Source organism: Streptomyces sp. NPDC047453 (assembly GCF_040643155.1).
GTDB lineage: Bacteria > Actinomycetota > Actinomycetes > Streptomycetales > Streptomycetaceae > Streptomyces.
Genome location: NZ_JBEYTS010000051.1, coordinates 1 through 49,191, shown reverse-complemented (window position 1 = coordinate 49,191; position 49,191 = coordinate 1). Strand labels below are relative to the sequence as shown.

The following is a 49,191-nucleotide window of genomic DNA, read 5'->3' as shown; positions in this document are numbered from 1 at the left end:
CCATCTGCAGGATGGTCGCCGCCCGCAGCGCGTGGTCCACGCTGGCGATCGGGTACGGCGGCGGTGTCTTCAGCGGCTTGTCCATGGCACGCCCCTGATTCTGCTCTCCAGAATCTCCATGTTCTCTCACCAGACGAGGCGCACGCTGATGCCGTGACTGAGACCTCCATGACCCAAGACACCGCCACGGGTTTCCCGGTCCGGCTCCAGGCTGTCGCCGCGGAGGGGCAGCCCGAGGTCACCCCGGCGCTCGAAGAGCTTTACCGGGGCTTCGAACAGGAACTGCTCGTCCCGCTGTGGACCGAGATCGGTGACCTGATGCCGGCCCACCCGCGCTCGCGTGCCGTGCCGCACCTGTGGCGCTGGGAGAGGCTGCGGGAGCTGGCGGACCGGGCCGGCGGCCTGGTTCCCGTCGGCCGCGGCGGCGAGCGCCGGGCCATCGCGCTGGCCAACCCCTCCCTCGGCGGCAGGCCCTTTGCCACGCCAACGCTGTGGGCGGCCATCCAGTACCTCATGCCCGGCGAGGACGCCCCCGAGCACCGCCACACCCAGCACGCCTTCCGCTTCGTCGTCGAGGGTTCGGGTGTGTGGACGGTCGTCGGCGGCGACCCGGTGCCGATGAACCGCGGTGACTTCCTCCCGCAGGCGGGCTGGAACTGGCACGCCCACCACAACGCGACCTCCGAGCCGATGGCCTGGATCGACGGTCTGGACATCCCGTTCCAGTACGTCACCGAGGCGCAGTTCTTCGAGTTCGGCCGCGACGAGATCAGCGACGCCGAGCGGATCACCCCCGAGCGGTCGCGCTCCGAGCGCCTGTGGGGTCACCCGGGCCTGCGCCCGCTGTCGGCCGTACCCGCCACGCCGGGGAGCCCGCTGCTGTCGTACAAGTGGGAGTACACCAACGCGGCCCTGCGGGACCAGCTGCTGCTGGAGAAGGAGGGCTTCGGCGGCACCGTCGAGCCAGGCCACGCCGCGGTGCGCTACTCCAACCCGCACGACGGCTCCGACGTGCTGCCGACCATTCGCGCCGAGTTCCACCGCATCGCCCGGGGCGCCGAGACCGCGCCGGTGCGCGAAACCGGTTCGTCGGTGTACCAGGTCTTCGACGGCTCCGGTGTGGTGACCGTCGGCGCCAAGTCCTGGACGGTGACCCGCGGCGACCTGTTCGTCGTCCCGTCCTGGGAGCCGTTCGCCGCCAGGTCCGAGGCCGGCACGACCGACTCCGACGAGGGAGCCCTCGACCTCTTCCGTTTTTCCGACGCGCCCGTCTTCGAGGCGCTCAAGCTCCACCGCATCGACCGCACCCAGAAGGACGCCTGACCATGAAGCTCGCCACCATCCGCACCGCCGACGGCACCAGGGCGGTCCGCCTCGACGGTGACCTCCTGGTCGACCTCGGGTACACCGACCTGGGCGAACTGTTCGCCGAGGCCGACTGGCAGGACCGGGCCTCTGCGGCGTCCGGCACCACCTACCCGGCCGAGTCGGCGGACTTCGCGCCGGTCGTCCCGAACCCCTCCAAGGTCGTCTGCGTCGGCCACAACTACACCAACCACATCAAGGAGATGGGCCGGGACCTGCCGAGTTACCCGACGCTCTTCCCGAAGTTCGCCGACACCCTGCTGGGCGCGCACGACGACATCGTCAAGCCGGCCGAGACCGAGGCGTTCGACTGGGAGGTCGAGCTGGCCGTCGTGATCGGCAAGCCGGTGCGCCGCGCCGACGAGCAGCAGGCCGCGGAGGCCATCGCGGGCTTCACCGTCATGAACGACATTTCGGTGCGTGACTGGCAGTTCCGCACCATCGAGTGGACCCAGGGCAAGATCTGGGAGGCCTCCACCCCGGTCGGCCCCTATGTCGTCACCCCCGACGAGGTCGGCGGCGTCCGCCCCGCGCTCGAAGTGAAGACGGTCGTCGACGGCCAGGTCATGCAGCAGGACGACACCGGCACGCTGCTGTTCGACCCGGTCTTCCTGGTGCAGTACATCTCCACCGTCATCACCCTGCGCCCGGGCGACATCATCGCCACCGGCACCCCGGCGGGCGTGGGCAACGCCCGCGACCCCAAGGTGTTCCTGCTCCCCGGCCAGACCGTCGTCACCGAGATCGCCGGCCTGGGCGCCTGTACCAACAAGGTGGTCGCGGCATGACCGAGGTCACGCGGACCTTCGCCGACGCGCGCGCGTGGGCCCGCACGGGCACCGAGCTGATGCTCGACGCCGTCGCGGGCCTCGGCGAGGCCGGCTTCTCGGCCCCGAGCGTGCTGCCGGAGTGGACCCGGGGGCACCTCGTGGCGCATGTCGCCGCCAACGCCGACGCCCTGTGCAACCTGGTGCACTGGGCGGCCACCGGCGAGGAGACGCCGATGTACGCCTCCGCCGAGGAGCGCGCCGCCGGTATCGCCAAGGGCCCCACCCTGCCGGCCGACGAGCTCCGCTCGTGGCTGACCGGCTCCGCTCACCGGCTCGCGGAGGGACTGGACGGGCTCACCGACGAGCAGTGGCAGCACCAGGTCGTCACCGCCCAGGGCCGTACCGTCCCCACAACCGAGCTCCCGTGGATGCGAGCCCGCGAGGTGTGCGTCCACGCCGTCGACCTCGGCACCGGCGTCGTCACCTTCGCCGACCTCCCGAAGGGCTTCCTGACCGCCCTGGTCGCCGAGATCAGCGCCAAACGCGGGCTGACCGAGCTCCCCGACGGCCCGCTGCCCGAAGTCGCCGCCTGGCTGGCCGGCCGTCCCCACTCGCTCGCCGACGCCCCCGAGCTCGGCCCGTGGCTGTAGAGGAGTGCATCCCATGTCCCACCCTGATGTGATCGTCGTCGGCGGCGGCATCGGCGGCCTCGGTGTCGCGTTCTCGCTGACCCGCCAGGGCCAGAGCGTCCGCCTGCTGGAGCGCGCCCCCGCCTTCGGCGAGGTCGGCGCCGGTATCCAGCTCGCCCCCAACTGCACCCGCATCCTCGACGACTACGGTCTCCTGGAGGAGGCCAAGAGCATCGGCGTCGTCCCGGACGCGATGGTCATGCGCGACGCGGTCGACGGCGACGAGCTGACCCGGCTCGACCTGCGCGACCTGGAGAAGCGCTACGGCTACCCGTACCTGGTCATCCACCGCAGCGACCTGCACGGCCTGCTGCTGCGTGCCTGCGAACGCGCCGGTGTCGAGCTGATCAACGACGCACACGTGACCTCGTACGAGAACACCGACGGCGGCGCTCGTGTGACCGTCGCCTCCGGCGAGAGCCACGAGGCCGGCATGGTGATCGCGGCCGACGGCCTGCACTCTCCGGCCCGCAAGCTGTTCGCCGACGACCAGCCCGTCTCCTCGGCGTACGTCGCCTATCGCGGCACCGTCCCCGCCGAGCAGCCGCGGGTGAGGTCCGTCGACCTCAGCGAGGTCGTGGTGTACGTCGGCCCCGGCTGCCACTTCGTCCACTACGGCCTGCGTGGCGGCGAGATGCTCAACCAGGTCGCGGTCTTCGAGTCGCCCAAGGCGCTGGCCGGCCGGGAGGACTGGGGCACGCCCGACGAGCTCGACGCCGCCTTCGCCAAGACCTGCGGTTTCGTCCAGGACGGCCTGCCGTTCATGTGGCGGGACAAGTGGTGGCGGATGTTCGACCGTGACCCGGTCATGAACTGGGTGCACGGCCGGATCGCGCTGCTCGGCGACTCCGCGCACCCGCCGCTGCAGTACATCGCACAGGGCGCGATCATGGCCATTGAGGACGGCTGGGTGCTGGGCGAGCACGTCGCCCGCAACCGTGCCGAGGACGGCACGGTCGACTGGAGCACCGCGCTCGCCGCCTACGAGGCCGTCCGCCCGGAGCACTGCCGCCGCGTGCTGACCACCTCCCGCAAGTGGGGCGAGCTGTGGCACCTCGACGGTGTCGCCCGCGAGCAGCGCAATGTGCTGCTGCGCGCCCGCGACACCTACGACTACGCGTTCACCGACTGGCTGTACGGGCCGACCGCGCTGACGCCGGACGAGGAGCCGGAGATGTTCACGCCGGTTCCGCTGTCCTCGGCGGCCGTCGGGGAATCGCTGCTCGCGGGTGACGCGGCATGAGCGACGCCTACCTGTACGCGGCGGCACGCACCCCGTTCGGCCGGTTCAACGGGGCCCTCGCCGGGGCGCGCCCCGACGACCTCGCCGCCACCGCGCTGACCGGCCTGCTGGCCAAGGCGCCGGGCCTGGACCACGCCGCGATCGGCGACGTGGTGTGGGGCAACGCCAACGGCGCCGGTGAGGACAACCGCAACGTCGGCCGGATGGCGGTGCTGCTGGCCGGACTGCCGGTGAGCGTCCCCGCCACCACCGTGAACCGGCTGTGCGGCTCCAGTCTGGACGCGGCGATCATCGCCTCGCGCACCCTGGAGTCCGGCGACGCGGACGTCGTCGTCGCCGGCGGCGTGGAGTCCATGACCCGCGCGCCGTGGGTGCTGCCCAAGCCGGACCGGGCCTACCCCGCCCGCGATGTCACGGCCGTCTCCACCACCCTGGGCTGGCGGCTGGTCAACCGGGCGATGCCGAAGGAGTGGACGGTCTCGCTGGGGGAGAGCAACGAACTGCTCCAGGAGAAGTTCTCGATCTCCCGTGAGCGGCAGGACGAGTTCGCGGGGCGCTCGCACCGGCTCGCGGCCGCCGCCTGGGACGACGGCTTCTACGACGACCTGGTCCTCCCGACGGAGGACCTCGCCCGTGACGAGGGCATCCGCCCCGGCACCGACCCCGCGAAGCTGGCGGCGCTGAAGCCGTCGTTCCGCCCGGACGGGACGATCACCGCCGGCAACGCCTCCCCGCTGAGCGACGGGGCGTCGGCCGTGCTGCTGGGGACCGGGGCGGCGGCCGGCCGGATCGGGCTGGCCCCTGTCGCCCGCGTCGCCGGGCGCGGCGTGCACGCGGTCGAGCCGCAGATGTTCGGCTTCGCCCCGGTGGAGGCGGCCGAGAAGGCGCTGCGCCGGGCCGGGATCGGCTGGGGCGACGTCGGCGCGGTCGAGCTCAACGAGGCGTTCGCGGTGCAGTCGCTCGCCTGCGTGGACGCCTGGGGCGTCGACCCGGAGATCGTCAACACCCGGGGCGGCGCCATCGCGCTCGGACACCCGCTGGGCGCCTCGGGCGGCCGGCTCCTCGGGACCCTGGCCAAGGTGCTGCGCGAGCGGCGACAGCGCTGGGGCGTCGCGGCCATCTGCATCGGCGTGGGCCAGGCCCTCGCCGTGGTCCTGGAGAACGTGACCGACGAGGTGAGCCAGGGATGACCACGACCATCGCCGCCACGACCGACGAGGCCGTGGCGGGCATCGAGGACGGCTCGACGGTCCTGGTGGGCGGATTCGGTCTGGCGGGCATGCCGTTCGACCTCATCGACGCCCTCATCCGGCAGGGCGCCGGCGACTTGACCGTGGTGTCCAACAACGCCGGCAACGGGGACGTGGGCCTGGCCGCGCTGCTGAAGGCCGGCCAGGTGCGCAAGGTGATCTGCTCCTTCCCCCGGCAGAGCGACTCCTACGTCTTCGACGACCTGTACCGGGCCGGCCGGGTCGAGCTGGAGGTCGTACCGCAGGGCACCCTCGCCGAGCGGATGCGGGCCGCCGGGGCGGGCATCGGCGCCTTCTACAGCCCGGTCGGCGTCGGCACCCCGCTGGCGGAGGGCAAGGAGACCCGGGAGATCGACGGACGCGTCCACGTCCTGGAGTACCCGATCAGGGGCGACGTGGCTTTGATCTCGGCGCACCGGGCGGACAGCATGGGCAATCTCGTCTACCGCAAGACCGCCCGGAACTTCGGTCCCGTCATGGCCACCGCGGCCGGCACGGTCATCGCCCAGGTCACCGAGATCGTGCCCGTCGGGGAGATCGACCCGGAGACCGTGGTCACTCCGGGCATCTACGTCGACCGCCTGGCGCGGGCCGAGGCCCGCCGGCTGACCGTGCGAGGAGCCCGCTGATGACGACCGCAGCCACCACCGTGGAGCACACCGACCGGGGCCCGCTCACCACCGACGAACTCGCCGCCCGCATCGCCCGCGACATTCCGACCGGCTCGTACGTCAACCTCGGCATCGGGCAGCCGACCCGGATCGCCGAGCACCTGTCGCCGGACGCGGGGATCGTGCTGCACACCGAGAACGGCATGCTCGGCATGGGCCCGGCCGCGACCGGCGACGAGATCGACCCCGATCTCACCAACGCCGGGAAGGTGCCGGTCACCGAGCTGCCGGGGGCGGCGTACTTCCACCACGCCGACTCCTTCGCGATGATGCGCGGCGGTCACCTGGACGTGTGCGTCCTCGGGGCGTTCCAGGTGTCCCAGCACGGTGACCTGGCCAACTGGCACACCGGTGACCCCGACGCCATCCCCGCCGTGGGCGGTGCGATGGACCTCGCCGTCGGCGCACGGCAGGTCCTGGTGATGATGAAGCTGTTCACCCGGGACGGCGCCCCCAAGCTGGTCCCCGCGTGCACGTACCCGCTCACCGGACCCGGCTGTGTCCACCGCGTCTACACCGACCACGGCGTCTTCGCCGTCGGCCCGGACGGGGTCCGGGCCCTGGAGACGTACGGCCTCACGGTGGCCGAACTGCGGGAGCGGCTCTCCGTGCAGTTGCACGCCTGAATCCCTTACGTCAGATAAAGATCACGTGTGGCGCGTAAAGCAAAAGTCCGGTGTGTGCGTTCGCCATGCAGAGGCGGCGTTAGGATCTCGGGCATGGCGAACCTTCGTGAGGCACAGAAGCAGATGACCCGCCGTCTGCTGCTGGAGTCGGGACTCGAGCTGTTCAAGACGAAGGGGTACGCAGCCACCACGGTCGACGACATCGCGACCGCCGCGGGCACCACGCGCGTGACCTTCTACGCGTACTTCCCCTCGCGCAGTGACCTGATGAGGGCACTGATCGACGAGCAACTCAACGAGGTGCTGCAACGCGTCCGCTCTCCCGAACACGGTTCCACGGCGCGGGACCTGGTGGCCACCGTCGCCGAGGGGACGCCCGAGGCGATCATGGCGTGGCTGCGGCGGACCGCCGAGAGCTGGCCGGTCATCCGACCGATCATCCGCATCGGCCGCGATGCCGCGGTGATCGATCCGGAACTCCCCGACCTGGTCGAGCGGTGGCTGGAGGAGGCCATCAGCGACATCGAGGACGGGCTGACTGCGGCCGGGCGTCTCGAACCCCACCAACGCCACTTCCGGGGCGTACTCGCCATGTCCCAGCTCGACTACGTCGCCCAGCACTGGGACGGTGCCGACTGGAAGATCACGCGCGACCAGATGCTCGACGAGCTCGGTGCCAGCTGGGTGCGGCTGCTGAGCTGACCGGGGTCAGAGCCCCGCCGCGACGTCGAAGAGCAGCGCCCGGAGCCATTCGATGAAGTGCTGATCGGCCAGCCGGGGGTTCCAGACCATGTCGATCCCGAGTCCGGGAAGCAAGAAGGGGAACTCCTCGATCCGCAGGTCGGCGAGCGTGCGCATGGCGGCGGCGACCTGGTAGCGCAGGAGAGCGATGCCGCCGGCGCGGGCGACCAGGAAGGGCACCAGCAGGAAGTCGGAGCTCAGCTGGCCCACCCGGTAGGGGATGCCCTTGTCCTCCAGCACGGAGTAGGGAAAGACCCGCCGGTCGGTGTCGACGACGACGTGCGGCTGCGTCGTCAGGAGCTCGAGCGCGTCGGCGTCCGGTGGGGTGTCCGGGGACGCCACCACCACACAGCGGTCGTTGTACAGGCGCTCACGCGGATACGGCGAGAAGTGCCCCTCGGAGATCAGCACGACGTCGACGCCCTGATCGGTGAACGTCGCCTCGGTCGGCACCGTGATCGTCCGCAATCGCAGCGTGGCGTGCGGAGCGCGCTCGGTGACGAGCCGGGTCAGCCGGGGCCCCACGACGAACGCCGTGCTGTTCGTCATGGCGACCGTGATGACCCGCCGGTCCGTCGCGGGGTCGAAGACGGGGAAGTTCACGATGCGTGCCGTCTGCTGCAGGGCGCTGCGCAGCGGCCCCACCAACTCCAGTGCGCGCGGGGTCAGCGTGACCCCGCTCCCTTGCCGGACGACGAGGTCGTCCCCCAGCATGCGCCGCATTCTCGCCAGGGCGTGGCTCATGGCCGGCTGGGACAGACCGACCCGCTCCGCGGCCCTGGTCACCGAACGCTCCTCGAGGAGCGCGAGGAGGGGCACCAGCAGGTTCAGGTTGACCGAGGCCAGCCGGTCCAGGCCCGAACCCGTGGTGCCCCGTTCCTCTGTGCTCATGCGCCGAACCCTATGTGGCCGCCCGGGTCATCCGGCGCAGCCGGGGGATCGGGATCCGGTGGTTGAGCGCCACGGCGTCACCGGTGCCGTCCCCGTGCGACCAGCGCATCAGCGCCGGACCGCCGCCGGGCCCTCCGTCGACGTACTCCGGCTCCCCTTCCACCGGCAGGTTGCCCACCGCCTTCAGACTCAGTCCGAACTGCTCCGTCCAGAAGTACGGCTGGAACTGCAAAGGCGGAGCCTCGTCGCCGCGGACGAGTGCCCGCGCCGCGACCTTCGCCTGCTCGACCGCGCTGCTCCACAGAGGGATGCGGCGCAGGCCCTGCGGGGTGGGGAAGGCCGCGAGATCGCCGACAGCCGCCACGTCGGGGCGGACGAGACCGCGCTCGTCGACCGGGATGGCGCCCTCGGCGGTGAGCCCCGAGTCGGCGAGCCACTCCGTGTTGGGAATGTCGCCGGCGGCGGTCAGGATCACCTCGGCCTCGAGAACCCCGCCCTCGTCGAGGACGACCCGGGTGCTTCCGTCGCGCCCCTCGAGCCGGGCCGCCGCGGTCTCCACGATGGTGAGCCCCTGGCCCAGCGCGGCCTTGACGAACACGTCGGCGAGATACGGGCCGAGCTGGAGAATCAGCGGCGCGCCCTGGGAGACGAGCGTGACCTTGCAGCCGCCGGCCAGACATCCGGACGCGATCTCCATGCCGAGTGGGCCGCCGCCCACCACGACGACCGACGGCCCGGCCGCCAGCCGGCCGCGCAGGGACAGCGCGTCGTCGAGCCCGCGCAGGGTGACTTCCCCGGGCAGATCGGAGAGACATCGCGCCCGGGAACCGGTGGCCAGAACGACGCGGTCGTACGGCAGCGCCGTACCGTCGTCGAGCGAGACGAGCCGGCGGTCGAGGTCGAGGCCGGTCGCCCGCACGCCGAGCAGCTCGCGCGCCCCGTGGCCGGCCGGCGGCAGCTCGTGCGACGACATGTCGTCACCATCGAGCAGGAGCGCCTTGGACAGGGCCGGGCGGCTGTATGCCGGGTGCCGTTCGTCGCCGACGATGGTCAGCTCGCCGTCGAAACCGGCCTCGCGGAGGGTCTCGGCCGCGGTGAGCCCGGCGATCCCGTTGCCGACGACGACGACGCGCTTCAGGGTGCCGGTGCTCATACGACCCTCAGCGCCGCGACCGGACACACACGGACGGCGGCGTTCGCCAGGGCGGCGTCGGCCTCGTCGACCTCCTCGCGGTCCAGGACCAGTTCGCCCTCGTCGTCGAGGTGCATGAGCTGCGGCGCGGCCTCCTCGCACAGGCCGTGGCCCTCACAACGTGGGCGGTCAACGACGATCTTCATACGGGGATCACCTCCAGGACGGGGAGCTCCTCGATGCTCCGGGTGGTGTTGCTGGGGACGCGGACCTCGGGTCCGGCGACGAGGCGCTCGACACGCCGGGAGAGCGCCTCGATCACGGCATGGGCCTCCAGGCGGGCGAGCCCCTGGCCGGCGCAGCCGTGCGGGCCGTAGCCGAACGACAGGTGGTCGACCGGATTGCGCTCGACGAGGAAGGCGTCCGCGTTCTCGTAGTGCCGGGGGTCGCGGTTGCCGGCGCCGAACAGGATCGCGACCTGTGCGCCCGCCGGGACGACCGCCCCTTCGATCGTGACGTCCTTCGTGACGCGCCGGCCCCAGGCGTGGACGGGAGCCCAGAAGCGCAGCACCTCGTTGAACGCCGCGGGGACCAGCGACGGGTTCTCGCGGACCAGGGCGAGCTGGTCGGGATGCCGGGCGAAGAGGGCGACGATGTTTCCGATCGCCGCGATGGTGGTGTCGACGCCGGCCCCGAGGTACTGGTGGACGATGTGGCCGGCCGTGTCCGCCGGGATGGCGCCGCGCGCCTCGGCCTCGAAGATGCCGCGGCCCACGGACCCTTCCGCGAGGTCGTCGGCCTTGACCTGGGAGCACCAGGCGTAGAGCTCGCCGGCGATGGGGAAGTTCTCGGCCGTGCGCTGGTTCATGGGGCCGAGGACCTGCATGGCGGCCTGTCCCCAGCGGAGCATGTTGTCGCGCACGTGACCGGTGAAGCCGATCAGGTCCGCGACGACCTCCAGCGGGAAGGCCCGGGCGAGCGCGTCGATGGCCTCGAAGGAGCCCTTCTCGACGAGCTCGGCGACGAGGGCGTTCGCCTTCGTCTCGATCCCGGCCTTGAGACCGCGCAGCGCACGCGGGGAGAGGTTCTCGGTGAGCGTGGCGCGCAGTTGGGTGTGCACGGGCGGGTCGGACGCGAGCGAGGTGCCGGTGAGCGCCTCGTTGGCCATCGGATTGAAGGCGATCGCGGTCGAGGAGAACGACTCCCAGTCGGCGAGGGCGCCGCGGACGACGTCGTACCGCGTCAGCGCGTAGACGTCGTTCTCCGGGAGGTGGACGACGGGGCCCCGTTCCCGGAGTTCGGTGTAGACGGGGTAGGGATCGAGGACGACTTCGTCGGCGAAGAGGTCGACGTCGGAGGTAGGCGGGGTGCTCATGCCCCACAGTGAAGTGTCCGACCCCATATCGAACAAGTGAATGATTTACATGCCCCCGCATGCATGCCGTGCATGTGTCATGCACTCGACAGTGCCCGCGTAAGGAGGAGCAGGTCACGTTCGCGCAACCCTTGGCGAATTGTTTTTCCGTGGCGTTCATTTCCTTGACGACGTGTAAAGCGAATGGCTACCGTGACCGAAGCCACAAGGTGCGCAGGCACCCCACACCGGACATGTGAGGCAAGGCATGAGCGTCGAAAGCAACACCGTGAACACCGTCCTGGGCCCGGTGCCGGCCGCCGAGCTGGGTGTCGTCTCGGTCCATGAGGCGCTGCTGTCGGTGGTGCCCGGCGCCGAGCACGCCTTCGACATCACCATCGACCGCGCCGAGATCTTCGAGACCCTCGCCGCGAAGCTGAAGGACTTCCGCGCCCACGGCGGCGGCACGATCGTCGACAGCACCGGCATGTTCCATGGCCGGGACGTCCGGCTGTACGAGACCCTCGCCCGCACGACCGGCGTGCACATCGTCGCGTCGACGGGTCAGGGACCCGAGGAGTTGCTCGGCGGTTACTTCCTCACGCCGCAGACCAACCCGCCGACGCCGTGGCCGGCCGAGAAGTTCGCCGACCTCTTCACCAAGGAGGTCACCGAGGGCATGGTGGTCCCGCGAGTGGAGCGCCGCGGCGCGGCGGGCCTGGTGGCCACCACCGCGACCCGCGAGGGCATGACCGCGACCGACGAGAGCCTGTTCCGGGGTGCGGCCCGGACCGCTCTGCGCACCGGCGTCGCGGTCTCCATCCGCTACGGGAGCGACGCCCTGCACGACCTGGACGTCGTCCTGGACGAGAAGCTGGCGGCCGACCGTGTCGTCGTCGGCGGACTCGACCGCAAGGACGCCGTCGCCGCCGGAGCACCCCTGGAGGTCGCCCGGCGAGGCGCCTACGTCGCCCTCGACCACGTCGGCGTGGAGGACGGGGAACACATCACCGACGCCGAGCGTGCCGCTCTGGTCGCCGACCTGGTGAAGGCCGGCTTCGCCGACCGGATCCTGCTGTCGAGCAGCGCGACCGGCGTGGCGAAGGGACACTCCGGCAACGACCTGCCGTACAGCCATGTCCTGACCACCTTCGTCCCGCTCCTGAAGACACAGGATCTCAGCGACGAGGACGCGCGGCGGATTCTCGTGGAGAACCCGCGCGACCTGCTGTCGGTGCGCTGAGCGCGCCGGCACGAACGACCATCAAGTCTCTTACTCAAAGGTGAGTGTTGTGTCGAGAGTGAACACGGTCCTGGGCCAGGTCCCGGCCGAGGAACTGGGACTCGTGGCCGTCCACGAGCACATCGGGTACGGCATGCCCGGCTCCGAACTGGACACCAAGTGGTGGAAGACCCCCGAGCAGCGGTACGAGGAGACCGTCCCGAAGCTGCGCGCGTTCCATGAGTACGGCGGCGGCACCTTCGTCGACGCGACCGGCATCTGCAACGGCCGTGACGTCGACTACTACAAGTCGCTGTCCGCGAAGACCGGCGTCCACATCGTCGCCTGCACCGGCTTCGTCGGCGGCGACACCGCCCTGCCGCACTTCGCGAACGCCGACGTGGACTACCTGATGCGGCAGTTCGTCCACGAGATCACCGTCGGCATCGGCAGCACCGGCGGCCTCGCCGGTGTCATCAAGGTCGGTGTCAGCCGCGGCGGCCGCATGACGGACCTGGACAAGCGGATCTACCGCGCCGCGGCCCGCGCCTCGCTCACCACGGGCGTGCCGATCCTGACCCACCTCGCGATCGACGCCGAGAACGCGATCGCCATCTTCGACGAGGAGGGCCTGCCGCTGGACCGCGTCCTGTTCGGGCACGTCGACGACGGCGTGAACGCCGACAAGACGCGCGACGTCTGGATCGCGGAGAAGGGCGGCCGCATCGGCTTCGACACCTTCGGCTACGAGACCGAGCTGCCCGACCCGCCGTTCTGGGCCCGACCCCGCAAGGAGCGGCTGGACCACTTCCTGCGGTTCATCGACGGGGGCCGGCGGCTGAAGCAGGTCCTCGCCTCCGCCGACGCCAACTGCAGCCCGCTGGGCTGGCCGGGCGTCAAGGGCCACACCGTCAACTACATCTTCGAGGACCTCATCCCGGACCTCCGCGCCGCCGGTCTCGACGAGGCCGCCATCAAGACGATCTTCGTCGACAACCCCGCCGACTTCCTCACCCTTCAGAAGTAAAGAGAGAACCACCATGCAGTCCTCAGACCTGAAGAACCTGAAGATCGCCATCGTCGGAGCGGGGTACGGCGGCGCGGCGGCGGCCAAGGCCCTGAGCCTGCTCGGCGCCGCGGTCGACGTCTACGAGCAGGCCAACCAGATCCGGGAGGTGGGCGCCGGTATCGGTCTGCGTCCCGTCACCATGAACCGGTTCCGCCAGTGGGGGATCTTCGACGCGATCGCGAAGGTGACCTCGCCGAGCGAGTACTTCGAGATCCTCACGGCCACCGGCGACCCGATCATGAAAGAGACATGGCCGGCCGACGGCGAGCAGACCCATACCCACCTGATCCACCGCGGCGACTTCATCGACGCGCTCCTGGGCGTCCTCCCCGAGGGCATGGTGCACCTCGGCCACAAGCTCGAGAGCATCGAGGACAAGGGGGACAGCTCCGTCCTCACCTTCGCGGGCGGCAAGACCGTCGAGGCCGACCTAGTCGTCGGCGCCGACGGCATCAAGTCGGTGGTGCGGGGGCAGTTGTTCGGCGAGAAGGGCCCGGTGTTCTCGGGCGAGCACGCCTACCGCGCGGTCATCCCCGTCGACGCCGCCCACGGGATGGTCGTCGACGACAACCTCCGGATGTACATCGGCAAGGGCACGAAGATCTACCTGCTGCCGCTGCGCCACCGGGGTCAGGTGTCGTTCGACATCACCGCCCTGTGCCCGGACGGCACCTGGAACCCGCAGGTCACGAAGGACGACATGCTGAAGACGGTGGAGGGCTTCGACGAGCGCCTCGTGAGCATCACGCGCGACCTCGACATGGACACCGTGAACATCCGCGCCGTCTACGACATCGACCCGGTCGACACGTGGCACTCGGACTCCGTCGTCCTCGTCGGCGACGCGGCCCACTCGATGCTGCACCACCAGGGCCAGGGCGCCAACTCGGCCATCGAGGACGGCGGCGCGCTCGCCGACGCCCTGCGGCAGGCGGACTCCGTGAAGGAGGCGCTGGCCCTGTACCAGGCCACCCGCAAGCCGGTGACCGACGAGCTGCAGCGCATCTCGCGCCAGGGGTGGACCGAGGACGAGATCAGCGACGTCTTCCCCGGCCAGAAGCCCGCCGCTGCCGGGCAGGAGTGACACCATGACGCTGCATCCCGAGATCGCCACATTCATCGCGAGCCTGCCCGCCCCGCCCGAGGGCCCGCTCGACCCGGTCGCCATGCGTGCCGCGGACGAGGCGCACGTCGCCCCCCTGGAGGAGCGCCTGCCGCTCCACGCGGTCGACGACGTGACGGCGAAGACGGCCGCCGGCGAGGTACCGGTACGGATCTACACCCCCGTCGAGGCCGGCAGCTACGGCGTGCTGGTCTACTTCCACGGCGGCGCGTTCTTCCTCGGCAGCCTGGAGACCCACGACCACGTCGCGCGCTCACTGGCCAAGGAGACCGGACTCAAGGTCGTCTCCGTCGGCTACCGCCTGGCACCCGAGGCGGCCTTCCCGGCCGGTCTCGACGACTGCTACGCGGTCGTGCGCTGGGCCGCCGAGGAGCATACGGGCCTGGCCTGGGACGGTACGACCCTCGCCGTCGCCGGTGACAGCTCCGGCGGCACCTTCGCCGCCGCGGTCGCCGCCAGGGCGCACGACGACGGCTTCGACCGGATCACCCACCAGATCCTCTACTATCCCTCGCTCGACCTGGACTTCGACGTCGACCGCTACCCGTCGCTGCGGGAGAACGCGGTGGGCTACGGCCTGGAGACGGCGGGGCTGAAGCCCTTCAACGCCTTCTACCTCGACAGCGGAGCCGACCCCGCAGACCCCCTGGTGTCGCCGATCAAGCGGACCGACCTCACCGGTCTGCCGCCCGCACTCGTCGTCACCGCCGAGCACGACCCGATGCGCGACGAGGGCGAGCTGTACGGCGAGCGGCTGCGCGAAGCCGGAGTGGAAGCGACGGTGAGCCGGTACGAGGGAGCAGGCCACGGGTTCGTCCAGCACTTCTCCTGGATCCCGGAGTACCACGCGGCCTTCACGCAGACACGCGACTTCCTCGGCCGCAGCTGACCGGCCGGCCCGTGCACGAGCGGAGTAGGAAAGCATGACGCACCCAGTCACCGTCCACCCCCTGGTCTCGCCCTGGGGCCGGTTCGGTCTCTACAGCTTCTTCATCGACGCACCCGAGCCGGCGATCGTGGACACCGGCATCGCCTCGTCGCCCGCCGAAGGGATGGCTCCCGCGCTCGAGGCCATCGGACGCCGCATCGAGGACGTGCGCTGGATCCTGCTGACCCACGGTCACATCGACCACGTCGGCGGAGCGCACGCCCTGTGGGAGCTCACCGGGCGGCGCGCCCAGGTGGTCATCCACGAGGCCGACGCACCGATGCTCCGCTCGCGCCGGGCCCACGTCGAGGAGTACCTCGCGGGACGGGGCCGGTACCTGGACGACCCCGAGGGCGAGGCGAAGGTGACGGCCGCCACGGAGGCCGTCATCTCCGGCGAGATGGAGCCCTCCCTGCTGGTCAAGGGCGGCGAGACCCTCTCCCTCGGCGGTGATGTCACCGTGTCGGTGCATTCCGTACCGGGCCACACACCCGGATCGGTCGCCTACGTCGTCGACGGACAGCGCTCGGTGTTCACCGGAGACGCCGTCCAGGTCCACGGGGCGGCGAACGGCTTCCCGGGTTACACGGACCCGGTCGCCTACCGCGCCGGCCTGGAGTACCTGCGGGACGAGATCCGCCCGCGGCACCTCTACCTGGGGCACCCCTACCGCCGCGTCGACGGCACACCGTACGGCGTCGAGCTCGACGAGGCGCAGGCCCGGGAGGCCATCACCCAGAGCCTGGACATCGAGGCCCGTGTCGCCGCGGCCGCCTGCGGATGCCTGGAGGCGGGCCTGCGGGAGACGGATTCGCCGTACTCCCCGTTCGCCCGCGCCGCCGAGGAGCTCGGCTACACCGGGGACCCCGCGCTCGAGCCGTCGCCGTTCTTCACCTCCATGGCCGGCTACCGCACGCACCTCGAACAGAACGCGTAACACAGGAGCTTCACACCCATGACTGACCTTCACACGATCCGCGCGGGCGAGCAGTCGATCGCCGTCCGCAAGGATCTCCAGGTGCCGATGCGCGACGGCGTCACGCTGGTGGCCGACGCGTACAGCGGTGTGGACGACACACCGCGGCCCGCGCTGGTGGCCCTGAGCCCGTACGGCAAGGAGCTCCAGGCCCTGGCCCTGACGACCCCGCCGCAGCGCCGGCCGAGCCCCATGTGGGACGGCTGCATCGAGGCCGGCGACATCGCGCGCGTCGTTCAGGAGGGCTACGTCCACGTCATCGGCGACCTGCGCGGCTCCGGCGCCTCCGAGGGCGAGCACATCGGCAACTACAACGCCGGTGGCGTCTCGCTCGGCCAGGACGCGTACGACTTCATCGAGTGGGTCGCCGCGCAGCCGTGGTGCGACGGCAACGTCGGCATGATCGGCATCTCCTACTTCGGCTCGATGCAGGTGCTGGCGGCGGCCGAGCGTCCGCCGAGCCTCAAGGCCATCTTCGTCAGCGGCGGCCACTACGACTTCTACGAGACCACCTACCACGGCGGCGTCATGTGGTTCATGCCGCGCGCCGCCCGTGAAGGGCGCGGCGGCGACTCCGGCTGGGCCTTCACCGACGGCGTCAAGTCCCGCATGCTCGAGACCTACTCGCCCGAAGAGATCAAGAAGCGGGTCGCCGAGCGCCTGCAGGACCCGGACGTGGCCGCCTGGCCCAACCTGGTCCACGTGCTGAACTACCCGAAGAACCACGAGGCCTGGTTCGACATCGTGATGAACGAGGTCGACGGCGAGTGGTACGAGGAGCGCAACCCCGTCACCCTGGCGCCGAACATCGACATCCCGGTCTGGCTCCAGATCGACCAGGGCCGCGGCTGGACGATGGACGGCACCATCGAGGTCTTCAACCGCCTCAAGGGCCCCAAGAAGCTGGACATCGGCCCGTACCCGCCCATGCAGTCGCGCCCCTTCATCGAAGAGCACGACAAGATGTTCCGCTGGTACGACTACTGGATCAAGGGCGTCGACAACGGGATCATGGACGAGCCCGCCGTCACCGTGCACGTCGAGGGCTCACGTCAGTACGTCACCGGGGCCCAGTGGCCGCCGAAGGACGTGGAGCACAAGCCGCTCTACCTCCGCCCGCGCCACAAGCTCTCCTTCGAGCCCGAGCCCATGGGCGCCGAGCACGCCGTCCCCGACGGCTTCTACCAGGCGCCGCTCACGGTCACCGACAAGGTGGAGATGCTCAGCTGGAGCACCGAGCCGTTCACCGGGCCCACCGAGATGATCGGCCAGGGCGCGGCGCACCTCTTCGCGGAGATCGACCAGCCCGACACCAACTTCATCCTGCGCATGTGGGACGAGGCTCCGGGCGGCAAGCGACAGCTCATCACGACCGCCTACCTCAAGGCCTCCCACCGTGAGCTCGACGAGGGGCGCACCACCGAGGGCGACCCCTACCACCCGCACACCCGTGCGGTGCCGGTCGAGCCGGGGAAGATCGAGGAGTACGTGCTGCGCGTCTATCCGTTCGCGGCGACGTTCCTGCCGGGCCACAAGCTGGTCGTGGAGCTCGCCAACGACGAGCCGCTGGCCGACGCGCACAACGCGCTGCTGCCGCCGGACGCCTTCCACCTGCCGGTGGGCCGCCCCGTCACCCACAAGATCTACCGCGACGCCGCACACCCCTCCCGGCTCGTGCTGCCGTTCACGACGGTCACAGCGCCGGACGCGACGCGATCGGGCTCTGCGCGCAACGAAGACGGAGACCGGCGCAGCGGCTTCTGACGAGCCCGACGCCGACCGGGGGACCGCCGTACCCCCGGCGTCCGGTCTCGTCTTTCCGCCTGGCCGGGGTCCGGACCTTCGCGCTCCCAGGCGCGCCGTCCCGGCCGCCGGCCAAGCAGCGGTCCGCCATGCCGGATCCCGGCGGTCGGCCGATCCGGTCCGCAGTGGACCGGCCGCTGCGTCAGGCAGCCGAACCATCACCGACCCGACTGTCGCCGCGTGACCACCCAGCGCCGACGGACCTCGACAACTCGCTCGCCTTGAACCAGCTTCCATCCTGGCGCGGAACGGCTCGCTGAGGCCCTTCGCCATGCACCACCCCGGCCCGCGTGCGCCGCGGGCATCCGATCCCGCACCCACCCGTGTCTTCTGCGCCCACGCGGCCGTGACCTCAGGCGATCCGACCTGCCGGCCGCGTGTCGTCGCGGAACGTCACCGGTAGCCTCCGAGGACGCCGCGGGCTTCAGCCGGGGGATGAATCGGCCTCCTGCGGAGCAGGGCAGGGAACGGGGTTTCGCCCAAAAGGCGAAATGCCGCCCAGACGGTCGGGTAGGCTGACTGTCGTGCGTTGCGAGAGCCAAGCACGCGCAACTCCTTTGTCTTGATGGGTAACCGGGCAGGTTCCGTCCCGGCTGGTGCTGAGAGCGTCAGACTCGTTCGCTCGCTGAGCGAATGAGCTGCTTGAGCCAGGAATCCCCCTGCTTCAGCTGGGGGAGGGTTCAATGTCCCCGGCCGTCTGCCCGTGCCGTGGAGACACCGAGTCACTAGGCTCGTCATCGTGTCCACCGTGTGTGTGATGTCGGCTTCCCTGATCCCCTCCGGAATCGCGGTCGCGACGCGCTATCTCGACCTTGCCGGTGTCTTCTCGTGCGCGCTGCTGGGGGGCGCCGTGGCCCGCACGGTCGGCCTGGACCTCTTCGGGTTCCTGGTGGTGGGCATCATCTCCGGTCTGGGCGGAGGCATGATCAGGGACGTGCTGCTGCAGCACGGCACACCGGTCGCGCTGACCGACTACGCCTACCTGCCGACCGCCGTCGCCGGTTCCGTGGTGGTCTTCCTCATCAAGATCAGCGAGGCGTCCTGGACCCGGCTTTTCACCGCCCTCGACGCCGCCGTCCTCGGGTTCTGGGCGGTCACCGGGGTCAACAAGACGCTCGCCGCGGGGCTGGGATGGCTTCCGGCCATCCTCCTGGGCACCGTGACCGCCGTCGGCGGCGGCGCCCTGCGCGATGTCGTCCTCGGCCGGGTGCCGGCTGTCTTCGGGGGCAACGGTCTGTACGCCACCGTCGCCGTCGCGGTCGCCGGAGTCACGGTGATCTGCGTGTACCTCGGCGTGCCGGCGGTCGGCGCCGGCCTGGGCATCACACTGGCCCTGGCCTTCCGGCTCACTGCTGTGCGGCTCGGCTGGAACCTGCCCAACAGCCTGGACTGGCAGCCCCGGTCCATGACGGCCGCGACGCGGCGGCACGGCACCGGCACTGCCGCCCGAAACGGGAAAGAAGAGCAGTCCCACCCGCGCAAGGAGACGTCGTGACCGACCGAAACCGCGCAGTGCTGTCCGGCCTCGCCGGTATCCGCTCCGATCTTGAGGACCTTTACCGGGATCTGCACAGGCATCCCGAACTCGGCCTGCGGGAGCACCGCACGGCGAAGAAGGCGTCCGACGCTCTGCGGGATCTCGGGTACGAGGTCATCGACGGCATCGGCGGCACGGGCGTGATCGGCGTGCCGGCCAACGGCGACGGACCTCCTGTCATGGCCCGCGCGGACATGGACGCCCTCCCGGTACGCGAGCAAACCGGTCTGCCCTACGCCTCCACCGTGACCCTGACGGGTCCCGACGGCACCGAGCAGCCGGTCATGCACGCCTGCGGGCACGATGTGCACGTGACCGCTCTGATCGGCTGCGCACAGCTGATGGCGCAGGCCACGGACGCCTGGCGCGGTACCTTCGTGGCGCTCTTCCAGCCCTCGGAGGAGAACGGCGACGGCGCCCGTGCCATGATCGACGATGGTCTCACGGCAAGGGCGCCCCGGCCCGACGTGGTACTCGCCCAGCACGTCCTGCCCTATCCGGCAGGCTACGTCGGCACCCGTCCGGGATCGTTCCTGTCGGCCGCGGACAGCCTGCGGCCGAGGAGCCCACGGCTCCATGCCCCAGGCCGCGGTCGACCCCGTGGTGATGGCCGCCATGATCGTCGTGCGCCTGCAGACCATCGTCTCCCGGGAACTCGCCGCCACCACCCCTGCCGTCGTCACCGTGGGCAGTATCCACGCCGGCACCGGTCCCAACGTCATCCCCGACAGCGCCGTCGTCGAGCTCAACGTCCGTACCTACGACGATGCCACGCGCGGCCAGGTCCTGAAGGCGATCGAGCGCATCGTCCGGACCGAGAGCGAGGCGTCCGGGTCGCCGAAGGCACCCGAGATCGAGCGAACGGCCGCCTTCCCGCCCACCGTCAACGACGAGGAAGCGACCCGGCGCGTCGCCGAGGCGTTCGCCGCCCACTTCGGCGACGACGCACACACCATCGACCTGCAGACCGCCAGCGAGGACATGAGCGAGATCCCCAAAGCGTTCGGCACGCCGTTCACCTATTGGGGCATCGGTGGCATCGACGCCGAGCTGTATGCCGAGGCCGCCAAGAAGGGCACCATCGCCCAGGACGTCCCGGTCAACCACAGCCCTGCCTTCGCCCCCGTCGTCCAACCGACCCTGGACACCGGCGTCAGCGCCATGACGGTGGCTGCCCTCGCCTGGCTCGGCGGCTGACGTGAACTCGGCACTTCCAGCGAGCCGCGGCTGAGGCGACCGCTACCTGTCACCGCGTCGGCCCTGCGGTCCCGGAGCGTGGTGCGTAGAAGGCCGGAGGAGACGCACAGCACCGCCGATGCCTCTCTGTTGGCACCAGCCAGCGCGGCTAGGTGACGCCACATCACCCGCCCGAGCGACCCACGCGATGACCAACGAAACGTCGAAAGTGGAGAGTCCGTCACCGCACCAGGCAGGGGCGTTTGCTGTCGAAGGCCCAGTCCTTTACCAGGTAGCGCATCCCGGCGGCGTCGTCACGGCCCGACAGCCGCTTCTCCAGGTAGAGCTGGTGGGCGGCGAGCAGCCTGTCCACGTCGAGCTCGATACCGAGTCCGGGTGTGTCGTCGACAGCGATCTCCCCGTCGGTGATCTGCGGGGGCCGGACCGTGAGGCGTTCCATGCCCTCCTGCCAGATCCAGTGAGTGTCCAGCGCGTTGTAGTCACCGGGGACGGCGGCTCCACAGTGCGCCATCATGGCGAGTGAGATGTCGAAGTGGTTGTTGGAGTGGCACCCCCAGGTCATGCCTGTGTCGTGGCACAGCTGGGCCACCCGCACCGACCCCTGCATGGTCCAGAAGTGAGGGTCCGCGAGAGGGATGTCGACCGACCGCAGCGCCAGTGCGTGGGTGAGCTGGCGCCAGTCGGTCGCGATCATGTTGGTCGCGGTGGGCAGTCCGGTGGCCCGGCGGAACTCCGCGAGGATCTCCCGGCCCGAGTAGCCGCCCTCGGCTCCGCAGGGATCCTCGGCGTAGGCGAGCGTGCCGGCCAGTGGCCTGCACAGCTCGACGGCTTCGCGCAGGGACCAGGCCCCGTTGGGGTCGAGGGTGATCCGCGCGTCGGGGAAGCGTTCTTTCAGTGCCTGTATCGCCTTGACCTCCTCAACGCCCGGCAGGACGCCGCCCTTGAGCTTGAAGTCGCAAAAGCCGTAGCGCGCGTACGTCGCCTCGGCCTGCCGGACGATCGCCTCCGGAGTCAGCGCCTCCTGGCGGCGGATCCGGTACCACTCCACGGTGGAGCCCTCTTCACGGATGTAGTCCAGATCGGTCCGATCGGGGTCGCCGACGTAGAAGAGGTAGCCCAGGACCCGTACGGAGTCGCGCTGCCGGGCGGCGCCGAGCAGCGCGGCGACGGGGACCTCCAGATGCCTGCCCAGCAGGTCCAGCAGCGCCGATTCGACGGCCGTGACGACATGCACGGCGGTGCGCAGGTCGAAGGTCTGCTCGCCCCGTCCGCGATCGTCACGTCCGCCGAATCTCTCCCCCACGGACCGCAGGACGCGTTTGTAGTCGCCCAGCCGTGCGCCGACGACGAGGGACTCGGCTTCACGCAGCGTCCGGGTGATCTCCACACCGCCCGGAACCTCGCCCAGTCCCGTCCGGCCGTCCGAGTCCTCGAGGACGAGGACGTTACGGGTGAAGTACGGAGCGTGCGCGCCGGAGAGGTTCAGCAGCATGGAGTCACGGCCTGCCACCGGGTACACGGAGAAGCGGGTGACGACAGGCTGGCTCATCTGATCTCCTGCGAGGAAACCCCGTCCTTCAGGGCGGGGAGGAATCGGACCCCTGCGGAGCAGGGCAGGGAAAGGCGAATCGCCGTCAGGGCGATTCGTCGTCGACCGCCCACGGCCCCCGGGTGGGGTGCTAGGTTTCGGGTGTCCGGTCGGCGATAACCAAGCTGACCGGGCCTACCGCCGGGCTGGCGGGATGTCAGGTCTGTGGAGCTGGCGTAAGACCGATGACTGGTACACCAGTCCTCGCCGTTGGTTCGGGTCGGCTGCTGTCGATGAAGCAGAAAGATTAACCCGTGAGGGTTGAATCCCCCTGCTTCAGCTGGGGGAGAGGTCAAGAGGTGAATCCTTCGTTGCTTGCTAGGGGGTTGGGCGTGGGGGAGACTGCCGCGCGGGCGGGGCGCCGCTCGTGGAGTGCCGCGGCGCCCGCTCACGGGTGAGGGCGTCCACTCACAGGTTGAGGACGTCCAGGACACGTTCCATGGCCAGGACGCCGCCCAGGCCGAGGATCGCGAGGACGGTCGTGTAGGTGGTACGGACCTTGATCGCGTCGATGACCGACAGGTTGAAGTACTCCTTGAACATCCAGAAGCCCGGGTCGTTGACGTGCGAGAAGGCGATCGAGCCGCAGGAGACGGCGAGCACCATGATTTCGGCGTGGATCCCGCTGCCCGCGACCAGCGGCAGCGCGACACCGGACGCCGTGACGACGGCGACCGTCGCCGAGCCGAGCGCCACCCTGAGGATCACGGCGATGAGCCAGGCCAGGATGATCGGCGAGACGGACCAGCCCGAGGTCGCCTGCTTGATGTAGTCCGAGATGCCGCCGTCCACGAGGACCTGTTTGAAGGCGCCGCCGGCCCCGATCACCAGCAGGATCATCGCCATTGCCTGCGCCGCTCCCCGGCACGAGGCACTGACCTCCTCCAGGCTCCGGCCGATGCGTGGTCCGAAGGCCCAGACCGCGACGAGCAGCGTCAGCAGCAGCGCGATCGGCGCCGAGCCGACGAAGTTGATGAAGTGCATCACCGCGGTGTCCGCCGAGGTGACCATGTCGGTCACCGCCGCGCCCGCGATCAGTACCACGGGCAGGAGGGCGACCGACAGCGACCAGGCGGTGCTCGGCATCTCCTCCTCTTCGAAGGTGCGGTCGCTCACCAGGCCCGTGGGCACGGACGGGTTCATCGCCCGGACGAACGGCAGCCTCGGCCATACCAGGGCGATGAGCGCGCCGGCCGGGACGGCGATGAACAGGCCGTAGAACAAGGTCAGTCCGACCGAGGCGTGGAAGGTCGCGGCCACCGCGGTCGGGCCCGGGTGCGGGGGCAGGAAGCTGTGCATGGTGGACAGCGCGATGGACATCGGCAGTCCGACCCAGAGCAGGTTCGAGCGGGTGACCCGCACGAGCGTGAAGGCGACGGGCACGATGATGACGAAGGCGACCTCGTAGAACATCGTGACGCCGATGAGCATGGCCGTCAGCACCATGGCTACCTGCACCCAGCGCGGACCGCAGACGGCGAGCAGTTTGGTCGCTATGCGCTGGGCGGCGCCCGAGTCCCCCATGACGCGGCCGACCATCGCGCCGAGCCCGATGGTGAGCATCGTGTCGCCGATCTGGCCGCCGATGCCCTTGGAGAGGATGTCCGGGATGTCCGCGACCGGGATCCCTCGGACCAGGGCAACGCCGACGGCCACGAGGAGGAGGGAGGCGAAGCCGTTCAGTCTGAGCTTCGTCATGAGGAAGAGCAGGACCAGAACGCTGATCCCGACGACGACAAGTGGCATGAATCAGTTCTCCTTTGAACTGTGCTGTCGGCTGTCTTCCGGCTGTTGGGCTTCCGCCCGGGTCAGTGCTCGGCGCCGACCAGGTCCAGACCGTGGTCCAGGAGATCGCGGAGGGCGGCGAGGTCGTCCGGGCCGGGGTCGGTGAGCGGGGCGCGTACGGGGCCCACGGGCAGTCCGCGCAGCCGGGCCGCCGCCTTGACCAGCGAGACGGCGTAACCGGGCCTGCGGTCGCGCAGTTCGACGAGCGGGAGGTAGAAGCCGCGCAGCAACTCGTCCATCCGGTCCGCATCGTTCTTGTGAAAGGCCTCGAAGAAGGCGCGTGCGATGTCCGGGGCGAAGGCGTGGACGGCCGACGAATAGGCGCGCACGCCCATACCGGCGTACGCACGGGCCTGGACCTCGGCCGTGGCGGCGCCGTTGAAGAAGAGGAAGTCGTCGGGCGCGGCCAGGGTGAGTCGCTGCAGGCGGTCGAGGTCGCTGTGACCGTCCTTCAGACCGATGAGGGTCGGGATCCGGGCGATGTCGCGCAGGCTGTCGGCGGTGAAGGCGACCTGGTCGCGCTGGTAGGCGATCAGGGGCAACCGGGTGCCGTCGGCGATCCTGCGCAGCTGTTCTACGAGGCCGTCCTGGGGTGCCTGGATCAGATAGTGCGGGAGGACGAGCGCGGCATCCGCGCCCGCGTCCTCCGCGATCCGCGCAAACCGCAGTGCCTGGGCCCAGCCGTAACCGATGCCCGCGACGACCGGAAGGCGTCCGCGTGCCACGTCGACCGCGACGGTGATGACCGTGCGGTACTCGTCCTCGTCCAGGGCTGTGAACTCGCCCGTCCCGCAGGCGGGGAAGACCGCGCCCGGGCCGGCCGCGAGTTGCCGTTCGAGGTAGGCACGGTAGGCGCCGGGATCCAGGTCGCCGTTGCGCTGAAAACTCGTCAGGGGGAAGGACAGCACACCCCGCCCCATCCCCTCACCGAGACGCCGCACGACGTCCGCGATCTCCCTCATATCCACCCCACTAGAAAGCATCTTCAAATGAAGACGGCGTCTACGTATGAAGACGGAGGCTAGGTACATGGGCAGTTGAGGTCAAGGGCTCTGCACCGACGGGCTTAGGATCGCGACATGGCGCAGAGTGGGGGCGTACCCGAAGTGAAGTCAGCGGTCCGAACCGTCGCACTGCTGGAACTGCTGGCCGCGAGGGGTGACCGCCCGGCGCGGCTGCGCGAGCTTTCCGAGGAACTGGGTGTGCCCCGCAGCAGTATGTACGCACTGCTCCAGACCCTCGTCGAGCACGGCTGGGTCCGCACCGACACCACCGGATCCCTGTACGGCATCGGCATCCGGGCGCTGCTGACCGGCACCAGCTACTTGGACAGCGACAAGCGCGTTCGCCTGGTCCGCCCTTATCTCGACGAGGCGTCGGACGCCCTGGGCGAAACCATCCACCTGGCCCGGCTGGACGGCGCGGACGTCGTCTACCTGGCGACCAGGGAATCCCACGAGTACCTGCGGACGATCAGCAGGGTCGGCCGCCGGGTCCCCGCACACGTCGGCGCCCTGGGCAAGGCCCTGCTCGCCGAGCGCCCGGACGACGAACTCCCGCTGCCTGAAGACCCGTTGCCGGCCTCCACTCCGAACACTCTCACCACCCGGACGTCACTGCTGGCCGACCTGGCCGAGGTGCGGGAACGTGGCTACTCCATCGACCACGAGGAAACCGTCACCGGCATCACCGGCTTCGGATTCGCCCTGCGCTACGACACCCCTGCCACCGACGCCATCAGCTGCTCGGTGCCGACCTCCCGCCTCACCGACGAACACGAACACCGCATCGTCGCCGTCATGCGCGAGGTCCGCACAAAGATCGAGACTGTCCTGCCTCTACCGTCCCGTGACATCGACTGGCGTGAACCGCACCGATGAGCGAGCGGCAGGCCCCAGAGCGTCCACGATCCTGCGGTCCGCCGCCCGCTGGTTCTTGGCACATGTCCCGATGGGGTAGCCGTCCCAGGCGATGTCGGTGGCCTTTTCCTGACCAAGAACGGGGCCGCGGCGACGTGGACGGGCCTGGGTAGCGTTTGGTTGACCCGCTCCTGGCCCAGCGTCCACGCCCGCGTTTCTGAGTGATGGCGTGGTGAAGCGGTAGGGCTGTGAAGCGGGTGGCGCGGGCACCGGCGTCTGGTGGAACGGCGCCTACGGCTTCGGCCCGATGCCTGCTGTATTCGCACCCGTGTCGTCTTGCGGCTCCGCGGGCTCCGCCACCGAGATGGCGCCCGTGGTGGTCACGATCGGCGGCGTGAGCACCGAGGCGTAGTCGTGCTCGGCGGAGTAGGTGAGGAAGCCCAGGTGCGCCTCGTAGCGGTCCAGGACGTCGTTGATCACCTGTTGGTGGGACAGGCCCATGAGGTCGTAGCCCTCGGAGCCGGTCTGGGTGAACACCTCGACCCGGTAGTAGACGTCCGTCTGGCGGGACACGCGTCCGCCGAACATCGGCACCGGGGCCTCGACGGCCTGCACCTGGTAGTGGAAGTTGCGGTGCTCGGGGATCGTGACCACCAGCGCGTGGCTGGAGATGCCGGTGTGCTCGTTCGGGATCAGGTCCAGCGTGGCCTGGTAGCCGTGCTTCGCGAATTCGGGGGCCACGTCGGCCAGCGCCGGCTGCACGGTGCGCTCCATGAACTGGGCCACCTGCTTCTTCGAGGGGTAGGAGCGCATCCTCTCCAGCCGCTGGCGCCAGGTGCGCTCGGGCACGTGGCCGCCGTGCGCCGCCGTCGACTGGCGGCGCAGGACCTGGCCCTCGCGCTCGGCCCGCTCCATGCGCAGGACCTTGGAGAAGGAGGCCATCACCAGCCAGGCGATGAACGTCACCGGCAGGGCGAAAATGAGCGTCGCGTACTCCATGGTGGTGACCCCGCCGGCCACCAGCATCGCGATGGTCAGCACCGCGGTGAGTACCGCCCAGAAGATGCGCAGCCACTTCGCCCCGTCCTGCGACGGGTTGGGGATCGAGGAGGAGAAGTTGGACATCACCATGGCGCCGGAGTTGGCGCTGGTGAGGTAGAACAGCAATCCGGACAGCGTGCCGAGGCCGATCAGGAAGCCGGCGCCGGGGAACATCTTCAGCAGTGCGAACCAGCCCTCCTCCGGGCTGTGCATGGCCAGCTGGGCGAACTTCGTGTTCCCGTGCAGGACCTGGTACATGGCGCTGTTGCCGAAGATGCTCACGATCAGGAAGTCGCAGAGCACTGGGGCGGTGATGGCGGCGATGACGAACTCGCGCAGCGTCCGGCCGCGGGAGATGCGGGCGAGGAACAGGCCCACGAACGGGCCCCAGGCCAGCCAGAACGCCCAGAAGAACAGGGTCCAGCCGGCCATCCACTTGGAGCCCCCCTCCTGGTAGGCGAAGGTCTGCAGGGTTCGGTCCGGCAGCGAGAAGATGAACCGGCCGATGTTTTCCACCAGCGCGTTGAGCAGGAACGCCGACTTTCCGGTCACCAGGATGTAGAGCAGCATGGCCGCCGCGCTCCAGATGTTCAGCTCGGAGATCAGCCGGATCCCCTTGTTCACGCCCGAGGTGCAGGCGGCGATGGTCATGATCACGGCCACGACCACCAGCGCGATCTGCAGGGACAGGCCCGCCTGGAGGCCGAACAGCGAGGCGAAGCCGACGTCCAGCAGCACGACGCCGATGCCCATGGAGGTGGCGACGCCGAAGACGGTACCGACCAGGGTGACGATGTCGATGGTGTCGCCGATCCCGCCGCGGACGCGCTTGCCGAGCAGGGGGTACAGGGCGGCTCGGATGGACAGCGGCATGCCCCAGCGGTAGGCGAAGTAGCCCATGGCCATGCCGAGCAGCGAGTACATGGACCAGCCGGCCACGCCGTAGTGGAACATGGTCCAGACCACGGCGTCCTGGGCGGCCGCGCCCGTCTGGCCCTCGCCCGCCGGCGGAGCCATGTACTGGGTGATGGGTCCGGTGACGGAGTAGAAGAGCATGTCGATGCCCACGCCGGCGGCGAACAGCATGGCCACCCAGGTGAAGAGCTTGTACTGCGGCCGGGAGTGGTCGGGGCCGAGCCGGACGGAGCCCTCCTTGGACAGCGCGACCCAGAGGACGAACACGATCACCACGGTGACGGTCAGGACGTAGAACCAGCCGAGGTTCTCCGCGATCCAGGCCACTATGGTCTGCATGGTGCCGGCGGCGTGCGCGGGCACGAGCATGGCCCAGACGGAGAAGGCGACGATGATGGCCGAGGCGACGACGAAGACGCGCCGGTTAACCCTGGGGCCGGGCTCCTCGACGAGTTCCGCGGGGGCCTTGCTGAGCTTCTGGCTGGAGACAGGAGGACGGTTCTCGGCCTCCGGGCCGTGGCGCCGCCGTTCGGTGCCGCCGAGGTGGCGGCGTTCGATCGGGGCCTTCGGCGGCTCGCCCCCGCGGCGGGACGTGTCTGCGGCTTCGGGCATACGGTCCTCCTCCTGTCGGAGACGAGTTTGGGCGGGCGTCGGCGTGGGCGGACGTCCGCGGCCTCGATCCGAAGGGATGGGGGAGGCCGTGCATAGTGGGCACCCTGTCCTGGGGCCTGCTTAACAATGTTAGAACGCCTAACAAAATGATCTCCGTGAACCGCTTCGGGTTTGGCGGAGATCTCAGATGTTGGTTGTGACCTGGGCTTTCGTGGTGCTGGTCGGCTTCGTATTCGGCGGGCGGGGTGTGCCCTATCTCACCGTGGAGCCGGGTGTGGTTGTACCAGTCGGTCCATTCTGTGGTGGCCGGCTCGACCTGGCCGAGAGATCGCCAGGGCCGCTGCGGCTTGATCAGCCTGCCTGGGAAGCCGCCGCCCGTCCCGTCACTCGGCTGACCGCCCCGCGCGCACCGACAGGGGCCAGGTCCCCTGACCGCGCAAGCGGAGGGCCTCATCGCACACGACTTCCTGCACCTCGACCTGGTCGACCTTCGCCGTGTCTACGCGCTGGTCTTCCTCAGGACGACGATGACGGGTATTGAACAAACGCGACAGCGGGCCATCCTCGACCCCGATGTGGGCCTGTCCGCCGTCCGCAGCCGCTGGAGTGCGGCGTAGCGGGGCATGGGGCAGGGCACCTGTGTCTTGCCGTTTCCGGAGAGGTCGCGCTGGCCGACCTGGTCGAGGAGATCAGCCCTCGGTACGGGCCCTCGCGCAACCTCGCCATGGGTGGGTACGCCGATCCGACGGTGGACGCGACGACAGGACCCTGGCTTCTTCAGTGGGCTGCGTCCGAGTGGGCGGACCAGTTCTACTGGCTCACCGAGGGCAGCGACCCGGAGGCCTGGCCCGTCCTGGTGTACGAGGAGGTTCCCGACTCCTGGCGCCGGTTCGACTGCTCGGCCGCCGAGTTCGTCTTCCGCATGCTGACCGAGCGCGGGCATCCCTACTCGACCGCCCGGTGTTTCGACACGCACTGGTTCCAGAGATACGAACCGTGAGCGCGCGGTGTCCGGTCGGGCGCACAGGTATGGGACGAGAACTGGTTCGGCTCCGCCAAGGCCCTCGACGTCACGATGGCCGGCCTGCGCCGCCGCCTCGCCAAAGCGGCGGACTCCTCTCCACGCCCGGTCCGGCTGCCGCTGATCACCGGCCTGCGCGGGCACGGCGACCGGCTCGAGGACGGCTGACGGGCCCGTACGGCATCCGCCGGCCGGGCTGCGTCCGACGTATACGCCTGCGCCAGGCCGGCCGGCCAAGCCCGTCGCTCGCGGAGGGGCCGGGGGAGCGTGTGAGCCCGCGCCACCGCGGACCTCCGCCGCGGACGGAGCACCCCCGTCGTGCGACTCACGATCGGAGCTTCCAACCGCGTTATGGGGCCCATGTTCCACAGCAGGCCCTCTTGTGGAGTACGAAATTGACCGGTAGACCTGCGTTCCGATCACTTCCGATCAACCGGAGGCATGAAACGTATGGGAATGCCCAGACCCGTTCTGATCGCCACCGCGGCCCTGGCCGGCGCGCTGCTGCTCGCACCGCCGCCGGCGACCGCCGCTCCCTGGAAGCCACAGCCCCCCGTACGTGAAGGCGGCGGTCGGGACACCGCCGTTGCCGTCGCTTCGGCCGCCGCGGCCAGTCGCGCGCTTGGCGCGCCGACGCCGGCCCTGCGCCACGACACCGGCTATCCGCGCCACACCGTGCTCGTCCCGCCCCCGGTGAACCCGGCCGACAAGTCGGTCAAGCTGGGCCTGACGCCATATCACGCCATCGCGCCGAAGCTGAACGAGCTTCAGAAGCTGAGCGACCGGGTCAGCGTCGAGGTGGCGGGGCGTTCGGCGGGCGGGCACGAGCTGTATCTGGTGACGGTCACCGCGCCGGAGACCGCGGCGCAGGCCCGTGACCAGGAGCGGATGCGAGAACGCATCGAGCACTCTCCCGCGGTCGCCGCCAAGGACCGGAAGATCAAGTCGGCTTACAAGGCGCCGTTGTTCATCAACAACAACATCCACGGCAACGAGTGGGAGGGCACCGACGCCGCGCTGAAGCTCATCGAGCGGCTGGCCACGGCGGACGACGCCCGTACCACCGAGCTGTTGTCGAAGAGCCGTATCCACCTCAACGTCACGGCCAACCCGGATGGCAGGATCGCCGGCACCCGCGCCAACGCCAACGGCTTCGACCTCAACCGGGACTTCATCACCGGCAGCCAGCCCGAGTCCCGCGCCATCCGGCAGATCGCCATCGACAAACAGCCCGTGATGATGCTGGACCTGCACGGATACGTCAACGGCACCCTGATCGAGCCGACCACCCCGCCGCACGGCGAGAACTACGAATACGACCTCTTCCTCAAGAATTCCTACGCCAACGCACTGGGCATGGAGGCCGCCATCAACGGCCTCGGCTACACCCCGCAGAAGGACGGCGTGCAACCCGCCATCATCCCCTTCCGCGACCAGCAGGAGGGCTGGGACGACTGGCCGCCGATCTTCACTCCGCAGTACATGCCGTTCCACGGCACGGTCGCGGCCCACACCGTCGAGTTCCCGATGCGGGTCAACGGGCAGGACTACGACACCCAGCCGGTCGACGAGCTGCGACGCAGGTCGACAATCAACACCGCCATCGCGGGCGCCGCGATGCGGGCCACGCTCGACTACGCACTGGACCACCGCGCCTCGGTGATCGCCGACCAGATCGAGATTTTCCGGCGCGGCACGGCGGGCGAGGCACAGAGGCCGGTGTCGGAGGAGACCGTTCCGGGTGTGCCGGGCATCGGCCCCGAGGACGTCTACACCGCCGAGTTCCCCCAGGCGTATGTGATTCCGGCCGGAAGCGGACAGAGGTCCGCGACGGCCGCGGCCCGGCTGGTGGACCATCTGACCGCCAATGACGTGCAGGTCGTACGGGCGGACGAGGGCTTCCGGCTGAACGGACGGATGTATCCGGCCGGCTCGTACGTCGTCGACATGCACCAGCCCAAGCGCGGTCTGGCCAATGTGATCCTGGCCGACGGCCGGGACATCAGCGCGGACGTGTCCGCGATGTACGACATCTCGGGCTGGAGCCTCGGGCTGCTCTGGGGTGCGACGGTGGACCGGGTCGAGGACGGCCGGCTGCGTGTCGAGGGACGTACGGTCCATGCGGCGGCGCCGACCGGCCAAGTCGCGCCGCACGGGGACCTGGCGCTGCGGCTCGACGACCCGAAGGAGCTGACGGCGGTCAACTCCCTGCTGGCGCAGGGCGTCCGGGTGCGCCGTTCGGACGACGGGACGGCGATCGTGCCCGGCTCGGCGCGCGCGCAGGCACGGGTGCTCGCCGACCGGTACGGCGTCGCCTTCCGGGCGACGGAGCAGCGCGGCACGGCGGATCTGCACCGCACCCGGGTCGCCGCGGCGGTGGCGCCGGGCGAGCTGTTCTCGCTGCGCGAGATGGGCTTCGACGTGGTGCCGGTCTCGACGGCCGTGCTCAACGCGGGCTTCGACTGGTCCGCCGCCGATGTCCTGTACGTGTCCACCGGACTGTCGTACAAGGCTCTCGGCCCGGCGGCGCGCGCCGAACTCGACGGCTTCCTGAAGGGCGGCGGTGGCGTGGTCGGCCTCGGCTCGACGGGCGCGGCCTTCAACACCGACGCTGGGCTGCTCGCCGCCACGGCGGTGGAGGGCCACGGCGACGCCAACGGCGTGGTGCGGGTGGTGAACGCGGGCGGCCCGGTCACCGGCGGCGCCTCCGGGCACAGCTTCGTCTACTCCCCGCTGTGGTTCACCGGTCTGGGCGCGGGCGTACGTGCCGACCAGTCGTACGGCAGCGGCAATCCGCTGGTCTCCGGCCACTGGCGGGCCCTGAAGAACGGCTCGGGCGGCCCCTTGGACGCGGCGGGCCGCGCCTCGGTCGTCAGCGGTACGTCCGCGCAGGGCTCCCAGGTCGTGCTGTTCGGCACCCAACCGCTGTTCCGCGCCCACCCGAAGGGGGTGTTCGCGCAACTCGGGCGAGCGCTGCTGACCACCGGGGAATGATCGCCGGCTGAATCCCGGGGCCGGCCCCCGGGTACGGCGGAGGGCCGCACCCCTGTTCGGGGTGCGGCCCTTCGCACGGGCGGGATCAGGACGCCGCGACCTCGACCTTGATGTTGCCGCGGGTGGCGTTGGAGTACGGGCACACCTGGTGGGCCTTCTCGACCAGGGCCTGTGCGGTGGCCGCGTCCACGTTCGGGATGGAGGCGGTGATCCGGACCTCCGGAGCCCGCCGTACGACCTTCGCCGTTCCCGCCCGTGGCCGGGGACGGCACAGCGGCCACTTTGTGCCGGGCGGTTTCACAGCAGACGTTCGTCCACCGATATCGTTGCCAGGCCCGCCGGGCCGTAGATGTGGAGGACGGTGCCCGTGGGGGATGCCACCGGCGGCCAGCGCGTGGACCGGAGCCCTGGCGAGCAGGACGTGCCGGAGATCGCCGGCCTCCCAATCCTTCGAAAGGTTGAGAAGTGACCACATCACAACGGAGTGAAAGCAGCCCCCCTGTGGGCAAGTCCCGCGACAGGCTGGACGGCGGGGTTCTCCTTGTGGCCGGCGTGATCGTGCTTGGCGGGATCATGTCGATCCTCGACATCACGGTGGTGTCGGTCGGGCTGCAGACGTTCCAGAAGCAGTTCAGTGCGACCTCGGCTCAGGTGGCCTGGACGATGACGGGCTATACGCTGGCTCTGGCAAGCGTCATCCCGCTTACAGGCTGGGCCGCCGACAGGTTCGGCACCAAACGGCTCTACCTCCTCGCGATCACCTTGTTCGCCGCCGGCTCCGCGCTGTGAGCGACTGCCACATCTCTCCAAATGCTGGTCGCGTTCCGGGTCGTCCAGGGCCTCGGCGGCGGCATGCTCATGCCGCTCGGCATGACGATCCTGACCCGTGCCGCCGGCCCTGAGCGGGTCGGCCGGGTGATGGCGGTGCTCGGTATCCCCATGCTGCTCGGCCCGATCTTCGGCCCCATCCTCGGCGGCTGGCTGATCGACGCCGCCTCATGGCACTGGATCTTCCTGATCAACGTGCCGATCGGCGTGATCGCGCTGGTCTACGCGGCGAAAGTCCTGCCCAAGGACCACGTACAGCCGTCGGAGTCCTTCGACTGGCTGGGAATGGTGATGCTCTCGCCGGGACTGGCGACGTTCTTGTACGGCGTCTCGACCATCCCCGAGACCGGCACGGTCTGGAACGCCAAGGTACTCGTGCCCGCAAGCATCGGGCTGGTCCTGATCGCGGCGTTCGTGCCGTGGGCCTTGCACCGGCGCAACATCCACCCGCTGGTCGACCTGCGCCTGTTCCGCAACCGGGACATGAGCATCGCGGTGATCGCGATGTCGCTGTTCGCTGTCGCGTTCTTCGGCGCCAGCCTGCTGTTCCCGCTCTACTTCCAGCAGGTGCGCGGCGAGTCGGCGCTCCACTCCGGGGTCCTTCTCGCCCCTCAGGGCATAGGCGCGATGATCACCATGCCGATCGCCGGGATGCTCGCCGACAAGATCGGCCCCGGCAAGATCGTGATAACCGGCATCACAGTGATCACCGTGGGCATGGGCATGTTCACGCAACTGACCGACGGCACCTCCTATGCCTACATCATTGCCGCACTCTTCGTGATGGGCCTCGGGATGGGCGCTTCGATGATGCCGATCATGGCATCGGCGCTGGCCACCCTGACGGACCACAACGTCGCACGAGGCTCGACTCTGATGAACATCGTCCAGCAGGTGGCTGCCTCGATCGGCACCGCCCTGTTCTCGGTGCTCCTCACAAATGGCCTCAAGGACATGACCGCGACCTCTCCCGCCGAGGTGCGTTTCCAGATGGGTGACGCGTTTGCCTCGGTGTTCCTGGTGGCGGCCGTCCTCGTCGCTGTCTGCCTGATCCCCGCCGCCTTGCTGCCTCGCAAGAAGGTCAAGGCCGCCGACCCCACGGTGATGGTGGGTCACTGAGTCGTTTCCAACCGGGTTGACGGCGGGTTGAGTTGACGGCAGGCCCGTTCTGGGAAGAGGTGAAGCTCCTGGTAGATGGGTTGTCGACCAGGAGCAACCTGTTCGCCCGGAGCTTCGTGTGCTTGTCCACCCATCGGGACTGGCTCCGTCCGGCTCGACCCTTCGGCTCCTGTCGCCGTGCGCCGATGCGTCGCACCCCACCACCATGAGGCCACCATGCGCGCCGTCGGACCGTGCGGAGAGCCGGTTCAACCGTTCGGCTGTCGGCCGGCACCCGCATGCACGCCAGAAACGGAGAGCCGACTCGGTCTGTGTCAGTTTGTAGCTGACGACTTGGCAGGCACTGACGGCGCGGTGGATTTCGATCCGCCCTCTGAGAGCCGGCCCGGGGATGGAGGAGCAGCCGATGGACAGTGGCGGACGGCCCCCGTCCCCGGGCTCCGGCGGGCCGCAGCGCCCGAGATCGGAGGAGGGCCACGCGCAGGGGCGCCTCGAGCGCGTTCGCGCTGCTGTGGCGGCGCGGGCCGCCAAGGGGGCCGCTCGTACCCGGGCCCTCGTGCGGCGGGTCGAGCAGACTCCTCCGCCCCCGGGCCCGTTCCGTCCCGGCTTCTGGCGCAGTCCCCTCCGCGGGCCCTGGCTGACGTCCGTGTTCGGTCTGGTGCTGCTGATCGGCATCCCGCTGATCTTCGTCACCGGGATGCTCTCCTACGCCTCCTACAACCCGGGACTGGACCGCATCAACGACCAGACCCCGGACAAGGGCCTGCTGGGTTTCTACCTCTTCGACTGGCCCACGGATCCGTACTGGCTGTACCGGCTGACTCAGGGCGTGCACGTGACCCTCGGCGTGGTCCTGGTGCCGGTGGTGCTGGCCAAACTGTGGTCGGTGATCCCGAAGCTGTTCGAGTGGCTGCCGGTCCGCAGCGTCGCCCATGCGCTGGAGCGGCTGTCGCTGCTGGCGCTGGTGGGCGGGGTCGTCTTCGAGTTCGTCACCGGGATCTTCAACATTCAGCTCTTCTACGTCTTCCCGGGCTCCTTCTACACCCTGCACTTCTACGGCGCCTGGGTGTTCATCGCCGCGTTCGTCGTCCATGTGAGCCTCAGACTCGGCCGGATGACCCGCGCCCTGCGCTCCCGCAACCTGCTGACGGAACTGCGCACCGGGCTCGCCGGCACCCGGCCGGAGCCCCCCGACCCGGACGGCCTGGTCGCGCTCGAGCCCGCGGCGCCGACCATGAGCCGACGCGGCGCACTCGCCATGGTGGGGGGCGGGTCGCTGCTCCTCCTGGTGGTCACCGCAGGACAGAGCATCGGCGGCCGGCTGCGGCGCACCGCCCTTCTCGCGCCGCACAACCGTGACCCGGGCGGCGGGCCGAAGGACTTCCAGATCAACAAGACGGCCGCGGCCGTCGGCGTCACCCCTGTCCATGTCGGGCCGGATTGGCGGCTGGAGGTCCGTGGCCACGGGCCGACGCTCGTCTTCACGCGCGCACAGCTTCTCGCGATGTCTCAGCATGCCGCCGCACTGCCGATCGCGTGCGTGGAGGGATGGTCCACCTCCGACCAGGACTGGAGCGGCCTTCGGCTGGCCGACCTCGCCGCCTTGGCGGGACTCCCCGACGCCGGAAGCGTCCTGGTGAGGTCCGTCCAACCACCAGGCCCCTACAGCTCGGTGGTACTGCGGGGCAACCAGATCCACGACCCCCGATCGCTGCTCGCCCTGCGCGTCAACGGCGCGGACCTCTCACTCGATCACGGCTACCCAGCCCGCGTCATCGTTCCGGCCAACCCCGGCGTGAACAACACCAAGTGGGTGCACCGGCTCACCTTCAGGACGTGACCATGGCGCGCCTCGTCCGCTGGTACGGCTCCGGCCCTCTGCATCTTCTCGTCCTGATCGCCTCGTTCGCCATCACCGGCTACGCCCTGGTACGGCTGTTCGCCGTCCGGCCGCTCGAGGTCGCGATCTGGTTCGTCGGCGCGGCGATCGTCCACGACCTGATCCTGTTGCCCCTGTACTCAGTCGCCGATCTGTCGTCACAGGCTGTGCTGCGGCATCGCGCGATCCGCATGCCACAGCCGCCGTGGATCAATTACCTGCGCGTGCCCACCTTCCTCTCTGGCGTGCTCCTGCTTGTCTGGTTCCCGCTCATCTTCGACCTGGCGATCCCCTACCCCGATGCCGCACGGCTGTCGGAAGGCGTCTACCTCGGCCGGTGGCTGGCCATCACCGCCGTCGTCTTCGGCGTCTCCGCCGTTGCTTTCGCTCTCAAGCTCCGCCGCATCCGGCGGGCCGCCCGCGCCGACGAGGAACGACCCGCACCGGGTCGCGACGCTGCCCCATGAGGTCCGCCGAGGACCGTTCGTCCTACGCCGGTGCAGATCCCTACGCGCTCGCCCCGTGCAGTGGCCACGAGCCGGTGTACCTACGCTCGGGGGACGGGCGCCGGATCCGGATGCCTGTGCATCGCTGGTACGCGCAGCCCACCGTGGCCGACGAATCCGTGCTCAATCGCGGCGTCGGCCCCGTTCTCGACGTGGGCTGCGGACCGGGCCGGCTGTGCAGGGAGGCTGGGATCAATGACACTCGTCGGGCACTTGGAGAGCCCTGGGGCGCAGGCGACTGCTCACGTCGTCCCAACCGGGCCGCGTCCGGCCCAAGACGGACGGGCTGTGACGCATGAGTGCGCGACCGATCGGTGATCACGCTCTGCTGTCCGACTGCCGCTCGGTCGCGCTGGTCACCTCCGACGGCTCGGTGGACTGGCTGTGCCTGCCCCGGTTCGACAGCCCGGCGATCTTCGCTCGACTCCTCGACGAGGACGCCGGCCACTGGTCCATCCGCCCTACCGGCCCGAGCGACATAAGCCGCCGCTACGTCGAGGACACCCTTGTTCTGGAGACGACCTTCCACACGACCGGGGTACGGCGGTCCTACGCGATGCACTTGCCCTGGGGCGGCGCGAACGCGGGCACGCGCTCGGCACCGCTTCCCCCGGAACGCTCCTGCGGCAGATCGCCTAGGGCGATTCGCTCCTCTTCGGTGCTGGAGCCGGTCCTCTTCCGCATCCGGGTTCACATGCCGGGGGCAGGGCTCTGCCCCTGTTCCGAATGGCGCATCGCGCGGACTGTATTTGTGTGCTACCGCTCGGGATGCTCATCTGGGGGCTTTTCCTGATGGGATATCAGCTGCGTTGAACGGCCGGTCAGGGATCTTCTCTGGCCGATTGTTCGGTTCAGGAGTCCTGGTCGGGGTCGGTCTGTCCTTGACCGGCAGTTTCAGGTGAAGCTTGTATCCGCCGTCGGCCGTGGATCCGGCGGCGATGGTGCCGCCGAGGAGTTCGGCGCGTTGGCGCAGGCCGACGAGGCCGTGGTGGGCGCTGGGCAGGGGCAGCGCGGGTCGGGTGGGGGCAGTGTTGATGACGGTGGCGTGGATGGCGCCTCTCCGGTGATCAATGCATACCCTCGCCGTGGCGCCGGGGGCGTGTTTGCGGACGTTGGTAAGGGCTTCCTGAACGGTGCGGTAGACGGCGCGTTGGACGGTGGGCGGAAGGTCTTCGGGCAGGTGCGTCTCCAGTTCCGCTTCGATGCCGCTGCTGCCGACCAGTCGCTGCAGGTCGGCGAGGGACGGCTGGGGGGTGAGCTCCGTGGGGCGGCTGTCGGAGGCGCGCAGCACGCTGACCATGTGTCGCAGCTCGTCAAGGGTCTGCACGCTGAGCTGTCGGATCGTGGCGGCTGCCTTTTTGGTCTCGGTGTCATGGCTGCCCACCTGGAGTGCTCCGGCCTGTACGGCGATGAGGCTGACTTGGTGGGAGACCACGTCGTGCATCTCCCGGGCAAGTTGTGCGCGCTCCTTCGCCAGGACGCTTTGGGCGATGAGCAGGCGTTCGTGCTCGCGGGCCTCGAAGATCTCGGCGAGCCGCAGGGCCAGTTCGCGCCGGGCGTGTACGAGCTGGCCCAGGAAGACAGGAGCCGCCGAGGTGGCCAGGGTGTAGGTGAGGTGGACCAGGTGATGGGTCTGCGCGAGTTCAGCGGCCTTCAGGGACGACCATGGCCAGGGCAGGAAGTCGGTGATCGCGTAGGCCAGGGCGCAGCCGGCCAGCAAGGTGCGGTGGCGGCTCAGCGAGGAGAGCGTGTACAGCGCGGCCATGGTGGCGAACACCGCGTCGGTGACCATGGCGGTGGGAAGCGTGAGCACGAAGGTCGTCAGGGGCAGGCGGCGACGCAGCACGAGGGCGAACGCGGCGAGCAGCGCGCAGGCCATGGCCGCGTGCTCCTCGACTTCGATGTGGGCCCATGCGTCCGCCAGTGACGCCGCGACGAGGGCGGCGTCCAGTAGCGGAGTCGGCGGGTGCCGGAGGTTCATCGGGTGTCCCCGTCCTTCGGTGGCGTGAGGAGGCCCGCGCGTTCGGCGATCAGGGCCGCCTGGACGCGGCTGGTGACCCGCAGTTTGCTGAAAACGGCGCTGACATGGCCTTTGACGGTGCCGGTGCTCAGGTGCATCCGTTCGCCGATGTCGGTGTTGGCGAGTCCTTCGGCCATGAGGACGAGGACGGCACGCTCGCGCTCGGTCAGGGCGGAGGCAAGGCGGACGGCGGAGGGCTCGCAGGCGCCCTTGTCGAGGTAGCCGTCGACCACTGTGCGAGTGACCGTCGACGACAACACGGTTCCGCCGTCGGCGAGGGTTCGCACAAGGTAGGGAAGGTGCTCGGGGTCGGTGTCCTTGAGCAGGAATCCGGCGGCACCCGAGCGCAGCGCGGTTGCCACGTATTCGTCGGTGTCGAACGTGGTGAGCATGGCCACCACGGGAGGGTTCGGTATGCGCCGGAGGTCGGCCAGAATGGTCAGCCCGTCCACGTCCGGCATCCGGATGTCCAGCAGGACGACATCAGGGTGCAACTCCCGCACCGTCCTGACGGCCTGACCGCCGGGGACCGCCGCCACGACCTCGATATCGTCCACCGTGTTGAGAATGTACGTGAAACCCATGCGGATCAGGGCTTCGTCGTCGACCACCAGTACCCGGATCACGTGCGCTCCGCTCGTCGCATGCCCGCCGTTCCATCCATACTCCATTGGGAGCCGTCCGTCGGCGGGCCGGCTGCGTTTCGCGCCAGTTGGCCGGGCGGCTCCAGCCGGTCGGCGGGGGCGACTTCGGCCGGTCGGCGGGGTGCCTTCGGAAACCCGTCGGGGTGGCTCGGACCGGTTATCGGTCGACCCTGAAGGCATGACGCAGATTGCATCGTCGGCCGTGCCGACACGGGTGCCGCACCAACTCGAGACGGATCGCTCGTCCGTCCCGGCCGCCACGCCGTCCACGGGCCGGCTGATCGGTATAGACCTGGCCCGCGGGCTCGCGGTCTTCGGCATGTACTCCGCTCATGTCGGCCCCGACGTGACGGTGGGCGGGCCGGTGGGGTTCTTACTGGAGATGGCGCGGGGCCGCTCGTCCGCCCTCTTCGCGCTGCTCGCCGGTTTCTCGCTCGTCGTCATCACCGGCCGTCCGCACCCACGGACGGGGCGCTCCGGCCGTCAGGCGGTGGTCAGGATCGTGATCCGCGCCGTCGTCCTGCTGGCGCTCGGCTACGCCCTGACCGCCCTGAACACCCAAGTCGACGTGATCCTCAGCTTCTACGGGCTGCTCTTCCTCGCCGTCCTCCCGCTGTACCGGCTGCGGGCAAAGCCCCTCGCACTCATCGCCGCCGCGGGTGCGCTGATCCTGCCCCAAGTCTTGTACGTGATAAGGAAGTCGATCGAGGAAGGGAACTGGGGGGACGCCATCGCCGCCCGGGACCCTCTGGCCCGGATCAGCGGCACGGACGGCATCATCGAACTGCTGTTCACCGGGGAATATCCGGTCCTCACCTGGATGCCGTTCCTGATCGCGGGTATGGCGGTGGCCCGACTCGACCTCACTTGGTCCGGCATCCGATCCCGACTGGCCCTCACCGGCGGGGCGCTCGCCCTGCTCGGCTATGGAGGCTCCTGGCTCGCAATGCATCTGGTCCCGCACACTCTGTCCGCCGTCGCGGCCGCCACGGACGGCGGTTCGGCATCGTCCGCGTGGTGGTCCGACGCCGTCGGCGAACCCGACGACGGCACCCCGCTCGCCTGGTTGCTGGTGGCGGCACCGCACAGCCAGACGACTTTCTCCATCCTCGGCAACACCGGCGTCGCCCTCGTGGTGGTGGCCGCGTGCCTGACGGTCGCCGACCGAATGCCGCGCCTCACACGCCTGGCCGTACCCGTCGCTGCGGTCGGCACGACGGCGCTGACTGTCTACGTCCTGCACGTCGTCGCCCTTTGGTTCTTCACCGATGTGTGGCACGTGGCCGTGATCGAGGACGCGACCATGTCCGCCTTGCCGGTGCTGCTGGGCTTCATCGCTGCCGCCGCGCTCCTGGCGACTGTGTGGACCCGTCTGTTCCGGCGTGGCCCTCTGGAGTACCTGCTCCACATCGCCACTCGACCCGCGCGGCACATCAAGTAGACGGCGGCGGCGCCCACCTGGGGGCGGGCCTGGAGGCGGGCCAGGATCCGCAGCCGGGAGGGCGTGGCCAGCGCCTGTAGCGTGGCGGCCACGTCCGCGGCGTCGTCGCAGAGCGCTCCGGTCCTTCCCGCACTGGCTCCCGCCACGGTGGCTGCGGCGGCCGATGCGTCCGCCGCTCCACAGCGGCCTGCGGACTCGCTCGACAACCGAGCACCGCCGTGCCTGAGCGAACTGCAACTCCTGCGCATTTAGAGGCACCCAGCGCGCCGCCGTCTCCCATGGGGAGCAGTCGCCGCACCGTGCCCTTTCACCCTTCTTCCGCAGGAGTAACACCACCGTGACCGCACACCGTTCCACCCTGCGCCGGGACGCCGCCGCAGCCGTCGCCACAGCCGCTGCCGTCGTCCTTGCCGCCTGCGGCAGCGACAACGCCTCTACCGGGCACTCCGGCCACGGCACCCAGTCCTCGCCCAGCGCCTCCGCCTCTGCCTCGGAGGGCACGCGCAACGCCGACGACGTTTCCTTCGCCCAGGGGATGATCCCCCACCACCGGCAAGCGGTGGAGATGGCCGACCTCGCCGCCACCCGCGCCACCTCCAAGGAGGTCAAGGACCTGGCGGTCGAGATCAAGAAAGCCCAGGACCCGGAGATCAAGACCCTCACCGGCTGGCTGACTTCCTGGGGCGAGGACGTCCCCGCCGAAGGAGATATGGAGCACTCCGGCCACGGAGGCCATGGCATGGCGGGGATGATGACCCCCGAGCAGATGGAGGAGCTGGAGAAGTCCTCCGGAAGGGCTTTCGACACCGCCTTCCTGGAGATGATGATCGAGCACCACAAGGGCGCCGTGGCCATGGCCGAGACCGAGCAGAAGAACGGCTTCCACGGCCCGGCCAAGTCCATGGCCGAGGAGATCATCACCACCCAGAACGCCGAGATCGACAGGATGAACAAGCTCCTCGGCAAGAAGTGACCCGACGGTGCCCGGGGTCCGCACGGTGCGGGCCCCAGCCACCCAGAAGCGCTCCCGGTGTGGGGAAACCCATCCCCGCGCGCCCTGCCCGGACAAGGGGTGTGCGGGCGGGCGGCCCCGCCGACGTCGACCACGGGCTCGGCGCGCCGGGCCCGTGCCACGAGCCGCTCGCCCCGGAACCGGCCGTGAACCACCTCGCCCCGGCCCTGTACCGGCGTACCGCCGCCGGTCTTCGCACCGCACCAACACAAGGATCTTCGATGTCTGCTCGATTCCTCTCCACGATCACCGGAGTGACCCTGCTGGCGGCTGTCCTGACCGGCTGCTCAAGCGGCTCCGACGACTCGTCCTCCGAAAAGCGCTCCCACGCATCCGCTCCCCAGGTCAGCCACGTCCACGGGCTCGGCGTCAACCCCGGCGACGGCAGGCTCTACGTCGCCACCCACCAGGGCATCATCGCCGTAAACGACGACGGATCGGCCAAGCGCATGGGAGACACCGCCGACTACATGGGCTTCACCGTCACCGGGACCGACACCTTCCTCGGCAGCGGCCACCCCTCCGAGGGCAGCGACGACCACGCCAACCGCGGCCTGATCAAGAGCACCGACGCCGGGAAGACCTGGCAGACCGTCTCCCTCGCCGACGAGGCCGACTTCCACGCCCTGGAACAGGCGCACGGCACCATCTACGGCTACGACAGCACGGGCGGACTGCTGCGCTTCAGCAAGGACGGCAAGAACTGGGACGACCGCGCCGAACTGGCCGCCCTGGACATCGCCGTCAGCCCCGAAGACCCCGACACCGTCCTGGCCACCACGGAGAACGGCGTCGCCCGCAGCACCGACGGCGGTAAGACCTTCACAGGCGGCGCCGGGCAGGTCATGGCCTACCTCTCCTGGGCCGAGCAGGGTGACCTGTACGGGATCGACCTCGCCGGCGCGCTGCACCGCAGCACCGACGGCGGCGAGAACTGGGCCAAGGCCGGCACCGTGCCCGGCGGGCAGCCCCAGGCCCTGACCGCGGTCGGTTCCGGCCATGTCCTGGCCGCCACCGGCCTCGGCGTCTACGAGTCCGAGGACGGCGGCAAGACCTTCACCCGGCGCTTGGCGATGTCGGACGGCGCCCACTAGGGCCTGCCTCTGCCGTTCGCGGGGTCGGTCCAGCATGAATGTCAGACGTGTCTGTCAGGCTCTGGTTATGGAGATGACAGTGCAACTGACGATCGACTGTGCCGATCCGCAGAGGCTGGTGGCGTTTTGGAGCGAGGCTCTGGGATACATACCCGAACCACCACCGGCTGGCCATGCCACCTGGCGGGAATATTGGGCAGCCATGGGGGTGCCTGAGGAGGAGTTGCCCGTAGGTGCGGGCGACATCCCGGAGTCGATCGTCGATCCCGCAGGACGAGGGCCGCGGGTGTGGTTCCAGCAGGTTCCGGAACCCAAAGCCATCAAGAACCGCATCCACTTCGACCTGAAGGTCGGCGGCGGGCGCGACGTCCCGTTGGCGGTCCGCACGCAGCGGGTCACCACCACAGTGGAAAGACTGATCAAAGTCGGCGCCAGCGTGCTTCGGATCACGGATGAGCCGGACATGGGGCAGTACGCAGTCCTGCTCCAGGACCCGGAAGGCAACGAATTCGACGTTGTCTAGGAATCGTTTGGCCATGCTGCTCACAGCCACTCGTTGATCGCCGCGACGAGGACGGTCGCTTCGTAGCGGACCGCGAGCTTGTCGTATCGGGTTGCGACGGCGCGGACTCGGCGCGGACTCGGCGGGGGCGGGTGGGTGGGCGGCCCGGGCCGAGCCGGGGCACCCGGATCCGCTCCATCACGGCCTCGAACTGCGGGGAGTCGCCGCGCTGCCCGGCCGTGATCACGATGGACAGGGGCTTCTGTTGCTGCTCGCCGGCCAGGTGCAGCTCACCGGTGCTCCCGCAGCAGCGCAAGCCGTCGTTTGTACTCGTCTTCGTCGATTTCCCCGCGGGCGAACCGCTCGGCGAGCAGTTCCTCGGCCCGCCTGCTTCCCCATCCCGGCTCACCGGAGGAGAGGGGCCGTCCGGACTGGCGGTCGTGGCGGGCACCGGTGAGGTAGCGGACGAGCGCGACGATTCCGGCGATCACCAGCGCCCAGAACAGCACCATGAACATGGTCATGAAGAGCCAGCCGCCCCAGCCCCAGCCGCCGTCGTACCACATCATGACGATCACCTTCCGGGCGTATGTCCCTACCGGTTTCCAGCGTGCGTCGGGGGTGGCCTCGGCACGCAGGGGCAACCTGGTGCACCTCCGAGGGCCGAACGGCCCCTGCGTCTGTCTGGCAGTCGGTCTGTATCCGTCGACCGCGTCACCCTGCCCTTCAATGGTGCTGACGGTTCCGGAATGCCGGAACGCCCCGCTGGCCCTGGAACGGGTCACGGCGGCACTGGCGGGGCAGCCGGCGGAGGTGGAGCTGGTGGAGGTCCATGATCAGGACCAGGCCGCCGCGTGCGGGATGACCGGCTCGCCGACGATCCTGCTGGACGGCGTCGACCCGTTCGCGCTGCCCGGCGCAGTGCCCAGTGTGTCGTGCCGGCTGTACCGGGAGGCAGACGGCGCGATGAGTGGGGCGCCGAGCGTGGCTGTGCTGCGCGAGGCACTGACCGGTGCCGCCCGGCCGGTGCCCGTCGCACCGGGGGACTGCTGTCCGGCAACAGCACCCTGGTCGTTGGCGTCTCAGTGGCCAACGTCCACGACAGTGATGGGCTGAAGCCGATGGTGGAGGGTCACCAGCTCGCCAACTGCTCATAGGGTTGGGGGCTGTAGCCCGGGCTGCGTGTATCCACGCCACGCGGCGGGCCACAGAGTCCCGCCGCCCCACCGCTCGCCTGCCTCGTCCACCTTGGGCAGGCGCAGGTTCCGTGATCACGGAGTTGCGACTCTCTGTGATCACTGACCTGTACCTGTGCTGCCATCATGGCCGACCGAACCGCTGTGGGAACGGCCGTGGTGTCGGCGGCTTGCTGGCGGTGGCGGCGGGCGTCGACGCGTCGTATACGGGAGCGGCTGCTCGAAGTGCAGCGGTCAGGTAGCGGTGAACGATGTCCAGTTCACCCGGGGTGAAGTCCTCGGCCGCATCGACGAGGTCGGCGATGAGCGGGCCGAAGAAGGACCAGCCCAGCTCCACGGCCTTCTGCTCCACCGTCAGCATGATGCGGCGCCGGTCGTTTTCATCGCGCTCGCGACGGACGAGCCCCAGGCGCTCCAGCCGGTCGAGCAGGGCAGTGGTGCCCGCCGAATTGAGCCGCAGCGCCGCACCGAGCCGTCCCGGCGTGACGTCGGTGCCCGCCCGGTCGGCGTCCAGCAGGTGGATGAGGGCCCGCAGATCGGTGGGGTGCAGGCCGTTTCGCCCGGCGAAATCGGCGCCGCGCAGATCGAATTCCACGGTCACTGCGCGCAGTAGATGGACCAGCCGCATCGCGGGGTTGTTGTCATTACTCACTGGGCTACTATCTCGCTGAGCGAGAGAATTGGTCAACGAGATGATCCCTCGGAGGGTTCGCCGTGTCCTCATCCCAAGAGTTCTTCGCCGCCTACGACGCACTGCTCGCCCGCTGGCCCACTGGTACCACCGAGATCGACGTTCCCACCCCGTACGGCATCACCCGCGTCCACGCCTACGGCCCAGCTGAAGCCACCCCCGTCCTCCTTCTGCACGGCGGCGGTTCCACCGGCGCCGTCTGGTTCGCCAATGTTCGGGCACTTGGCACGCACCACCGGGTGCTGGCCGTCGACATCCTCGGCGACGCCGGACAGAGCGTCCCCAGCGGGCGCCCGCTGCGCACAACCACCGACCTGATGGCCTGGTTGGACGCGCTGCTCGACGGCCTCACCGTGTCCCGCGCGCACTTGCTGGGTCATTCCTACGGCGGCTGGATGGCCCTGACCTACGCCCTGCACGCCGCACAGCGGGTCGATCGGCTGGTACTGCTCGACCCGACCCAGTGCTTCGCCGACTTCCGCCCGGGTTTCCTGCTGCGCTCGCTGCCGATACTGCTCCGCCCGACGAAAGCCCGCGCACGCGCGTACCTGGACCGTGAGACAGCGGGCACGGACACCGACCTGGGCTGGAAGCGGCTCTATGCCTTGGCGGTCTCGGGGTTCGGGAACCGGAAACTGGTCGTCGGCCGCCGCCCGGACCCAACGACGCTGAGTGTCCCGCTCCTGGTCCTTCTCGCCGGCCGCAGCGACGCCCACGACGCCGCGAAAGTCGCAGTCCGCGCCCGCAAGGCCGTACCGGACGCCCGGATCGAGATCCTCGCCGAGCTCACCCACTTCGCTATGCCCACCGCCGTGCCCGCGCAGACGAACCACCGGATCACCGACTTCCTGGCAGGCAACCATGAGAAGCAAGCCGCCCTGGGCGTGGTTTGAGGAGGATCAATGCGGAGCGGGCTGCTCGGAGTCACCCCTCGTAGCGGGTGGCCAGGGTCCATACCGTCGCGGCGATGCGGTCGCGGAGTTCGGCCGGTGCGATGACCTCGACGTCGGTGCCCAGCCGCAGGAACTCTCCGTGGGCGTGGTCGATCGATTCGATGGGCACCCGGGTCTCCGTCCATCCGTCACCCGCGGGTGTCACGCCGATGCGGCGGGCGCCCTCCGGGGTGAGCCGTACCAGAGCCTCCCCGGTGTGCAGCCGGGCTCTGAAGTCGGCCAGATAGCTGTTCCAGTGCATGACCAGGTCGAACCCGTCCGGGATGACGAACTCTTCTTCCAGGGAGTGGAGTTCGATGATGGTCGACCCGGTAGGTGCGGATTCCGGACGGCCCGCTCGCGACCAGGTACCAGCGGCCGGCCTTGAGTACGAGCCCGTACGGCTCCACCTGCCGCTCGATCTCCTCCGGTGCCCGCCAGCGCCGGTACCGCAGGACCACCGCCCGCCGTGCCCACACCGCTCCGGCGACCGCGGCCAGGTGAGGCGTACGGTCGGCGTCGCCGTACCAGCCGGGGGCATCGAGCAGGAAGCGTTCCTGGATCCGCCCGGCGTGCTCGCGCAGCTCCGTCGGAAGGGCGGCCCGCAACTTGAGTTGGGCGGTGGCGAGCGCCTCGCCGAGGCCGAGCTCGGCGGCGGTGCCGGGGAGTGCGGCGAGGAATGCGGCCTGCGCCTCGTCCGCGGTCAGTCCGGTGAGGCGGGTCCGGTAGCCGTCGACCAGTCGGTAGCCGCCCGCATGTCCAGCGTCGCCGTACAGCGGGACACCGGCGGCGCAAAGCGCCTCGACGTCCCGGTAGACCGTACGGACGGAGACCTCCAGTTCCTCGGCCAGCTGCTGGGCCGTCATCCGGCCCCGGTTCTGGAGCAGCAGAAGCAGGGTGACCAGTCGGCTCGCACGCATGCTCCCCAGTATCCACTGACAGTGGATGTCAGCGGAGTTCCCCTAACCTGCGGCGCATGGACGACTTCGACTTCCTGCACGGCTCCTGGAACGTGGCCAACCGCCGCCTCACCACCCCGCTCGGCGGCCCGGGCGCCACCACCTGGATGGAGTTCCCCGGTCACTCGGTGATCCAGCCGCTGTTCGGGGGCGCCGGGAACATCGACGAGATCACCTTCCCCACCCTCGGCCGCCAGGGCGTGACCTTGCGGCTGTTCGACCACGAAACGCGCCAGTGGTCGATCCACTGGTCGGACAGCCGGACCGGCCGGCTGGATCCCCCGGTGATCGGCGGCTTCACGGGCGACCGCGGTGACTTCCACGGCGAGGACACCTACGACGGCCGCCCGATCCGGGTGCACTTCACCTGGTACCGCCTCGGCCCGGAAGCTGCCCGCTGGGAGCAGGAGTTCTCCGGCGACGGCGGCCGTACCTGGGAGCTCAACTGGATCATGGACCTCACCCGCACCGGGTCGGCCGGCGCATGAGCATCGTCGAATTCCGCCAGTACACCCTGCATCCCGGCACCCGGGAGACCCTGATCGAGCTGTTCGAGCGCGAGTTCGTGACCGGCCAGCAGGCGGCCGGCATCACCGTCGGCGGCCGGTTCCGCGACCTTGACGACCCGGACCGCTTCGTCTGGCTGCGCGCGTTCCCCGACATGACGCACCGCCGGCGCGCGCTGGAGGCGTTCTACACCGGCACGGTCTGGCGGGAACACCGCGACGCGGCCAACGCCACCATGATCGACAGCGACGACGTCCTGCTGCTCCGCGGTCCGGGCTTCGCGCCGGAGCCGGGCACCCGCGAGGTGGTCGCGACGGTCTGCCAGCCGTCGGACGCGGCTGCCTTCGACGCGTACGCAGCCCGGCACCTGGGCCCGCGTCATGCGCTGCACCGCACCGAGCACTCCGAAAACGACTACCCCCTCCTGCCCGTCCGCACAGGGGTGGACGTCCGGCTCTGGTTCGGCCCGGCCGAGGCATCACCCTGGCCGATCCGGCGGCTGCGGCTGGAACCCGTGACGACTTGCAGGTGACAGCACCGCACAATGCCTCTGACCAGCGAGAATGGGCTGCTCGCGACCCGCCGGCCCGGCTCTGGTCAGTGCCGCTTGTAGGGGACGATCAGCACCGCGGTGGCATCGGCGTGACTCCTTAGTTCTTTGAGGGTTTGGCTCGGCGAGGTGTTCTGGCCGAAGGGCGCCGGTAGGGGGTCGCGGAGCGCGTACAGCGTCAGCTGGTACTCGTGCGTGTGGCCGGCGGGTGGGCAGGGGCCGTCGTACGTCGCCTCGCCGAGGTCGTTCAGGAGTTCCCGGGCGCCGGGAGTCAGGGTGTGCGCCTTCGTTCCCGACGCCGTCGCGGGAAGGCCGACCTGCAACCAGTGAACCTTCTGGTCGTTCAGGTCGACCATGGACAGGGCGAGTTCAGCGATCCCAGCGGGGACGTTCTTGAACGTGAGCCCGGGGGAGTAGTCGTGGGGACTGTCACAGGTCATCAGGGGAGGGAATGCTCCTGACGCGTTGAAACCTTGGCCGCGGCCGAGGGCGAAGGGACCTGTAGGCACCGCAGTCGTCCGGGAGACGGCGGTGGATGGGGCCGACGTCGCCTGGGCGTGCCCGGAGTTTGATGAGCACGCGAAGGTTGTCAGCAGCGCAACTGCTGCAAGCACGCCCGAGACGAGGAATCGACGCTTCCTGCTGAAACCGTATGCTGGCGCTCCCCTGACCGCTCGTACCGGCTCACGGTTCCTGACCGTCGACGGCCAGCCTGTCGTCGGCTTGGTCGCCGCTCCTGCGGGAGACGTCACGGCCGTAGCGAACTTGACGTGCTCCCTGGTCTAAAGTCCAGGGATTCCGGCCTGGGTCGTCCGACCCTTCCGGGGGCTTCCTGCTTCAACGCGCTGTGCCGGGACTTTCGTCCTGGTCTTACCGGCGCTCCACGAGGCGTTTAGCGTCTCCGCCCGT

General features: G+C 69.7%; 43 protein-coding genes and 8 pseudogenes. 34 read left to right on the top strand and 17 right to left on the bottom strand.

Annotated features, from left to right (window positions below):
* A pseudogene (locus ABZ818_RS31135) lies at window positions 1-85 on the bottom strand (IclR family transcriptional regulator); the annotation flags it as partial.
* Between the two features lie 68 nt (window positions 86-153).
* Between ABZ818_RS31135 and ABZ818_RS31130 the strand changes: the two are divergent.
* The 8 genes from ABZ818_RS31130 (at window position 154) to ABZ818_RS31095 (ending at window position 7,316) form a co-directional block, all read left to right on the top strand.
* Window positions 154-1,323 carry a cupin domain-containing protein gene (locus ABZ818_RS31130; protein ID WP_361421929.1) on the top strand — a complete coding sequence of 390 codons (1,170 nt, stop codon included), beginning with the start codon at window positions 154-156 and terminating at the stop codon, window positions 1,321-1,323.
* Between the two features lie 2 nt (window positions 1,324-1,325).
* Window positions 1,326-2,153: a fumarylacetoacetate hydrolase family protein gene (locus ABZ818_RS31125; protein WP_361421926.1), complete on the top strand. Its 828-nt coding sequence runs from the start codon at window positions 1,326-1,328 to the stop codon at window positions 2,151-2,153.
* On the top strand, window positions 2,150-2,785 hold the full coding sequence (locus ABZ818_RS31120) for a maleylpyruvate isomerase family mycothiol-dependent enzyme (protein WP_361421923.1): 636 nt from the start codon (window positions 2,150-2,152) through the stop codon (window positions 2,783-2,785). Before ABZ818_RS31125 ends, ABZ818_RS31120 begins: the two co-directional genes overlap by 4 nt.
* Window positions 2,786-2,798: 13 nt before the next feature.
* Window positions 2,799-4,067 carry an FAD-dependent oxidoreductase gene (locus tag ABZ818_RS31115; RefSeq protein WP_361421920.1) on the top strand — a complete coding sequence of 423 codons (1,269 nt, stop codon included), beginning with the start codon at window positions 2,799-2,801 and terminating at the stop codon, window positions 4,065-4,067.
* Entirely contained in the window at window positions 4,064-5,257 is a 1,194-nt protein-coding gene (locus tag ABZ818_RS31110; protein ID WP_361421917.1) for a thiolase family protein, read from the top strand. The genes ABZ818_RS31115 and ABZ818_RS31110 overlap by 4 nt, the downstream gene beginning before the upstream one ends.
* A complete protein-coding gene (locus tag ABZ818_RS31105; protein WP_361421914.1) occupies window positions 5,254-5,946 on the top strand; it encodes a 3-oxoacid CoA-transferase subunit A in 693 nt (230 codons plus the stop codon). Before ABZ818_RS31110 ends, ABZ818_RS31105 begins: the two co-directional genes overlap by 4 nt.
* Window positions 5,946-6,614, top strand: a complete 669-nt coding sequence (locus tag ABZ818_RS31100; RefSeq protein ID WP_361421911.1) for a 3-oxoacid CoA-transferase subunit B — start codon at window positions 5,946-5,948, stop codon at window positions 6,612-6,614. Before ABZ818_RS31105 ends, ABZ818_RS31100 begins: the two co-directional genes overlap by 1 nt.
* Before the next feature lie 93 nt (window positions 6,615-6,707).
* Entirely contained in the window at window positions 6,708-7,316 is a 609-nt protein-coding gene (locus tag ABZ818_RS31095) for a TetR/AcrR family transcriptional regulator (protein ID WP_361421908.1), read from the top strand.
* Between the two features lie 6 nt (window positions 7,317-7,322).
* Here the strand turns inward: ABZ818_RS31095 and ABZ818_RS31090 are convergent, their stop codons facing one another.
* The 4 genes from ABZ818_RS31090 to ABZ818_RS31075 are packed head-to-tail and all read right to left on the bottom strand — an operon-like array spanning window position 7,323 to window position 10,753.
* The gene (locus ABZ818_RS31090) at window positions 7,323-8,246 is read right to left on the bottom strand and encodes a LysR family transcriptional regulator (protein WP_361421905.1); all 924 of its coding nucleotides are present in this window, start codon (window positions 8,244-8,246) and stop codon (window positions 7,323-7,325) included.
* Between the two features lie 10 nt (window positions 8,247-8,256).
* A complete protein-coding gene (locus ABZ818_RS31085) occupies window positions 8,257-9,399 on the bottom strand; it encodes an FAD-dependent oxidoreductase (protein ID WP_361421902.1) in 1,143 nt (380 codons plus the stop codon).
* The gene (locus ABZ818_RS31080; protein ID WP_361421899.1) at window positions 9,396-9,584 is read right to left on the bottom strand and encodes a ferredoxin; all 189 of its coding nucleotides are present in this window, start codon (window positions 9,582-9,584) and stop codon (window positions 9,396-9,398) included. Before ABZ818_RS31080 ends, ABZ818_RS31085 begins: the two co-directional genes overlap by 4 nt.
* Window positions 9,581-10,753 (bottom strand): cytochrome P450, encoded by a 1,173-nt coding sequence (locus ABZ818_RS31075; protein ID WP_361421896.1) that lies wholly within the window; start codon window positions 10,751-10,753, stop codon window positions 9,581-9,583. The genes ABZ818_RS31080 and ABZ818_RS31075 overlap by 4 nt, the downstream gene beginning before the upstream one ends.
* Before the next feature lie 247 nt (window positions 10,754-11,000).
* Here ABZ818_RS31075 and ABZ818_RS31070 point away from each other — a divergent pair, with 247 nt between their 5' ends.
* From ABZ818_RS31070 to ABZ818_RS31030, 9 genes and pseudogenes are all read left to right on the top strand, one after another.
* Entirely contained in the window at window positions 11,001-11,975 is a 975-nt protein-coding gene (locus ABZ818_RS31070; protein ID WP_361421893.1) for a phosphotriesterase, read from the top strand.
* 49 nt (window positions 11,976-12,024) lie between these two features.
* The gene (locus ABZ818_RS31065; RefSeq protein WP_361421890.1) at window positions 12,025-12,981 is read left to right on the top strand and encodes a phosphotriesterase; all 957 of its coding nucleotides are present in this window, start codon (window positions 12,025-12,027) and stop codon (window positions 12,979-12,981) included.
* A gap of 13 nt (window positions 12,982-12,994) precedes the next feature.
* Entirely contained in the window at window positions 12,995-14,107 is a 1,113-nt protein-coding gene (locus ABZ818_RS31060) for an NAD(P)/FAD-dependent oxidoreductase (RefSeq protein ID WP_361421887.1), read from the top strand.
* A gap of 4 nt (window positions 14,108-14,111) precedes the next feature.
* Window positions 14,112-15,035, top strand: coding sequence for an alpha/beta hydrolase (locus ABZ818_RS31055; RefSeq protein ID WP_361421884.1), 924 nt, complete (start codon window positions 14,112-14,114; stop codon window positions 15,033-15,035).
* A 34-nt stretch (window positions 15,036-15,069) separates the two neighbouring features.
* A complete protein-coding gene (locus ABZ818_RS31050) occupies window positions 15,070-16,011 on the top strand; it encodes an MBL fold metallo-hydrolase (protein ID WP_361421881.1) in 942 nt (313 codons plus the stop codon).
* A gap of 18 nt (window positions 16,012-16,029) precedes the next feature.
* Window positions 16,030-17,814 carry a CocE/NonD family hydrolase gene (locus ABZ818_RS31045; protein ID WP_361421878.1) on the top strand — a complete coding sequence of 595 codons (1,785 nt, stop codon included), beginning with the start codon at window positions 16,030-16,032 and terminating at the stop codon, window positions 17,812-17,814.
* A gap of 796 nt (window positions 17,815-18,610) precedes the next feature.
* Complete coding sequence (locus ABZ818_RS31040; protein ID WP_361421875.1) at window positions 18,611-19,348, top strand: TRIC cation channel family protein; 738 nt, start codon at window positions 18,611-18,613, stop codon at window positions 19,346-19,348.
* A gap of 221 nt (window positions 19,349-19,569) precedes the next feature.
* Window positions 19,570-19,956: pseudogene (locus ABZ818_RS31035) on the top strand (M20/M25/M40 family metallo-hydrolase); the annotation flags it as partial.
* A gap of 10 nt (window positions 19,957-19,966) precedes the next feature.
* A complete protein-coding gene (locus tag ABZ818_RS31030) occupies window positions 19,967-20,587 on the top strand; it encodes a peptidase dimerization domain-containing protein (protein ID WP_361421872.1) in 621 nt (206 codons plus the stop codon).
* A 220-nt stretch (window positions 20,588-20,807) separates the two neighbouring features.
* Here the strand turns inward: ABZ818_RS31030 and ABZ818_RS31025 are convergent, their stop codons facing one another.
* From ABZ818_RS31025 to ABZ818_RS31015, 3 genes are all read right to left on the bottom strand, one after another.
* The gene (locus ABZ818_RS31025; RefSeq protein ID WP_361421869.1) at window positions 20,808-22,136 is read right to left on the bottom strand and encodes an enolase C-terminal domain-like protein; all 1,329 of its coding nucleotides are present in this window, start codon (window positions 22,134-22,136) and stop codon (window positions 20,808-20,810) included.
* Window positions 22,137-22,583: 447 nt separating this feature from the next.
* The gene (locus ABZ818_RS31020) at window positions 22,584-23,921 is read right to left on the bottom strand and encodes a gluconate:H+ symporter (RefSeq protein WP_361421866.1); all 1,338 of its coding nucleotides are present in this window, start codon (window positions 23,919-23,921) and stop codon (window positions 22,584-22,586) included.
* 62 nt (window positions 23,922-23,983) lie between these two features.
* Complete coding sequence (locus ABZ818_RS31015; RefSeq protein WP_361421863.1) at window positions 23,984-24,922, bottom strand: 5-dehydro-4-deoxyglucarate dehydratase; 939 nt, start codon at window positions 24,920-24,922, stop codon at window positions 23,984-23,986.
* Between the two features lie 117 nt (window positions 24,923-25,039).
* Between ABZ818_RS31015 and ABZ818_RS31010 the strand changes: the two genes are divergently transcribed.
* Window positions 25,040-25,840, top strand: coding sequence for an IclR family transcriptional regulator (locus tag ABZ818_RS31010; RefSeq protein ID WP_361421860.1), 801 nt, complete (start codon window positions 25,040-25,042; stop codon window positions 25,838-25,840).
* A 270-nt stretch (window positions 25,841-26,110) separates the two neighbouring features.
* Here ABZ818_RS31010 and betT read toward each other — a convergent pair whose 3' ends face one another.
* Complete coding sequence (betT, locus tag ABZ818_RS31005) at window positions 26,111-28,387, bottom strand: choline BCCT transporter BetT (protein ID WP_361421857.1); 2,277 nt, start codon at window positions 28,385-28,387, stop codon at window positions 26,111-26,113.
* Window positions 28,388-28,815: 428 nt separating this feature from the next.
* Here betT and ABZ818_RS31000 point away from each other — a divergent pair.
* From ABZ818_RS31000 to ABZ818_RS30990, 3 genes and pseudogenes are all read left to right on the top strand, one after another.
* Window positions 28,816-28,905 (top strand): annotated as a pseudogene (locus tag ABZ818_RS31000) (integrase); the annotation flags it as partial.
* Between the two features lie 206 nt (window positions 28,906-29,111).
* Window positions 29,112-29,387, top strand: coding sequence for a hypothetical protein (locus ABZ818_RS30995; RefSeq protein WP_361421854.1), 276 nt, complete (start codon window positions 29,112-29,114; stop codon window positions 29,385-29,387).
* A gap of 471 nt (window positions 29,388-29,858) precedes the next feature.
* A complete protein-coding gene (locus tag ABZ818_RS30990; protein ID WP_361421932.1) occupies window positions 29,859-32,402 on the top strand; it encodes a M14 family zinc carboxypeptidase in 2,544 nt (847 codons plus the stop codon).
* An 85-nt stretch (window positions 32,403-32,487) separates the two neighbouring features.
* On the opposite strand, the pseudogene ABZ818_RS30985 reads toward ABZ818_RS30990, so the two are convergent.
* Window positions 32,488-32,622, bottom strand: a pseudogene (locus ABZ818_RS30985) (OsmC family protein); the annotation flags it as partial.
* Window positions 32,623-32,867: 245 nt separating this feature from the next.
* On the opposite strand from ABZ818_RS30985, the pseudogene ABZ818_RS30980 reads away from it, so the two are divergent.
* The 4 genes and pseudogenes from ABZ818_RS30980 to ABZ818_RS30965 form a co-directional block, all read left to right on the top strand.
* Window positions 32,868-34,349, top strand: a pseudogene (locus ABZ818_RS30980) (DHA2 family efflux MFS transporter permease subunit).
* Between the two features lie 646 nt (window positions 34,350-34,995).
* Entirely contained in the window at window positions 34,996-36,189 is a 1,194-nt protein-coding gene (locus ABZ818_RS30975) for a molybdopterin-dependent oxidoreductase (protein WP_361421851.1), read from the top strand.
* Window positions 36,190-36,191: 2 nt separating this feature from the next.
* Window positions 36,192-36,695 (top strand): hypothetical protein, encoded by a 504-nt coding sequence (locus tag ABZ818_RS30970; RefSeq protein WP_361421848.1) that lies wholly within the window; start codon window positions 36,192-36,194, stop codon window positions 36,693-36,695.
* Window positions 36,696-37,029: 334 nt separating this feature from the next.
* Window positions 37,030-37,254: pseudogene (locus ABZ818_RS30965) on the top strand (trehalase-like domain-containing protein); the annotation flags it as partial.
* 252 nt (window positions 37,255-37,506) lie between these two features.
* Here the strand turns inward: ABZ818_RS30965 and ABZ818_RS30960 are convergent.
* Both ABZ818_RS30960 and ABZ818_RS30955 read right to left on the bottom strand, forming a co-directional pair.
* Window positions 37,507-38,715: a histidine kinase gene (locus tag ABZ818_RS30960; RefSeq protein WP_361421845.1), complete on the bottom strand. Its 1,209-nt coding sequence runs from the start codon at window positions 38,713-38,715 to the stop codon at window positions 37,507-37,509.
* Complete coding sequence (locus ABZ818_RS30955; RefSeq protein WP_361421842.1) at window positions 38,712-39,380, bottom strand: response regulator transcription factor; 669 nt, start codon at window positions 39,378-39,380, stop codon at window positions 38,712-38,714. Before ABZ818_RS30955 ends, ABZ818_RS30960 begins: the two co-directional genes overlap by 4 nt.
* 196 nt (window positions 39,381-39,576) lie before the next feature.
* Between ABZ818_RS30955 and ABZ818_RS30950 the strand changes: the two genes are divergently transcribed.
* Window positions 39,577-40,839: a DUF418 domain-containing protein gene (locus ABZ818_RS30950; RefSeq protein ID WP_361421839.1), complete on the top strand. Its 1,263-nt coding sequence runs from the start codon at window positions 39,577-39,579 to the stop codon at window positions 40,837-40,839.
* Between the two features lie 29 nt (window positions 40,840-40,868).
* Here the strand turns inward: ABZ818_RS30950 and ABZ818_RS30945 are convergent.
* Window positions 40,869-40,985, bottom strand: a pseudogene (locus tag ABZ818_RS30945) (transcriptional regulator); the annotation flags it as partial.
* A 1-nt stretch (window position 40,986) separates the two neighbouring features.
* Here ABZ818_RS30945 and ABZ818_RS30940 point away from each other — a divergent pair.
* From ABZ818_RS30940 to ABZ818_RS30925, 4 genes are all read left to right on the top strand, one after another.
* A complete protein-coding gene (locus tag ABZ818_RS30940) occupies window positions 40,987-41,091 on the top strand; it encodes a DUF6153 family protein (protein WP_361421836.1) in 105 nt (34 codons plus the stop codon).
* Between the two features lie 85 nt (window positions 41,092-41,176).
* Window positions 41,177-41,812: a DUF305 domain-containing protein gene (locus ABZ818_RS30935; RefSeq protein ID WP_361421833.1), complete on the top strand. Its 636-nt coding sequence runs from the start codon at window positions 41,177-41,179 to the stop codon at window positions 41,810-41,812.
* Window positions 41,813-42,072: 260 nt separating this feature from the next.
* A complete protein-coding gene (locus tag ABZ818_RS30930; RefSeq protein WP_361421830.1) occupies window positions 42,073-42,945 on the top strand; it encodes a F510_1955 family glycosylhydrolase in 873 nt (290 codons plus the stop codon).
* A 67-nt stretch (window positions 42,946-43,012) separates the two neighbouring features.
* A complete protein-coding gene (locus ABZ818_RS30925; RefSeq protein WP_361421827.1) occupies window positions 43,013-43,468 on the top strand; it encodes a VOC family protein in 456 nt (151 codons plus the stop codon).
* 269 nt (window positions 43,469-43,737) lie between these two features.
* Here ABZ818_RS30925 and ABZ818_RS30920 read toward each other — a convergent pair whose 3' ends face one another.
* On the bottom strand, window positions 43,738-44,016 hold the full coding sequence (locus ABZ818_RS30920) for a hypothetical protein (protein WP_361421824.1): 279 nt from the start codon (window positions 44,014-44,016) through the stop codon (window positions 43,738-43,740).
* Window positions 44,017-44,176: 160 nt separating this feature from the next.
* Here ABZ818_RS30920 and ABZ818_RS30915 point away from each other — a divergent pair, with 160 nt between their 5' ends.
* Window positions 44,177-44,563, top strand: coding sequence for a hypothetical protein (locus ABZ818_RS30915; RefSeq protein ID WP_361421821.1), 387 nt, complete (start codon window positions 44,177-44,179; stop codon window positions 44,561-44,563).
* Between the two features lie 204 nt (window positions 44,564-44,767).
* Here ABZ818_RS30915 and ABZ818_RS30910 read toward each other — a convergent pair whose 3' ends face one another.
* Window positions 44,768-45,271: a helix-turn-helix domain-containing protein gene (locus tag ABZ818_RS30910; protein WP_361421818.1), complete on the bottom strand. Its 504-nt coding sequence runs from the start codon at window positions 45,269-45,271 to the stop codon at window positions 44,768-44,770.
* Between the two features lie 86 nt (window positions 45,272-45,357).
* Between ABZ818_RS30910 and ABZ818_RS30905 the strand changes: the two genes are divergently transcribed.
* On the top strand, window positions 45,358-46,227 hold the full coding sequence (locus ABZ818_RS30905; protein ID WP_361421815.1) for an alpha/beta hydrolase: 870 nt from the start codon (window positions 45,358-45,360) through the stop codon (window positions 46,225-46,227).
* A gap of 31 nt (window positions 46,228-46,258) precedes the next feature.
* On the opposite strand, the pseudogene ABZ818_RS30900 reads toward ABZ818_RS30905, so the two are convergent.
* Window positions 46,259-47,186, bottom strand: a pseudogene (locus tag ABZ818_RS30900) (YafY family protein).
* Window positions 47,187-47,242: 56 nt separating this feature from the next.
* On the opposite strand from ABZ818_RS30900, the gene ABZ818_RS30895 reads away from it, so the two are divergent.
* Together ABZ818_RS30895 and ABZ818_RS30890 are read left to right on the top strand one after the other, a co-directional pair.
* Window positions 47,243-47,713: a hypothetical protein gene (locus tag ABZ818_RS30895; RefSeq protein ID WP_361421812.1), complete on the top strand. Its 471-nt coding sequence runs from the start codon at window positions 47,243-47,245 to the stop codon at window positions 47,711-47,713.
* Window positions 47,710-48,264: an NIPSNAP family protein gene (locus tag ABZ818_RS30890; RefSeq protein WP_361421809.1), complete on the top strand. Its 555-nt coding sequence runs from the start codon at window positions 47,710-47,712 to the stop codon at window positions 48,262-48,264. Before ABZ818_RS30895 ends, ABZ818_RS30890 begins: the two co-directional genes overlap by 4 nt.
* A gap of 65 nt (window positions 48,265-48,329) precedes the next feature.
* On the opposite strand, the gene ABZ818_RS30885 is transcribed toward ABZ818_RS30890, so the two are convergent.
* Window positions 48,330-48,722 carry a YbhB/YbcL family Raf kinase inhibitor-like protein gene (locus ABZ818_RS30885; protein ID WP_361421806.1) on the bottom strand — a complete coding sequence of 131 codons (393 nt, stop codon included), beginning with the start codon at window positions 48,720-48,722 and terminating at the stop codon, window positions 48,330-48,332.
* Window positions 48,723-49,191 lie beyond the last annotated feature (469 nt).

What these genes read in the sequence shown, in the direction of transcription:
- ABZ818_RS31125 (WP_361421926.1), top strand. Translation starts at nt 1,326, where the DNA reads ATGAAGCTCGCCACCATCCGCACCGCCGACGGCACCAGGGCGGTCCGC.
- ABZ818_RS31120 (WP_361421923.1), top strand. Translation starts at nt 2,150, where the DNA reads ATGACCGAGGTCACGCGGACCTTCGCCGACGCGCGCGCGTGGGCCCGC.
- ABZ818_RS31115 (WP_361421920.1), top strand. Translation starts at nt 2,799, where the DNA reads ATGTCCCACCCTGATGTGATCGTCGTCGGCGGCGGCATCGGCGGCCTC.
- ABZ818_RS31110 (WP_361421917.1), top strand. Translation starts at nt 4,064, where the DNA reads ATGAGCGACGCCTACCTGTACGCGGCGGCACGCACCCCGTTCGGCCGG.
- ABZ818_RS31105 (WP_361421914.1), top strand. Translation starts at nt 5,254, where the DNA reads ATGACCACGACCATCGCCGCCACGACCGACGAGGCCGTGGCGGGCATC.
- ABZ818_RS31100 (WP_361421911.1), top strand. Translation starts at nt 5,946, where the DNA reads ATGACGACCGCAGCCACCACCGTGGAGCACACCGACCGGGGCCCGCTC.
- ABZ818_RS31095 (WP_361421908.1), top strand. Translation starts at nt 6,708, where the DNA reads ATGGCGAACCTTCGTGAGGCACAGAAGCAGATGACCCGCCGTCTGCTG.
- ABZ818_RS31090 (WP_361421905.1), bottom strand. Translation starts at nt 8,246, where the DNA reads ATGAGCACAGAGGAACGGGGCACCACGGGTTCGGGCCTGGACCGGCTG.
- ABZ818_RS31085 (WP_361421902.1), bottom strand. Translation starts at nt 9,399, where the DNA reads ATGAGCACCGGCACCCTGAAGCGCGTCGTCGTCGTCGGCAACGGGATC.
- ABZ818_RS31080 (WP_361421899.1), bottom strand. Translation starts at nt 9,584, where the DNA reads ATGAAGATCGTCGTTGACCGCCCACGTTGTGAGGGCCACGGCCTGTGC.
- ABZ818_RS31075 (WP_361421896.1), bottom strand. Translation starts at nt 10,753, where the DNA reads ATGAGCACCCCGCCTACCTCCGACGTCGACCTCTTCGCCGACGAAGTC.
- ABZ818_RS31070 (WP_361421893.1), top strand. Translation starts at nt 11,001, where the DNA reads ATGAGCGTCGAAAGCAACACCGTGAACACCGTCCTGGGCCCGGTGCCG.
- ABZ818_RS31060 (WP_361421887.1), top strand. Translation starts at nt 12,995, where the DNA reads ATGCAGTCCTCAGACCTGAAGAACCTGAAGATCGCCATCGTCGGAGCG.
- ABZ818_RS31055 (WP_361421884.1), top strand. Translation starts at nt 14,112, where the DNA reads ATGACGCTGCATCCCGAGATCGCCACATTCATCGCGAGCCTGCCCGCC.
- ABZ818_RS31050 (WP_361421881.1), top strand. Translation starts at nt 15,070, where the DNA reads ATGACGCACCCAGTCACCGTCCACCCCCTGGTCTCGCCCTGGGGCCGG.
- ABZ818_RS31045 (WP_361421878.1), top strand. Translation starts at nt 16,030, where the DNA reads ATGACTGACCTTCACACGATCCGCGCGGGCGAGCAGTCGATCGCCGTC.
- ABZ818_RS31040 (WP_361421875.1), top strand. Translation starts at nt 18,611, where the DNA reads ATGTCGGCTTCCCTGATCCCCTCCGGAATCGCGGTCGCGACGCGCTAT.
- ABZ818_RS31030 (WP_361421872.1), top strand. Translation starts at nt 19,967, where the DNA reads ATGCCCCAGGCCGCGGTCGACCCCGTGGTGATGGCCGCCATGATCGTC.
- ABZ818_RS31025 (WP_361421869.1), bottom strand. Translation starts at nt 22,136, where the DNA reads ATGAGCCAGCCTGTCGTCACCCGCTTCTCCGTGTACCCGGTGGCAGGC.
- ABZ818_RS31020 (WP_361421866.1), bottom strand. Translation starts at nt 23,921, where the DNA reads ATGCCACTTGTCGTCGTCGGGATCAGCGTTCTGGTCCTGCTCTTCCTC.
- ABZ818_RS31015 (WP_361421863.1), bottom strand. Translation starts at nt 24,922, where the DNA reads ATGAGGGAGATCGCGGACGTCGTGCGGCGTCTCGGTGAGGGGATGGGG.
- ABZ818_RS31010 (WP_361421860.1), top strand. Translation starts at nt 25,040, where the DNA reads ATGGCGCAGAGTGGGGGCGTACCCGAAGTGAAGTCAGCGGTCCGAACC.
- betT (WP_361421857.1), bottom strand. Translation starts at nt 28,387, where the DNA reads ATGCCCGAAGCCGCAGACACGTCCCGCCGCGGGGGCGAGCCGCCGAAG.
- ABZ818_RS30995 (WP_361421854.1), top strand. Translation starts at nt 29,112, where the DNA reads ATGGGTGGGTACGCCGATCCGACGGTGGACGCGACGACAGGACCCTGG.
- ABZ818_RS30990 (WP_361421932.1), top strand. Translation starts at nt 29,859, where the DNA reads ATGGGAATGCCCAGACCCGTTCTGATCGCCACCGCGGCCCTGGCCGGC.
- ABZ818_RS30970 (WP_361421848.1), top strand. Translation starts at nt 36,192, where the DNA reads ATGGCGCGCCTCGTCCGCTGGTACGGCTCCGGCCCTCTGCATCTTCTC.
- ABZ818_RS30960 (WP_361421845.1), bottom strand. Translation starts at nt 38,715, where the DNA reads ATGAACCTCCGGCACCCGCCGACTCCGCTACTGGACGCCGCCCTCGTC.
- ABZ818_RS30950 (WP_361421839.1), top strand. Translation starts at nt 39,577, where the DNA reads ATGACGCAGATTGCATCGTCGGCCGTGCCGACACGGGTGCCGCACCAA.
- ABZ818_RS30930 (WP_361421830.1), top strand. Translation starts at nt 42,073, where the DNA reads ATGTCTGCTCGATTCCTCTCCACGATCACCGGAGTGACCCTGCTGGCG.
- ABZ818_RS30925 (WP_361421827.1), top strand. Translation starts at nt 43,013, where the DNA reads ATGGAGATGACAGTGCAACTGACGATCGACTGTGCCGATCCGCAGAGG.
- ABZ818_RS30920 (WP_361421824.1), bottom strand. Translation starts at nt 44,016, where the DNA reads ATGATGTGGTACGACGGCGGCTGGGGCTGGGGCGGCTGGCTCTTCATG.
- ABZ818_RS30915 (WP_361421821.1), top strand. Translation starts at nt 44,177, where the DNA reads ATGGTGCTGACGGTTCCGGAATGCCGGAACGCCCCGCTGGCCCTGGAA.
- ABZ818_RS30910 (WP_361421818.1), bottom strand. Translation starts at nt 45,271, where the DNA reads ATGCGGCTGGTCCATCTACTGCGCGCAGTGACCGTGGAATTCGATCTG.
- ABZ818_RS30895 (WP_361421812.1), top strand. Translation starts at nt 47,243, where the DNA reads ATGGACGACTTCGACTTCCTGCACGGCTCCTGGAACGTGGCCAACCGC.
- ABZ818_RS30890 (WP_361421809.1), top strand. Translation starts at nt 47,710, where the DNA reads ATGAGCATCGTCGAATTCCGCCAGTACACCCTGCATCCCGGCACCCGG.
- ABZ818_RS30885 (WP_361421806.1), bottom strand. Translation starts at nt 48,722, where the DNA reads ATGACCTGTGACAGTCCCCACGACTACTCCCCCGGGCTCACGTTCAAG.